General features: G+C 66.2%; 48 protein-coding genes (1 of these 48 cut by a window edge). 22 read left to right on the top strand and 26 right to left on the bottom strand.

Annotation, left to right across the window (positions count from 1 at the left end):
- From RIB52_RS14400 to RIB52_RS14370, 7 genes are all read left to right on the top strand, one after another.
- Nucleotides 1–473: the 3' portion of an A24 family peptidase gene (locus tag RIB52_RS14400; protein ID WP_350176752.1), read on the top strand. It extends 91 nt beyond the left edge of the window; the window shows 473 of its 564 coding nt (coding positions 92–564); its start codon lies off the left edge, out of view; the stop codon is at nt 471–473.
- Nucleotides 474–550: 77 nt separating this feature from the next.
- Nucleotides 551–1,588 (top strand): Flp pilus assembly protein CpaB, encoded by a 1,038-nt coding sequence (gene cpaB, locus RIB52_RS14395; protein WP_350176750.1) that lies wholly within the window; start codon nt 551–553, stop codon nt 1,586–1,588.
- A gap of 106 nt (nt 1,589–1,694) precedes the next feature.
- Nucleotides 1,695–3,299, top strand: coding sequence for a type II and III secretion system protein family protein (locus RIB52_RS14390; RefSeq protein WP_350176905.1), 1,605 nt, complete (start codon nt 1,695–1,697; stop codon nt 3,297–3,299).
- 21 nt (nt 3,300–3,320) lie between these two features.
- The gene (locus RIB52_RS14385) at nt 3,321–4,022 is read left to right on the top strand and encodes a CpaD family pilus assembly protein (RefSeq protein ID WP_350176748.1); all 702 of its coding nucleotides are present in this window, start codon (nt 3,321–3,323) and stop codon (nt 4,020–4,022) included.
- Between the two features lie 3 nt (nt 4,023–4,025).
- Nucleotides 4,026–5,306 carry a pilus assembly protein CpaE gene (locus RIB52_RS14380; RefSeq protein WP_350176746.1) on the top strand — a complete coding sequence of 427 codons (1,281 nt, stop codon included), beginning with the start codon at nt 4,026–4,028 and terminating at the stop codon, nt 5,304–5,306.
- Between the two features lie 134 nt (nt 5,307–5,440).
- Nucleotides 5,441–6,412, top strand: coding sequence for a type II secretion system F family protein (locus RIB52_RS14375; RefSeq protein ID WP_350176744.1), 972 nt, complete (start codon nt 5,441–5,443; stop codon nt 6,410–6,412).
- A gap of 18 nt (nt 6,413–6,430) precedes the next feature.
- Nucleotides 6,431–7,423 carry a type II secretion system F family protein gene (locus RIB52_RS14370; protein ID WP_350176742.1) on the top strand — a complete coding sequence of 331 codons (993 nt, stop codon included), beginning with the start codon at nt 6,431–6,433 and terminating at the stop codon, nt 7,421–7,423.
- A 107-nt stretch (nt 7,424–7,530) separates the two neighbouring features.
- On the opposite strand, the gene RIB52_RS14365 is transcribed toward RIB52_RS14370, so the two are convergent.
- Together RIB52_RS14365 and RIB52_RS14360 are read right to left on the bottom strand one after the other, a co-directional pair.
- Nucleotides 7,531–8,079 (bottom strand): MarR family winged helix-turn-helix transcriptional regulator, encoded by a 549-nt coding sequence (locus RIB52_RS14365; RefSeq protein WP_350176740.1) that lies wholly within the window; start codon nt 8,077–8,079, stop codon nt 7,531–7,533.
- A gap of 96 nt (nt 8,080–8,175) precedes the next feature.
- Nucleotides 8,176–9,048, bottom strand: a complete 873-nt coding sequence (locus RIB52_RS14360; protein WP_350176738.1) for a crotonase/enoyl-CoA hydratase family protein — start codon at nt 9,046–9,048, stop codon at nt 8,176–8,178.
- 276 nt (nt 9,049–9,324) lie between these two features.
- Between RIB52_RS14360 and RIB52_RS14355 the strand changes: the two genes are divergently transcribed.
- Together RIB52_RS14355 and RIB52_RS14350 are read left to right on the top strand one after the other, a co-directional pair.
- Nucleotides 9,325–9,438, top strand: coding sequence for an enoyl-CoA hydratase (locus RIB52_RS14355; protein ID WP_350176736.1), 114 nt, complete (start codon nt 9,325–9,327; stop codon nt 9,436–9,438).
- 39 nt (nt 9,439–9,477) lie between these two features.
- Nucleotides 9,478–9,585: an enoyl-CoA hydratase gene (locus tag RIB52_RS14350; protein WP_350176734.1), complete on the top strand. Its 108-nt coding sequence runs from the start codon at nt 9,478–9,480 to the stop codon at nt 9,583–9,585.
- Nucleotides 9,586–9,648: 63 nt separating this feature from the next.
- On the opposite strand, the gene RIB52_RS14345 is transcribed toward RIB52_RS14350, so the two are convergent.
- The 5 genes from RIB52_RS14345 to RIB52_RS14325 all read right to left on the bottom strand — a co-directional run bounded on the left by RIB52_RS14345 (nt 9,649) and on the right by RIB52_RS14325 (nt 14,876).
- Nucleotides 9,649–10,782, bottom strand: coding sequence for a patatin-like phospholipase family protein (locus RIB52_RS14345; RefSeq protein ID WP_350176732.1), 1,134 nt, complete (start codon nt 10,780–10,782; stop codon nt 9,649–9,651).
- Between the two features lie 42 nt (nt 10,783–10,824).
- Nucleotides 10,825–11,823, bottom strand: coding sequence for a hypothetical protein (locus RIB52_RS14340; protein ID WP_350176730.1), 999 nt, complete (start codon nt 11,821–11,823; stop codon nt 10,825–10,827).
- Between the two features lie 104 nt (nt 11,824–11,927).
- The gene (locus RIB52_RS14335; RefSeq protein ID WP_350176728.1) at nt 11,928–12,506 is read right to left on the bottom strand and encodes a metal-independent carbonic anhydrase family protein; all 579 of its coding nucleotides are present in this window, start codon (nt 12,504–12,506) and stop codon (nt 11,928–11,930) included.
- A gap of 338 nt (nt 12,507–12,844) precedes the next feature.
- On the bottom strand, nt 12,845–13,630 hold the full coding sequence (locus RIB52_RS14330) for an SDR family NAD(P)-dependent oxidoreductase (protein WP_350176726.1): 786 nt from the start codon (nt 13,628–13,630) through the stop codon (nt 12,845–12,847).
- Between the two features lie 76 nt (nt 13,631–13,706).
- A complete protein-coding gene (locus RIB52_RS14325; protein WP_350176724.1) occupies nt 13,707–14,876 on the bottom strand; it encodes an acetyl-CoA C-acetyltransferase in 1,170 nt (389 codons plus the stop codon).
- A 160-nt stretch (nt 14,877–15,036) separates the two neighbouring features.
- On the opposite strand from RIB52_RS14325, the gene RIB52_RS14320 reads away from it, so the two are divergent.
- The 3 genes from RIB52_RS14320 to RIB52_RS14310 are packed head-to-tail and all read left to right on the top strand — an operon-like array spanning nt 15,037 to nt 18,439.
- The gene (locus tag RIB52_RS14320) at nt 15,037–15,783 is read left to right on the top strand and encodes a 2OG-Fe(II) oxygenase (protein WP_350176722.1); all 747 of its coding nucleotides are present in this window, start codon (nt 15,037–15,039) and stop codon (nt 15,781–15,783) included.
- On the top strand, nt 15,780–17,531 hold the full coding sequence (locus tag RIB52_RS14315) for a tetratricopeptide repeat protein (RefSeq protein WP_350176720.1): 1,752 nt from the start codon (nt 15,780–15,782) through the stop codon (nt 17,529–17,531). The genes RIB52_RS14320 and RIB52_RS14315 overlap by 4 nt, the downstream gene beginning before the upstream one ends.
- Nucleotides 17,528–18,439, top strand: a complete 912-nt coding sequence (locus tag RIB52_RS14310; protein ID WP_350176718.1) for a class I SAM-dependent methyltransferase — start codon at nt 17,528–17,530, stop codon at nt 18,437–18,439. The genes RIB52_RS14315 and RIB52_RS14310 overlap by 4 nt, the downstream gene beginning before the upstream one ends.
- Before the next feature lie 111 nt (nt 18,440–18,550).
- On the opposite strand, the gene RIB52_RS14305 is transcribed toward RIB52_RS14310, so the two are convergent.
- A complete protein-coding gene (locus tag RIB52_RS14305; RefSeq protein ID WP_350176716.1) occupies nt 18,551–21,529 on the bottom strand; it encodes a TonB-dependent receptor domain-containing protein in 2,979 nt (992 codons plus the stop codon).
- Nucleotides 21,530–21,945: 416 nt separating this feature from the next.
- Between RIB52_RS14305 and RIB52_RS14300 the strand changes: the two genes are divergently transcribed.
- Nucleotides 21,946–22,380, top strand: a complete 435-nt coding sequence (locus tag RIB52_RS14300) for a hypothetical protein (RefSeq protein WP_350176714.1) — start codon at nt 21,946–21,948, stop codon at nt 22,378–22,380.
- 190 nt (nt 22,381–22,570) lie between these two features.
- Here the strand turns inward: RIB52_RS14300 and RIB52_RS14295 are convergent, their stop codons facing one another.
- The 4 genes from RIB52_RS14295 to clpB form a co-directional block, all read right to left on the bottom strand.
- Nucleotides 22,571–24,580, bottom strand: a complete 2,010-nt coding sequence (locus RIB52_RS14295; protein WP_350176712.1) for an alpha/beta hydrolase family protein — start codon at nt 24,578–24,580, stop codon at nt 22,571–22,573.
- A gap of 160 nt (nt 24,581–24,740) precedes the next feature.
- Nucleotides 24,741–27,845, bottom strand: coding sequence for a TonB-dependent receptor domain-containing protein (locus RIB52_RS14290; protein WP_502879554.1), 3,105 nt, complete (start codon nt 27,843–27,845; stop codon nt 24,741–24,743).
- Between the two features lie 76 nt (nt 27,846–27,921).
- Nucleotides 27,922–28,218, bottom strand: coding sequence for a hypothetical protein (locus tag RIB52_RS14285; RefSeq protein WP_350176710.1), 297 nt, complete (start codon nt 28,216–28,218; stop codon nt 27,922–27,924).
- Nucleotides 28,219–28,577: 359 nt separating this feature from the next.
- Entirely contained in the window at nt 28,578–31,160 is a 2,583-nt protein-coding gene (gene clpB / locus RIB52_RS14280) for an ATP-dependent chaperone ClpB (RefSeq protein WP_350176708.1), read from the bottom strand.
- 239 nt (nt 31,161–31,399) lie between these two features.
- Between clpB and RIB52_RS14275 the strand changes: the two genes are divergently transcribed.
- From RIB52_RS14275 to RIB52_RS14265, 3 genes are all read left to right on the top strand, one after another.
- A complete protein-coding gene (locus RIB52_RS14275) occupies nt 31,400–33,643 on the top strand; it encodes an acylase (RefSeq protein ID WP_350176706.1) in 2,244 nt (747 codons plus the stop codon).
- Nucleotides 33,644–33,772: 129 nt separating this feature from the next.
- Nucleotides 33,773–36,676 (top strand): M16 family metallopeptidase, encoded by a 2,904-nt coding sequence (locus tag RIB52_RS14270; protein WP_350176704.1) that lies wholly within the window; start codon nt 33,773–33,775, stop codon nt 36,674–36,676.
- Between the two features lie 235 nt (nt 36,677–36,911).
- Nucleotides 36,912–37,217: a hypothetical protein gene (locus RIB52_RS14265; protein WP_350176702.1), complete on the top strand. Its 306-nt coding sequence runs from the start codon at nt 36,912–36,914 to the stop codon at nt 37,215–37,217.
- A 128-nt stretch (nt 37,218–37,345) separates the two neighbouring features.
- Here RIB52_RS14265 and RIB52_RS14260 read toward each other — a convergent pair whose 3' ends face one another.
- The 10 genes from RIB52_RS14260 to rpsU form a co-directional block, all read right to left on the bottom strand.
- The gene (locus RIB52_RS14260; RefSeq protein WP_350176700.1) at nt 37,346–37,786 is read right to left on the bottom strand and encodes a universal stress protein; all 441 of its coding nucleotides are present in this window, start codon (nt 37,784–37,786) and stop codon (nt 37,346–37,348) included.
- 26 nt (nt 37,787–37,812) lie between these two features.
- Nucleotides 37,813–39,534 carry a cation:proton antiporter domain-containing protein gene (locus RIB52_RS14255; RefSeq protein WP_350176698.1) on the bottom strand — a complete coding sequence of 574 codons (1,722 nt, stop codon included), beginning with the start codon at nt 39,532–39,534 and terminating at the stop codon, nt 37,813–37,815.
- 101 nt (nt 39,535–39,635) lie between these two features.
- Nucleotides 39,636–41,810, bottom strand: coding sequence for a S46 family peptidase (locus tag RIB52_RS14250; RefSeq protein ID WP_350176696.1), 2,175 nt, complete (start codon nt 41,808–41,810; stop codon nt 39,636–39,638).
- A gap of 38 nt (nt 41,811–41,848) precedes the next feature.
- Nucleotides 41,849–43,357: an Asp-tRNA(Asn)/Glu-tRNA(Gln) amidotransferase subunit GatB gene (gatB, locus tag RIB52_RS14245; protein WP_350176694.1), complete on the bottom strand. Its 1,509-nt coding sequence runs from the start codon at nt 43,355–43,357 to the stop codon at nt 41,849–41,851.
- Nucleotides 43,338–44,009 carry a hypothetical protein gene (locus RIB52_RS14240; RefSeq protein ID WP_350176692.1) on the bottom strand — a complete coding sequence of 224 codons (672 nt, stop codon included), beginning with the start codon at nt 44,007–44,009 and terminating at the stop codon, nt 43,338–43,340. The genes gatB and RIB52_RS14240 overlap by 20 nt, the downstream gene beginning before the upstream one ends.
- Nucleotides 44,010–44,126: 117 nt before the next feature.
- The gene (locus tag RIB52_RS14235; RefSeq protein WP_350176690.1) at nt 44,127–44,291 is read right to left on the bottom strand and encodes a glutamyl-tRNA amidotransferase; all 165 of its coding nucleotides are present in this window, start codon (nt 44,289–44,291) and stop codon (nt 44,127–44,129) included.
- Nucleotides 44,282–45,787, bottom strand: a complete 1,506-nt coding sequence (gene gatA, locus RIB52_RS14230; protein ID WP_350176688.1) for an Asp-tRNA(Asn)/Glu-tRNA(Gln) amidotransferase subunit GatA — start codon at nt 45,785–45,787, stop codon at nt 44,282–44,284. The genes RIB52_RS14235 and gatA overlap by 10 nt, the downstream gene beginning before the upstream one ends.
- 2 nt (nt 45,788–45,789) lie before the next feature.
- Nucleotides 45,790–46,092, bottom strand: coding sequence for an Asp-tRNA(Asn)/Glu-tRNA(Gln) amidotransferase subunit GatC (gatC, locus tag RIB52_RS14225; RefSeq protein WP_350176686.1), 303 nt, complete (start codon nt 46,090–46,092; stop codon nt 45,790–45,792).
- 10 nt (nt 46,093–46,102) lie between these two features.
- Nucleotides 46,103–46,723, bottom strand: a complete 621-nt coding sequence (locus tag RIB52_RS14220) for an FKBP-type peptidyl-prolyl cis-trans isomerase (protein ID WP_350176684.1) — start codon at nt 46,721–46,723, stop codon at nt 46,103–46,105.
- Between the two features lie 209 nt (nt 46,724–46,932).
- On the bottom strand, nt 46,933–47,139 hold the full coding sequence (gene rpsU, locus RIB52_RS14215; protein ID WP_047807610.1) for a 30S ribosomal protein S21: 207 nt from the start codon (nt 47,137–47,139) through the stop codon (nt 46,933–46,935).
- A 223-nt stretch (nt 47,140–47,362) separates the two neighbouring features.
- Between rpsU and crcB the strand changes: the two genes are divergently transcribed.
- The 5 genes from crcB to RIB52_RS14190 are packed head-to-tail and all read left to right on the top strand — an operon-like array spanning nt 47,363 to nt 50,550.
- Complete coding sequence (crcB, locus tag RIB52_RS14210; RefSeq protein ID WP_350176681.1) at nt 47,363–47,776, top strand: fluoride efflux transporter CrcB; 414 nt, start codon at nt 47,363–47,365, stop codon at nt 47,774–47,776.
- On the top strand, nt 47,773–48,960 hold the full coding sequence (locus RIB52_RS14205; protein ID WP_350176679.1) for an RluA family pseudouridine synthase: 1,188 nt from the start codon (nt 47,773–47,775) through the stop codon (nt 48,958–48,960). Before crcB ends, RIB52_RS14205 begins: the two co-directional genes overlap by 4 nt.
- Entirely contained in the window at nt 48,957–49,628 is a 672-nt protein-coding gene (locus tag RIB52_RS14200) for an HAD-IA family hydrolase (protein WP_350176677.1), read from the top strand. The genes RIB52_RS14205 and RIB52_RS14200 overlap by 4 nt, the downstream gene beginning before the upstream one ends.
- On the top strand, nt 49,625–49,852 hold the full coding sequence (locus RIB52_RS14195; RefSeq protein ID WP_350176675.1) for a hypothetical protein: 228 nt from the start codon (nt 49,625–49,627) through the stop codon (nt 49,850–49,852). Before RIB52_RS14200 ends, RIB52_RS14195 begins: the two co-directional genes overlap by 4 nt.
- On the top strand, nt 49,849–50,550 hold the full coding sequence (locus tag RIB52_RS14190) for an ATP12 family chaperone protein (RefSeq protein WP_350176673.1): 702 nt from the start codon (nt 49,849–49,851) through the stop codon (nt 50,548–50,550). Before RIB52_RS14195 ends, RIB52_RS14190 begins: the two co-directional genes overlap by 4 nt.
- Nucleotides 50,551–50,567: 17 nt before the next feature.
- Here RIB52_RS14190 and RIB52_RS14185 read toward each other — a convergent pair whose 3' ends face one another.
- The 4 genes from RIB52_RS14185 to RIB52_RS14170 all read right to left on the bottom strand — a co-directional run bounded on the left by RIB52_RS14185 (nt 50,568) and on the right by RIB52_RS14170 (nt 54,174).
- On the bottom strand, nt 50,568–51,194 hold the full coding sequence (locus RIB52_RS14185) for an ABC-type transport auxiliary lipoprotein family protein (RefSeq protein ID WP_350176671.1): 627 nt from the start codon (nt 51,192–51,194) through the stop codon (nt 50,568–50,570).
- 3 nt (nt 51,195–51,197) lie between these two features.
- Nucleotides 51,198–52,145, bottom strand: coding sequence for an MlaD family protein (locus RIB52_RS14180; RefSeq protein WP_350176669.1), 948 nt, complete (start codon nt 52,143–52,145; stop codon nt 51,198–51,200).
- Between the two features lie 82 nt (nt 52,146–52,227).
- On the bottom strand, nt 52,228–53,061 hold the full coding sequence (locus RIB52_RS14175) for an ABC transporter ATP-binding protein (RefSeq protein WP_350176667.1): 834 nt from the start codon (nt 53,059–53,061) through the stop codon (nt 52,228–52,230).
- A 3-nt stretch (nt 53,062–53,064) separates the two neighbouring features.
- Nucleotides 53,065–54,174, bottom strand: a complete 1,110-nt coding sequence (locus tag RIB52_RS14170; RefSeq protein ID WP_350176665.1) for an ABC transporter permease — start codon at nt 54,172–54,174, stop codon at nt 53,065–53,067.
- A gap of 275 nt (nt 54,175–54,449) precedes the next feature.
- On the opposite strand from RIB52_RS14170, the gene RIB52_RS14165 reads away from it, so the two are divergent.
- Complete coding sequence (locus RIB52_RS14165; RefSeq protein ID WP_350176663.1) at nt 54,450–57,281, top strand: valine--tRNA ligase; 2,832 nt, start codon at nt 54,450–54,452, stop codon at nt 57,279–57,281.
- The last annotated feature ends 233 nt before the right edge of the window (nt 57,282–57,514 follow it).

Here is a 57,514-nt window from a genome sequence, read left to right as displayed (position 1 = left end):
TCGACAACTGGCTCAATCTCGCCATCGCCGCAGGCGCGCCGCTGTTCTGGTGGTCGTCGGGCCTGTCGCTGTGGCCGGGCGTGGCGATCCAGCTGGGCGTGGCGCTGGCCGCTTTCGCGCTGCTCGCCGGCCTGTTCGCGCTACGGGTGATGGGCGGAGGCGACGTCAAGCTGCTGACCGCGCTCGCCCTGTGGATCGAACCGATGCTGTTCCTCCAGCTGCTCGTCGTCATGGCGGTCGCGGGCGGGCTGCTGACCATCGTCATGGGCACCTTGCATTTCCTGCGCCGCGAACGCGAGCGACTCGCCATTCCCTATGGCGTGGCCATCGCGATCGGCGCGCTGTGGGTGCTGGGTGCGAATTACCTGCCCGAAAGCGCCTATGCCGGGATCTACGCAAGCGATCGCGGGGTCGACCAGGCCGGGATCGCGGTTTCGGACCCCGCAGGGTTTCCCGGGTCAACCCGATCTTAACCGTTCCGGGCTTACGCATCGCAACCATACCCGCCCGCCGACTGGATACGGGCACTTACTAGGGGGCTAGATTAGCCATGGATAGGAAGAAGCTGGTTCTGCTGCTCGGCGCGCTGATCATCGCGGTGGGCACGGCCTTTGCCGCGCGCAGCATGTTCGCAGGCGGCGGCGGCGCGCCCGAAGCGGTCGCCGCGCCCGAACCGACGGGTCCGAAAGTTCTGGTCGCGCAGCGCGCCCTGCCCTCGGGCACGATCATCACCGCCGAAGCGCTGGGTTACCAGCAATGGCCCGAGGAACTGGTGCAGGACGCCTATTTCCTCGACGGCGAAAGCGACGTGAACAAGCTGCTCGGCACGGTCGTGCGCTATCCCGTCACCGCGGGCGAGCCGGTCACGCAGGGCTCGCTGGTGAGCCCGGGCGACCGCGGCTTCCTGGCGGCGGCGCTGGGCCCGGGGATGCGCGCGGTGACCGTGCCCGTCTCGGCGCGCACCGGGGTCGCGGGCTTCGTCTTTCCGGGCGACCGGGTCGATCTCGTCCTCACCCAGACCGTCGAAGGCGATGGCCGTCCGCTCAGGGCCGCCGAGACCGTGCTGCGCAACCTGCGCGTGCTCGCCACCGACCAGTCGACCGAACAGGTCACCGACGAAGAGGGCAAGACCGTGGTCCGCGCCTTCCGCACGGTGACGATCGAGGTGACGCCCAAGATCGCGGAAAAAATCGCCGTCGCCCAGACCGTCGGCACGCTCAGCCTCGTCCTGCGCTCGATCGCGGACAACCAGGCCGAGCTCGAACGCGCGATCGCGGCGGGCGACGTGACCATTCCCGACGATGCCACCCCCGAAGAGGAGGAGCGCATCCTGCGCGCCGCGATGGGCCGCCCGATCGACAGCAAGTCTACCTATGCCACCGGCGGCGACGTGTCGCGCTTCCAGCGCAAGTCCATCCCGCCGCAGGACGATGGCGAGGGCAAGCCGAAATACACCCCGCCCGCACCGGGCGTCTCGGCCAAGATGAACGGCGCGCGCGTCAACAAGGGGCCGAGCGTGCGCGTGACCCGCGGCAACACGACCGTCGAGGTCCCCGTCGCAGGGGGCATCGCCAGGGCGACCCGCTGAGCCGGCGGCGAGGAGACAGACAATGACCGGGGCACACACACGATCCACGACGACGCCGGGGGCCGAAACCGGGCGCGACGATCGGACCATCCTGAGGGGCAAGACCATGAAACGCCGAGTGAAAGCGAAACTGCTGCTGGCCAGCCTGGCGATAGCGCCCGCCTTTGCGGGCGTCCCGGCGACCACAGCCACCGCGCAGCAGGTCGTCAAGCCCAGCGAGGAGATCGTCCTGTCGATCGGTCGCGGCGAGCTTGTCACCGTGCCGGGTGCAATGACCGACGTGTTCGTCGCCAACGAGGACATCGCCGACGTCCAGATCAAGTCGCAGCGCCAGCTTTACGTCTTCGGACGCGCCGGCGGCGAGACCACGATCTATGCCAGCAATGCGCGCGGCGACGTGATCTTCTCGGCCAATATCCGGGTCGGCAACAACATCTCCAGCATCGACCAGATGCTCGCACTGGCCATGCCCGAAGCGAAGGTGAACGTCGCCACCATGGGCACGAACACGGTGCTGCTGACCGGCACGGTCAAGGCCCCCGAGGACGCCGCCGAGGCCGAACGGCTCGTCCAGGCCTTTCTCGGCGAGGAAGCGAACGTCATCAGCCGGATGAAAACGGCAACGCCGCTGCAGGTCAACCTGCAGGTCAAGTTCGCCGAAGTCAGCCGCAGCCTCGTGCGCGAGATCGGCGGCAACCTGACCCAGATCGACGGGTCGAGCGGTTTCCGCTTCGGCGTGGGTTCCGGCCGCCAGCTGGGCGGTGCGGAATGGCAGACCAACGGCCCGCTGGGAGTGGGCACCGATGTCGCCCAGTCGGCCTTCATCCTTCCCGACGGAACACAGATTCCCGGGCCCGCAGTCAATGCGCAGGACGGCACGACCCTTGCCGGGCTCGGCCGGCTGTTCGGGATCGACACGCTCGGCGCGCTCGACCTGTCCGAAAGGCTCGGCCTGATCACCACGATCTCGCAGCCCAACCTCACCGCGCTGTCGGGCGAAACCGCGACCTTCCTTGCGGGGGGCGAATTCCCGATCCCCATCGCGCAGGGCCTCGGCAACGTGGCGGTTCAGTTCCGCCAGTTCGGGGTGAGCCTGTCCTATACCCCGACCGTGCTGTCCAATGGCCGCATCTCGATGCGGGTGCGCCCGGAAGTGTCGGAGCTTTCGACCCAGGGCTCGATCACGCTCAATGGCTTCCAGGTCCCCGCGCTCACCACGAGGCGCACCGAAACGACGGTCGAACTGGGTTCGGGCCAGAGCTTCATGATCGCCGGGCTCATGAGCACCAATTCGCAGAACGCGCTCGACAAGGCACCGGGCCTCGGCGACGTGCCGATCCTCGGCAACCTCTTCCGCAGCCGGGAATTCCGCCGCGGCGAAAGCGAGCTGGTGATCGTCGTCACGCCCTACCTGGTCAAGCCGGTCGATGCGAAGGACATCGCCCTGCCGACCGACGGCTATCGTTCGGCGAACGAGCTCGAACAGCTGATCGCCTACCAGAACCATTCCGGGGTCTCGGGCGCCGAGCGGCCCGGCCCGACGGCCGCGGCACGCGACGAGGCGCCCTCGCCCGACATCAGCAATGCCGATCCGGCTGCGATCGTGCCGAACAACGTGCCGAAGACTCCCAAACCGCAGCGGGCCAAGGATCGCTCGCGCGGGAGGACCGACCGCAGCGCCGACGCCGCCGCGCCTGGTTTCAGCCTGTAAGCGCCAAGGAAAGGTAGCCCAATGACCGCACGACCAAACCGCAAGCAGGCCCGCGCCCTCGGTGCCGCCCCTTGCCTTGCCCTCGCCCTTTCGCTGGGCCTCGCGCTCGGCGGATGCGCCGGGATGCCGGATAATCGCACGCTCTATTCGGTCAAGCAGCCGGTTGTGGAGCGGAACAATTTCACGCTCGACGTGAACACCGCGTCTTCCGGCCTGCCGATTTCCGAACAGCAGCGCGTGAACGGCTGGTTCGAGGCGATGGACCTTGGCTATGGCGACCGCGTCTCGATCGAGAACCCGTCCGCCAATCCGGCGGTGACGAATGCGGTGAAAGACCTTGCGGGTCGTTATGGCCTTATGGTGAGCGAGACCGCGCCGACGACCGAAGGCTATCTCGAGCCCGGGCAGGCGCGCATCGTCATCACCCGTTCCGAGGCGCGCGTGCCCGGCTGTCCCGACTGGTCGGCGCCCGCAGATGCCAATTATGCCAACGCCACGAGCCCCAATTTCGGCTGCGCGACCAACAGCAATATCGCGGCCATGGTGGCAGATCCGGAAGACCTGCTCGAAGGCAGGGAAGGTGACAGCGAAACGGTCATCCAGACTTCGAACAAGGCAATCGGCGCGCTGCGAGAAGCCGCGCCGACAGGCGCACGGGGTCTGATGAATGCAACTGCCGGCGGCGGCGGCGGTGGTGCCGGCGGCGGCGGAGGGAGTAACTGAGCCATGAATGCACCTTGGAAAAACGGCCTTCCGGGCAATCGCGATCCGTTCGCGGCTTTCATCTGCGACGACACCGCGCTGGACGTGCTCCGTCCGGTGGTGATCGAAATGGGCTGGGCCCCGGAGAAGTGCAACAAGGGCGGGCTTCGCAACGCGATCCAGTCGCTTTCGGTCAGCGCTTCGCCGGCGATCCTCGTCGTCGACCTGTCGGAAAGCGGCGATCCGCTCAATGACATCAACGCGCTCGCCGAAGTGTGCGAGCCGGGCACGGTCGTCATCGCGATCGGCCAGGTCAATGACGTGCGGCTCTATCGCGACCTCTTGTCGAGCGGCATTCACGATTACCTGCTCAAGCCGCTTTCGGCGCAAGCGGTGCACGATGCGCTCAACAATGCGCTGAGCGTGTTCACCGCGCCGCGCGCGGGCGACGGCGACGCGGTGCGCCGCCACATCTCGACCGCGGTCGTGGGAACGCGCGGCGGCGTGGGCGCATCGACGCTGGCGACCTCGCTCGCCTGGCTGTTTTCCGACCAGCACAAGGCACCGACCGCGCTGCTCGATCTCGACGTGCATTTCGGGACCGGCGCGCTCGCGCTCGATCTCGAACCGGGCCGCGGCCTGACCGACGCGATCGACAATCCCAGCCGCATCGACGGCCTGTTCATCGAACGCGCCATGATCCGGGCGAACGACAACCTGTCGATCCTGTCGGCAGAGGCCCCGATCAACCAGCCGCTGATGACCGACGGTTCGGCTTTCGTGCAACTGGAGGAGGAATTCCGCCAGGCCTTCGAAATGACGGTCATCGACATGCCGCGCAACATGCTGATCAATTTCCCGCAGCTGCTGGGCGATGTGAACCTTGTGCTCGTCACCTGCGAATTGACGCTCGCCTCGGCGCGCGATGCGATCCGCATCCTGTCCTGGCTCAAGACGAACGCCGCGCATGCGCACCCGATGATCGTCGCGAACAAGGTCCAGCCGGCCCTGGCCGAGATTTCCAAGGCGGATTTCGAAGCCTCGATCGAGCGCAAGATCGATTTTGCCGTGCCCTATGACATCAAGGCCGCGTCGAATGCGGCCAAGCTCGGCCAGGTCTTCGTCGATGCCAACCGGTCGAGCAAGGCGAGCGCGGTGATGCGCCAGATCGCGGAGCGCGTGGTCGGCGCGAGCGAGGACGATCTCGAAAGCGTGACCGAGGAGAAGAAATCGCTGCTCGGCGGGTTCGACTTCAAGTCGCTGCTGGCGAAGAAGGAAAAGACCGAGACCCAGGAGGCCGGTTAGGCGCGCCGCGTGCGGCTCGCGTGCCGCGCGGCGGGGCCGGCACCCGGCCCGGGAACGGCCCGGCGCGCACGCCTGATCGCTGCGTCTCGGCACGCGAACGGAACGGCACAGGATAGAAGGCAGGAGCCAAGCGCATGAGTTTTTTCCAGACCCTGCTCATCACGGGCGCGATCTTCGCCGTGCTGCTGGTCGGCTATCTCCTGCTCGAGGGTGCGGGCGCGGGCAAGGCGCAGAAGCGCCGGCTCGATGCGCTGCGCTATCGCCATTCCGAAAGCGTCGATACCAAGGTCGAGTCGCAGCTCAAGCGCGCGATCGCCCAGCGCAAGCCCAAGCTTTACCGCAGGGCGGGCGCGGGGTCGCGGATCGAGGCGCTCGAAATGAGGCTCGACCGGACCGGCAAGGGCTGGACGCTGTCGCAATATCTCTATTCGAGCCTTGGCCTGTGGATCGCGGTGGCGGTGGTGATGTATATCCAGTCCGGCGCGCTGCTGCTTTCGCTCGGCATCGGCCTGTTGCTGGGCGCGGGGATCCCGCACCTTGTCGTGGGGCATTTCGTCAAGGCGCGCACCAATGCCTTCAACGCCAAGTTTCCCGACGGCATCGAACTGCTCGTGCGCGGCCTGCGCTCGGGCCTGCCGGTAACCGAAACGCTGGCCGTGGTCGCCCAGGAAGTGCCCGGCCCGGTGGGCGTGGAATTTCGCGGCATCACCGAGCGGATCAAGATCGGCAAGACGATGGAAGACGCGCTCCAGGATACCGCCGACCGGCTCGACATCCCGGAATTCAACTTCTTCTGCATCACGCTCGCGATCCAGCGCGAGACCGGGGGCAATCTCGCCGAAACGCTCTCGAACCTCGCCGACGTGCTGCGCAAGCGCGCGCAGATGAAGCTCAAGATCAAGGCGATGAGCTCGGAATCCAAGGCCTCGGCCTATATCGTGGGCGCCCTGCCCTTCATCGTGTTCGTGATGATCTACTGGATCAATCCGGCCTATCTCGGCGGTTTCTTCACCGATGACCGGCTGATCGTCACCGGGCTGGGCGGGCTCGTGTGGATGGGGATCGGCGCCTTCGTCATGGCCAAGATGGTCAGCTTCGAAATCTAACGGCCGGGACACGCAATCATGACGAACCAACCTCCCGGACCCACCCTGCTCGGCTTCGATGTCGTGCTCGTCGGTTCGATCCTCGCCGGGGTCGCCGCGCTGGCCGTGCTGTTCGCGATCTACACCGCGATCACGATCAAGGACCCGATGGCCAAGCGCGTGAAGTCGCTGAACGCGCGGCGCGAGGAACTGAAGGCGGGGATCGTCAACAACACCGCCAAGAAACGCGCCAGCCTGGTGCGCAAGACCGACACGACCGAAAAGGTCAAGGACCAGCTCAGCCGGATGAAGGTCCTGCAGCAGAGCCAGGTCGAAGCGGTCCAGCAGAAGCTCGCCCATGCCGGCTATCGCAACAAGGAAATGGCGGTGGTCATCATCGGCCTGCGCGCGATCCTGCCGATCGTGTTCGGGGCATTCGGCTTTCTCGTGTTCTACTATGCGAACTATTTCGACAACGGCCCCTTCATGCAGCTCATGGGTTTCGCCGGGACGGTTTTCCTCGGCTACAAGGGGCCGGAAATCTATCTCAGCAACAAGTCGTCCAAGCGCACGGCGGAAATCCAGAAGGGCCTGCCCGATGCGCTCGACCTGCTGGTGATCTGCGCCGAGGCCGGTCTGACCGTCGATGCCGCGTTCAACCGCGTGGCGAAGGAACTGGGCCGGGCCTATCCCGAATTGGGCGACGAATTCGCGCTGACCGCGATCGAATTGTCTTTCCTCAACGAGCGCAAGACCGCCTTCGACAACCTCGCCTACCGGGTCGATCTCGAAGCGGTGAAGGGCGTGGTGACGACCATGATCCAGACCGAGCGTTACGGCACGCCGCTCGCCAGCGCGCTGCGCGTGCTTTCGGCCGAATTCCGCAATGAACGCATGATGCGCGCCGAGGAAAAGGCCGCGCGCCTGCCCGCGATCATGACGGTGCCGCTGATCCTGTTCATCCTGCCGGTGCTGTTCATCGTCATCCTCGGCCCGGCCGCCTGCTCGATCTCGGATGCGATGATCAAATAGGCGCGCCGCGCCGCGCAGGCCCGAACGAGAACCGGCCGGACCCGCGCCCATGCAGGTCCGGCCGGTTCGCCGTTACAGGCGGTCCTCGCGGTTTTGTCCAGGCGCGCTCAGACGCCGGGCGCGTCCTCGCTCAACGTCATGGCGCGCTCGTAGAGCCGCCGCAGCAGGCGCTTGACCTGCTTCTGTTCGTCCGGTGTGAACCCCTCGAACAGCTCGGCTTCGGTGGCGAGCGCGAGCGGCATGATCTCGGCATGGATCCGCCGCCCCTCCTCGGTCAGTTCGAGCAGGTGCGAGCGCCCGTCCGCCTCGTTCGCCGCGCGCGCGACAAGGCCGCGCTCTTCGAGCATCTTGCAGGCGCGATTGACCGCGACCTTGTCCATCAGGGTCGCCTCGGTGAGGTCGCGCTGGGTGCGGCCTGCCGGGACACTCGCGTGCGCCGCGCCCCGAACCGTGTCGCCCAGCACGGCCATCACCCGCCATTCGGCGATCTTCAGCCCGAACCGCACGCGATAACGCTCCGCGATCAGGCTGCTCACCGCATTCGAGGCAAGCGAGAGGCGATAGGGCAGGAAGCCGCCCAACCCCCAGGGTTCGCCGGGATCGGTGGCCGGGTCGGTGGTGATGGCGGGCGCATCGGCGCTGAGCGTTTCGGTCATGATAAACTGGTTTCTAATGAAACCTGTCGGTCATGCAAGCGTCACGTCGCGCGCGCCGCCCAGCGCTTCAGCGCGATCGCCGAATTTGCGCCGCCGTCATTCGTAGGCGCGTTCCTCCCACCAGGGATAGAAATCGGGCATGTCCTCGCTGACCTTGCCGGGATAGGCCGGGCGGCGCTTGTCGAGGAAACTGGCGATACCCTCCTTCGCATCGGCCCCGCGCGAAAGGCGATAGATTGCGCGGCTGTCGATCTTGTGCGCCTCCATCGGGTGGTCCGCGCTCATCAGACGCCACATCATCGCCCGGGTCATGGCGACCGAAATGGCCGATGTGTTCTGCGCGATCTCGCCCGCGAGGTCCTTCGCCGCGTGCATCAGGTCACCGGGCGCATGGACCGAACGCACCAGCCCCCCCGCCTTGGCCTCGGCCGCGTCGAAGATCCGGCCCGAATAGCACCATTCGAGCGCCTGGCTGATTCCCACGATGCGCGGCAGGAACCAGGACGAAGCGGCCTCGGGCACGATCCCGCGCCGCGCAAAGACGAAGCCATAGCGCGCCGTCTCGCTGGCAAGCCGGATGTCCATGGCAAGCTGCATCGTCGCGCCGACACCGACCGCGACCCCGTTGCAGGCCGAGATCAGCGGCTTTTTCGATTCGAACAGGCGCAGGGTGAGCAGGCCGCCGCCATCGCGCACCCGCTCGTCCGACAGGTCCTCGACTTCGGCGCCGTCGGAAAAGACCTGCCCGCCGCCTTCGGGCGTGAGATCCGCGCCCGCGCAGAACGCCTTGTCGCCCGCGCCTGTAAAGATCACCGCGCGCACCGCATCATCGGCGTCGATATCGTCCATCGCCGCGATGATCTCGGCGCCCATCGTGCCGGTATAGGCGTTCATCTTGTCCGGGCGGTTCAGGGTGATGGTGGCGATGCCGTCGGCCTTGTCGACCGTGATCTGGGTGGGGTTGGTCATGTCGTGCGTCTCTCCTTCGCTGCGCACGATGGCACGGCTTTCGCCAAAGAAAAACCTGCCAGATTGACGCAGCGATGAAGCGGGGATGAATAGCGATCCCAAGAGTTGGGCAAAATTCCCGAACCTGCGCATCGCGGCTCGGCAGTTTTCGACAGCCGCCCTGCCCAACCCCGGGATTTCCGCCATTTCGCGAGTTTGGCACGGCCTGTGCAAAGCATAGGACACGAAGCGGAAAGCTTCCGCACAATACGAAACGACCACCCAAGGAGACCCATCATGTTCAACACCGACACCAGCCGCAACCTCTTCGCCGCCGCCCTCTCGCTCGGCGTCAGCGCCATCCTCTTCGCCTATGCGATCATCCCCGCCAGCCCCGCGCTGGTTGCCTGATCGCCCGGCTTCACCTCGTCTTTCAAAGGAACATTCGAAATGCCCGCCGCCAGCCAGAAACTCGTCGCCGCCGCCGTCTCGGTCACGCTGTCCGCGATCCTGTTCGCCTATGCGATCGTCCCGGCAAAGCCCGGCCTCCTCGCCTGATCCGGGAAAGGTTCGCCCGGACAGTTTGCCCTCCCGGCCGAAGACGGCTTTTCGGCGGACGGGCTACCGGGCGAGCCCGCGCTTGCGCCCGCGCGCGAACAGGTCCTGCATGAAAGGCTGGTCGAACAAGTCCTGTTCGCCCTTCACCGCCTCCGGCGCGATGCTTTCGATATCGAGCACCAGCCCGGTCTCGCGGGCATAATCCTTCAGAATCAGCACTTCGCGCAGGTCGGCCTGCTTGATCGCGGTGAACAGCGCGCGCTCGATGATCGAAAAGGCATCGGGTTCGACAACCCGATAGGTCGGCTCCAGCGCCCCGTTGTAAAGCAGTGTCAGCCGCGCATCGAGCCTCGTCCCGTTGGCCTGGTCATCGAACGCGACGGCGGGCGGAATCGCGAGTATGCTGGACACCGCCCCGCCATCGACATGAAGTTCGCCGAACCGCACCTGCCCGCTTTCGACCTCGATCATGACCGGCGGGAAGAAACCGGGAATGCTGGCCGAGGCGAGCAGAACCTTGCGGAACAAAGCGTGGCTTTCGTCATGCCCGCTCGCCGCGATGGCGCCCATGTCCCACACCGCGCCGCGCTGCGCATCGAGATTGGCGGTCATCACCAGCAGCCGCCGCCCGCGCGCATGTTCGCGCGCCACGCTTTCGATCAGTTCGGCATCGGCATAGGTCGCGATCAGCTCCTCGAGCGGCTCGGTCGTGGCGAGAGCGGGGCCGCCGAGCAGGCCTTGCACCGTTCGCGGGCGATAGACATCGCGCGCATCGATTCCGGTATAGATCGCTTCGAGTTCATCGTCGTAATCCCCGCCCAGGAAGGCGAAAGGCGCGATCAGCGCGCCGGTGCTGACGCCCGAGACGATATCGAATTCGGGCCGCGTGCCCGCCTCGCTCCACCCGCCGAGATAGCCGGCCGAAAACGCGCCCTTGTCCGCACCGGCGGAGATGGCGAGCATTTCCAGCCGCCCGCTGCGCCCGTCGCGCCTGCGCTCCTGCTCCATGCGCGCGCGCCACGCATTCCATGCGCTGGCCGGGGCATCTTCCCACAAACGCACCTCGCCCAGACCGGGTATGACGGCCTGGCTCTGCGCCTGGGCGGTGATTTCGGGGCGTTCGGGCAGGCCGGCGCAGGCCGACAGCGCCGCCGCGATCATGGCGACGAAAACCGTCCGCACCCGAAATGCGATCATGGGAAAGCCCGCCTTAGATAACCGAGATGCTCCGGGCGTCTCCTAACGCATGTCGCGCTTAAGGGATAGCGAAGCGGGCGGACCGGCCTCTGCCGCGCGCGCATTGTCCGGCGCGGGAAGCGCGATACGCCAGAATCCCGCCGCATGGATCGCGAACAGCGCGGAAATCAGGAATTCGAGCAATTCATCGTCGTAATGCGGCAAATGGTCCGACCAGTTGATCGGCAGCGGTGTCGGCGTACCCAGCGCCAGTCCCGCGATGGCGTAGCACAGCACCGCAAAACCGTAGAGCCCGGCGGCGAGCGGCGGGGCCACGGGAAATTCGAGCGCGTCCATCAGGCGGCGCAGCGGAGCGTTGTAGCGATGGAGCAGCGGCAGGACGCACAGCATCATGGCCGTCACGGACAGGCCGGGATAGACGAACAGCGAGTTGGACCAGACATTGTGCAGCGTGAATTCGCCCTGCACGTTGACCGCCGCGAGATCCTCCGGCGTGCCGAAGCCGACGAGGCGCTGCCCCCAGCTGATCTCCTCCCCGCCGACGAAGACGAACAATCCGGCAAGCCCGGCGAGCCAGAAGCGCAGCCGCCCGCGTCCCCGCGCCCGCGCGGCAAACATCAGGCAGGCCGCTGCGGCGCTGAAATAGAGCAGCGCCGAGGCATATTCGAACGGGCCGTCCTCGACGAACAGGCCGGTGAACGTGCCCGCATCGGCGATTGCAAGCCCCGTAAGCGCCGCCGCGCCCAGCGCGAACACGGCTCCGGCAGCGCGCTCGCCCCGGCCGGCCTGCGCGCGCCGGTCGAGCGGCGCGGCCTGCCCCGCCTCGAGCCGGACCGCGAGGCGATCCGCCAGTCCGGCGAGCCGCGCCCGCATGAGCCACAGCCCGGTCAACGCGATCACCGCGCTCCAGATCGCAGCCTGGCCGAACAGCAGCTTGGCCCCGCTTGCCTCGGTGAGCTCCGCCACGACATCCTGTAGCCAGAGCCCGGCGCCGATCCCGGCGAAGACCACGAACAGGTCCGTCACGTTATTACGCATCATCGCTTCCTTGCCGTCGTCCCGAAAGCCGGACCGAGAGCGGGTCAGGTTAGCCGCGGCAGGTGAACCTCGGGTAAAACCGCGCGGGCGTGCGGTGAAAGCGGTGCTCAGCCCTCGCTGTACGGCAGGGAGGATTTGTGCACGACGATCCGCAACCGGCCTGCATCGTCGCGGACATAGCCGAGCGTGTATTCGACCTTCACTTCCGCCCCGCCGCCAGCGGGGGTGAAGAAGTAATTGCCCATCGCCACCGCCATGGTGCAGCCGTCGTTTATGATCCCGGCATTCATCCAGCGCACCCTGGTCCACGGCTTGATCGCAAAGCCGCTGTCTTCGGGAAAGGACGGGTTGCCGCCGACGAAATAGGACAGGGCGGCATCGAAGGAAGTGCGGAACTGTTCCTGCGCCGCCAGCGTCGGCTTGAACAGGACGAGCCCCTGGTCATAGCCGTAATGGGTCTGGATATGATCGCGCGCGGCGGCCACGTAATCGCCGCCTTCGCCGTGGACCCTGCCGATGGCGACGATCCCTTCGCCCCACGCCTGCTGCGCGGCGACGACTTCGGCCTCGGTGATGCATTCGGGTGCGCCCTGCGCCGCGGCGGCGGGCGCTTCGGCGAGAGCCGGGGAAACGGCGCACAGTGACGCCGCGCAGGCCATAAGGGCGGCAAGGACGGGTTTTGTCATGGCAAGGCTCCGTAAAAGGCGGCCTTCGGACAAGGACGATAGAGGCCGCCGGGGGTTGCAGAGGCGCTTTGCGGGGGCGATTCGCGCCGCGCCGGTCACAATATACCGTCTCGTACGGGCGAAGCGAGCGCGGGCGAGCGGGCCTGCCGCATCCTCACCCGATGCGGGCGCTGAACGAAAGGCCCCCGCTGCCCTGGGGCGGCGGGGGCCCTTTCACGCGCGTCAGGCGCGCTTTTGCAATTTCGGCGCGGCGCCACGAGGCCCGCGCCGCACCTTAACGCGGCACCATGCGGCCCGCGCCGCGCCTCAACGCGGCGCCATGCGGCCCGCGCCGCGCCTCAGCGCGGCGCCATGCGAATCGCGCCGTCGAGGCGCACGTCCTCGCCGTTGAAATAGCCGCATTCGATCATCGTCATGGCGAGCCGGGCATATTCCTCGGGCAGGCCGAGCCGCTTGGGGAAGGGAACGGACGCGGCGAGCGCTTCCTTCACCTGCGGCGGGGCGGCGTTCATCAGCGGCGTGTCGAAGATGCCGGGCAGGATCGTGTTCACGCGGATGCCTTCCTTCATCAGGTCGCGCGCGATCGGCAGCGTCATACCGACCACCCCGCCCTTGGACGCGGAATAGGCCGCCTGTCCCATCTGGCCGTCCTCGGCCGCGACGGAGGCGGTGTTGACGATCGCGCCGCGATCATTGTCGTCCGAAAGCGGGTCGAGGCTCATCATGCCGGCGGCAGACTTGGCGATGCAGCGGAATGTGCCGATCAGGTTGACCTGGATGACGAAGTCGAACGCGCTGATCGGGAAATGCTTGATCTCGCCCGACTGCTTGTCGCGGCTGGCGGTCTTGATGGCATTGCCGATGCCGGCGCAGTTGACGAGGATGCGCTCCTGCCCGTGCGCCTCGCGCGCCTTGGCGAAGGCGGCGTCCACTTCCTCGTCGCTGGTCACGTTGACCTTGCAGAACACGCCGCCCAGTTCGGCCGCCATTTTCTCGCCCTCGTCCTCCTTGAGGTCGAAGATCGCGACTTTCGCGCCCTTCGCGGCAAGCGCGCGGGCGGTGGCAAGGCCAAGGCCGGAGGCGCCGCCGGTGACGACGGCAGGGGTGTTGGCGGATACTTCCATGATGGTTTCCTCTCTGATTGGAATTTGCGCGAAACCCGCGCGCCGATCGTTTCGGGCACGCCGGTTTCAGGAGATGTCAGACCGATTCGACGATGGTCACGTTGGCGACACCGCCGCCTTCGCACATCGTCTGCAGGCCGTATTTCTTGCCGTGGCGCTTCAGCGCATGAACCAGCGTCGCCATCAGCTTGGTTCCGCTCGCGCCCAGCGGGTGGCCGAGCGCGATCGCGCCGCCGTGGACATTGAGCTTGTCGGGGTCCGCGCCGGTGTGCTTCAGCCACGCGAGCGGCACGGGGGCGAACGCCTCGTTCACCTCGTAAAGGTCGATGTCGTCCATCTTCAGGCCGCTACGCTCCAGCGCCTTGTCGGTGGCGAAAAGCGGTTCTTCGAGCATGATCACCGGATCGCCCGCGGTCACGGTCAGATTGTGGATGCGCGCAATCGGCGTCAGGCCGTACTTCTTCAGCGCCTCTTCGGAAACGACCAGCACCGCGCTCGATCCGTCGCAGATCTGGCTGGCGGAGGCCGCGGTAATCTTGCCGTCGGGTGCGAGCAGTTTCACGCCCGCAATGCCCTCGAGGCTCGCATCGAAACGGATGCCTTCATCGACCGTGTGCATCTCCTCGCCTTCGGGAGTCTCGATCTCCACGGGCACGATTTCGCTTTCGAAGGCGCCCGCCTGCGTCGCAGCGATGGCCTTTTCATGGCTGGACAGGGCGAAACGGTCGAGATCGTCCTTTGAAAAGCCGTGCTTTTCCGCGATCATTTCCGCGCCCATGAACTGCGAAAACTGCACGCCGGGGAATTTCTCCTCCAGCCGCGGCGACTTGTAGTGGCCAAGCCCCTCTTTCATGTGGAGCGTCGCGTTGGACCCCATGGGCACGCGGGTCATGCTTTCCACCCCGCTCGCGATGACGACGTCCTGCGTCCCGCTCATCACCGCCTGCGCCGCGAACTGGATCGCCTGCTGGGAGGAGCCGCACTGGCGGTCGATCGTCACCGCCGGGGTCGAATCCGGCAGGTTCGAGGCGAGCACGCCCATGCGTCCGACCTGCATCGACTGTTCGCCTGCCTGCGTCACGCAGCCGGTGACGACATCGTCGACCGCCGACGGATCGATCCCGCTGCGATCCACGATCGCATCCAGCGACGCGGCCAGCAGGTCGACCGGGTGGACCCCTGCCAGCCGCCCGCCCCGGCGGCCCCCGGCCGTCCGGACGGCTTCGACGATATAGGCTGTGCTCATGTCTGTCTCTCTCCTTTGATCCCCAAAACCCGTTGCGGTTTGATACTCGACTATGGGACGCGCGAGCGGGAATCAAGCGGGCAAACGGCTCGCGCGCGCCTGCTTGCGCCCGGCCGACTATCCCTTGCCAGCGGGGCGAGCGGCTGGCAGTGGGCCGGGCGTGAGCACGGCAGGGACACGGACGCTTTTCGCGATCAATCCCGCGCTCGACCGGGCGGCGCTCGCGCGGCGCTTTGCCGAGCGGGGGCGGGTGCAGGTGCGCGACGTGTTGACCGCCGAAAGCGCGCGCGAAATCCTCACCGTGCTTGCGCGCGGCACACCCTGGGGCATGGCGGTGGGCGCGGGCAAGGACAGGCCGCAAAGCTTCCGCGCCGAGGAAACGAAGACGCCGCAGGGCCAGCAGGCGCTCGGTTCCGCGTTCAAGGCCGCCGAACAGCACACCGCGCGCGGGGATTACGGCTTTCGCTTCGCCCATTACCCGATCCTCACCGCCGTGCAGGAAGGCTGGGTGGGCAACGAGGCGCATGAAATCCTGCTCGAACACATAAATGCACCCGAATTCATGGCCCTCGCGCGCGAGATCACCGGGATCGACACCCTCTTCAAGGCCGACGGGCAGGCGACCCTCTATGCGCCGGGCCACTATCTCGGCCGCCATATCGACAGCCATGTCGCCGAAGGCTGGGAAGTGGCCTATGTGCTCAATTTCGCGCGCGAGGACTGGCATCCCGACTGGGGCGGCTACCTGCTCTTCCTCGACGAGGACGGCGACGTGGTCGAAGGGTTCCGCCCGCGTTTCAATGCCCTCAACCTGTTCCGCGTGCCGACATCGCACATGGTCAGCTATGTCCCGCCCTTCGCGCCGATGGGCCGCATGGCAGTGACCGGCTGGCTGCGCACAAAATGAGCGCGCCTTCCCCCACCCTCTCCGCGCCCGAGGCGATGGTGCGCGTTCGCATGGCGATGCAGGCCAACGACCTGGCGGGCGCACGGCGGATCGCGGAAGAGGCCCGGCGCAACCATCCGGGCGATGCCGCGCTCGCCGATGCGGCGGGGGACATCGCGCTGAAATCGGGCGATGCGGCCGCCGCGGCGGGCCATTTCGCCGCCGCCTGCGAGATCGCGCCTGCAATGATGGATTACGCGCTCAACCATGCCATCGCGCTGCAGCGGCTGGGGCGGCACGCGGACGCGCTCGCCGCGATCGCCCCGCACGAAACCGAAGGCCGCACGGTGGCGCGCTATGGCAGCGTCGCCGCGCTTTCGCACCGCTCGCTCGGCCACCCCGCCGAAGCGGCGCGCTGGTACGAGGCGGCGCTGGGCACCGAACCGCACCATCCGCGCGCGCTCCACGGCCGCGCCCGGGTCGCGCTCGAACGCGGCGAAAGCGACGCGCCGGCCCGTTTCGATGCGGCACTGGCGGTCAATCCGGGCGATGCGGATCTGTGGCTCGGCAAGGCGCAGGCGCTGGAGGTCGCGGGCGACATTGCCGGTGCGCGCGTGATTGCCGAACAGATCTGCGCGCAGGCCCCCGGCTTCATCGCCGCGCTCACCTTCCTTGCCGGGCTGAAACACGCGGCGGGCGAGGCCGACTGGACCGCCCCCTTCGCCGAAGCCGCGAGCAAGGTCCCGCAGGACCCGAATATCCCGGCCGCCCATGGCGAAGTCCTCGCCGGGCTCGACCATGCCGCCCAAGCCGCCGAGGTCGCCGCCGCAGCGCGCCGGCGTTTCCCGAGCGAGATGCATTTCGCGCTGATCGAGGCGGTGCATGCCGGCTCGGCCGGTGAATGGGAGCGGGCCGAGGCGATCTTCGCCCGGCTTTCCGACAAGCGGGCGATGCGTTTCCTGCATGAGGGCCGCCATGCCCTGCGCGCGCGCGACCTCGAGCGTGCCCATGCCTGCCTCGACCGGGCGATCGAGGCCGATCCGTGGGACATTTCCGCCTGGGCGCTGCGCGGGATCGCGTGGCGGCTGGGCGAGGACGAGGAGGCGCGCGCGCGGGCGGCGTGGCTGCACGAGCAGGCGGGGCTCGTCGAATTGCGCGAGCTGGTCGGGCGCGAGGGTCTGATCGCCGATGCCGTGGCCGAACTGCGCGCCATCCACGCGCGCTCCACGATGCCGCTCGGCCAATCCTTGCGCGGGGGCACGCAGACGCGCGGGATCCTGTTTCACCGAACCGAGCCGGTGCTCGCCGAATTGCACGAGGCGATCCGCGCGACGCTCGAGGCGCATCGCGCGGAACTGCCGCCGACGGATAGGAGCCATCCGCTGCTGCGTCACCGCGAAGCGCCGTGGGAGCTGCTCGGGTCGTGGTCGGTCCGTCTCGCCGGGGGCGGTATGCCCGGGGCAGGCGATTATCACACCGCGCATATCCATCCCCAAGGCATCGTCTCCAGCGCGCTCTATCTCGTCGTGCCCGAGGAAGCGCACGCGCCCGTCGCCGAGGGCGCATTGCCGCCCGGCTGGCTCGAAATCGGCCGTCCACCGCCCGATCTCGGGCTCGACCTGCCGCCGCTCGCCACGATCGCGCCGCGCGAAGGGCACCTCGCGCTGTTTCCCTCGACGCTCTATCACGGCACGACACCCTTCGGCGGCGCCGAAAGAATGACCGTCGCCTTCGACGTGATTGCCTCGGACGCAGGAAGGGCCGCATGAACGGGACGCAGGACGATGCACAGGCCTGGGGCGAATTCTGGAAAGCCAATGCCGGGGGGGATTCGACCGGCTGCCTGCCCGACCGCTGGGCCGCGATAGAGACGGCGCAGCGCGCGGCGTGGCGCGGCTTTGCCGAGAGCCTGGCCGAAGGGGCGCGGCTGCTCGATCTGGCCACGGGAGACGGGCGGGTGCTGCGCTGGCTGCGCGCGGAAAGAGGCGATTTGTCGCTGACCGGCATCGACCGCGCCCCCGAACTCCCCCCTGCGCCCGAAGGCACGACGACCCGCGGCGGCGTGGCGATGGAGGACCTGCCCTTCGACCGCGGCACGTTCGACGCGGTGACGAGCCAGTTCGGCTTCGAATATGGCGACGTGGCCGCGGTGGCGGGTGAGATCGCGCGGGTGCTGGGCGAGAGCGGGCGCGTGGGCCTGATGGTCCATCGCGGCGACGGGCCGATCCTCGAACACAACCGGGCCCGCCGCGCGGCTATCGGCTGGGCGATGGAGGAAAAGGCCGTCCCCGCAACCGCGATCCGCGCGCTGACCGATCCGCGCGGCGGGGTGGATGCGGCGGCGCAGGTCGCTGCCGCGCTCGCCATGCTGGGAGCGAAGGCGCACGGCCGCGACACGCCGGCCTGGGAGATTCCCGAAGCGATCCGGCGCGCGATCCTGATGGGGGCCGAGCGCGGAGCGGATGCGGCCGCCATCGCCGCCACGATCGAGGCGATTTCGGGACAGGCGGAAAACGAGCTCGGCCGGATAGCCTCGCTCGCGCGCGCCTGCGACCGGGCCGATGCGCGCGAGGACATCCTCGCCGCCTTCGCCGCGCATGGCCTCACCCTGACGGGAACGAGCACGGTGGCCGAGCCGTCGGGCCGCGCACTGGCCGATTTCCTGACCTTTTCCTGAGCCGCTGCGCCCGTCCTGCTTGTCGCAAGGCCGGGTCGCAGCGGCACGAAAAAGGGCGGCGAACCGAAGTCCGCCGCCCCTTGTCTGGACCGCTTTCGCGGAACACTCCTCCTAGAAGGAGAACTGCGCCGAGATGAAGAAGTCCCGGCCGAGCGTGTCGTAGACGCTCGGGAAGGTGTTCGCCTGTTCCTGGTTGTCGCCGAGCAGCAGGCTGTTCGGGCGACCCTGCACGACGCCATTCGCATCGAAAGTCGGCGTGTCGGGCAAGGTGTCGAACAGGTTGTTGATGCCGGCCGTGATCGTCAGCCTTTCGGTCGCCGCGACCGAAAGCGTGAGGTCGATCAGGTCATAGGCATCGATCTGTTCGATCCCGTTGAACTGGGCGTAATCCGTGCCGTCGTCGTCATCCTCGACGCCCGACAGGTGCCGCCAGCGGGTCGAGACCGTGAGCGGGCCGTCGATGAACGACACACGCGCGACCGAGCTGAAGGTCGGGATCGGGTTGCCGCAATTGTTGCCGAACCGGCCGGCGCATTCGATCACGGTGTCGAAGCCCTGCACCGGGAAGGTGTCGTTGCGTTCCGTCCACGTCCCCAGGAAGCTCGCATTGATGCGGGATTCGCCGGTATCGGTCAGCAGCGAGAACGGCACCGAGGTGTTGTAGTTCACCTGCAGGTCGACACCCGACACGCGGAACGAAGCGACGTTCTCCTGGACGATCAGCGGCGGATTGGCCGTCGTGAACGTACCGGAATCGCGCGCCCCGATCAGCACCTGGCAGAACGCGCTGTTGATGTCCTGCACCACGTTGTAGCACAGGTTCAGCGTGTTGTTGAAACCACCGCCGAACGCCGCGATCGCATCTTCGATCTCGATGTCGAAATAGTCGGCGGTGACCGTCAGGCCCGGCACGAAGGCCGGCTGGAGAACCGCACCGGCGGTCCAGCTGGTCGAGGTTTCCTCGCCCAGGTTCGGATTGCCGCCGAAGATCGCGGGGGTCTGGGGGTTCGGCTGAAGGTCGGCATCGCCCACCGATCCGGCCGGAACGCCGGTCGCGATGCACAGGTCGCGGATCGTCGTATCGGTCGCGGCGGTATCCTGGGCGCAGGGATCGACCACGCCCGGGAAGCCGATCGCCCGGCCACCGAACAGTTCGCCGATGTTCGGTGCACGCACCGCGCGCTGGTACTGACCGCGCAGCTTGACCCCGTCGATGACATCGAATTCGACGCCGCCCGCATAGGTCCACACGCCGCCGACATTCTCGAGCGAGTAGTCGGAGTAACGCGCCGCACCCGTGACCTCGAGCGCCATGCCATTGTCGGTTTCGAAGACCGGCACCACGACTTCCGCGAAGACTTCCTTCACGTCGTAATTGCCGGCGGTCGGTTCACCCGCGTTGAACCCGATCACGTCACCCGACGAGAGCGCCGTGTCCGGGATGAACTGCGCGGCGACCCGGCGGTATTCGGCACCGACCGCGAAGCCGATGTCGCTCGCCCCGAAGCCGAGATTGCCGAGGAAGCCGGAGACCACGCCGCTCGCGACTTCGAGCGTCGAGATGTCGCCGTTCTGCGCACGGATCGAGATCGCGTCGACCATTTCCGGCGTCAGCGTGCCGCCACCGAAAATGTTGATCGGCGTAGCGCCCGTGCCGTCGAGACCGGCCTGGAATGCCGAACGCGAGATGTTCCCGTCCTGGATATTCGCATTCCGGGTGCGCGCATACATGTAGTACAGGTCGTAGTTCAGGTCCTGGGTGATTTCACCGCGGACCCCCGCGAGGACGCGGAAGGCGTTCCGCTCGTCGAGCGTGTTGCGCGGACCGGTTTCGATCGTGCGACGCTGAACGAAGAAGTCGACCACGCCCGGATCGTCCATCGCGCCGGCCCCGGTATTGACCGCGGTTTCCTCGGCGTCGATCGCCTGCAGCTGCGCGAAGCTGGCCGCATCCAAGAAGGGCTGGACGGTGTCGAGATCGACCGAGAATGTGCCGGTTACCGGCGTCGCGGCCAGTTCCTGCGCGACGCGGTTGTTGACGAAGGTCACTTCGGTATAGGCGGTGTGCCCATCGGTGAATTCGTAGTCCGCGAAGCCGCCCATAAGGTAACGTTCCTGCGGAATCTGCAGGTAGTTGACCGGCGCATAGTTGTACGGATCGCCAATGGTGGGCGAGATCACGCCCGGCTGACCGGCGAAGTTCACGCCGGTGCCGAACCCGCTTTCGCCGGCGGCTCCGAAATCGGTCCCGGCAGGAAGGGTCGCATCGCCCTGGGCGCCGCCGAGATATCGCAGCACGCCCTGGGGAAGGGTCGAGGAACCGCCCTGCTGGAGCGGCGGACCGAAATTGGCGGGCAGTTCGGAAAGCGCGAAGGTCGAGAAACCGCGGTCGCCCTGGAAGAGCGATTCACGGTTGAAGTATTCGGCGAACACCGTCGCATTGCCGCGCCCATCGTCGAAGCTGGTGCCGATCGCACCGTAAAGCTGGTATCGCGCCGCGTCGCCGCGCTCGGTCAGCGAGTACTGGCCGCCGAATTCGACGCCTTCGACCTGACGCAGGTTGAAGTTGACGACGCCCGCAAGCGCATCCGAACCGTAAACCGCCGAGGCACCGCCGGTGACGGTATCGACCGTTTCGATAAGGAAGTTCGGGATGGTGTTGAGGTCGACCGTCTGCGTGGGGTCGAACGAAACCCAGCGGCGACCGTTGACCAGCACGAGCGTGCGGGTATCGCCAAGGCCGCGCAGGTCGACCGTGGCGGTGCCGTTACCGGGGTTGTTCGAGGCCGAACCGAAACCCGGCACGACCTGCGGCAGCGCGTTCAGGACGTTTTCCACGTTGACCGTACCGGTCAGCTGGAATTCCTCGGCCTCGACCACCGCGATCGGCGCGGCGGTTTCGACGTTGCGCTGCTGGATGCGCGAGCCGGTGACGGTGATGAAATTGTCGGCATCGGTTTCCTGGTCGGCGCCCGACTGGATAGCCGGATCGACCTCGCTGTCCTGTGTTACCTGTGCGGCTGCGGGCGCGGCGAACATGGCGCTGGCCATGATCGTGCCCGCAAGCAGCGAACCCTTGTTAAAACGCATGATGTTGTGTCCCCTTACGAACATACGCCGTTATGACGCATGATATTATGACGGATCGAAGTCCGCCGGGTTGCGCCTCTAAGACAGACAGCCTGTCCAGAGCAATTGTCGTCAAAAGCCTGCGAGAGCGGTTGGCGAAGGGCTGTTGCAAAAGCGCATCATTGTGCGGCGAATGGTGCTTTTCCGGCCATGAGTGGTGCGGCAGCCGATCGTGCAAATCTCTGCCGTCCCGGTTAAACTGGGTTATATTACGATATGTTAGGAACAATAGAATGGAGCGACTCGAAAGCGAAACCGTGCGCTACAGCCTCGGAATATGTGTCGGCGCTGCACTAGCTGTTTTGTCGGCGAGTCCTCCCGCCAACGCCCAGGAGACGGGGCCGGAGGCCGGGAAAGCACGGACAGAGGCGGAAATATTGGACAGTTTGAAGTCATGTCGACGACGTGTCGATGACACGGAGCGGCTCGCCTGTTTCGACGCCAGCGTCGGCGCGCTTCTCGCCGCGAGCGAGGAAGGCGACGTGCGGCTGGTCGACCGCGAGGACGTGCGGCGCACGCGGCGGCAATTGTTCGGCCTCTCCGTGCCCGATGTCGGAATCCTTGCAGGCGACGAGAAGGACCGCGAAGCGACCGATACGCTGACGACGCGGATCACCAGCGTGCGCTACCGCCCGCGCCGCAGGGCCGAGTTCACCACCGCAGAGGGCGCACGCTGGCAAATCTTCAAGGTGCCCCGGCGGCTCGCCGATATCGAACCGGGCGACGAGGTCGAATTCAAGAAGGCCTCGCTCGGGACCTATTTCATCCGCATCAACGGGCAGATGGGGGTCAAGGGCAAGCGGATCGAGTAAGACCCGCGCTTGCCGCCGCGCGCCTGCCCGCCATCATGGCGCACCCCGACAGCACACAGTCAGGCCGATTGCGCGCATCGAGCCCCGCAGCACCTCTCGGACTGTCGGCGGGGCTCTTCGCCAGGCGCAGGCAAAAGAAAGGGGCCCGGCCGCATCACGACCGGGCCCCCTCGTTCACCTTCGCGTCCGATCAGAGACCGCCCTGGCCGCAATCGTTCGCGAGATAATCCGCGAGCTTGGTGTAAAGCTGCTGCTGGTGGTTGTACATCAGCGTGTTGTAGAAGTGGTCCGCCTTTTCCAGCGTGACGAACTGCCCCTGGCTGTTGCCGGCCTCTTCGAAGGCCTCCTTGTAGTCCTTGAAGTGGTAATACATCACGCGGCGGTCGACATCGCCGTGCACCATCAGCAGCGGAATATTGACCTTGTCGACCTCGTTGATCGGGTTGACCCCGATCATGCCGCGCCGCTTGGACCATTCGTCGAGCGCCTTGAGATCGGAGTTGCGCCGGCCGTAATACTGCTTCTCGGCATCGGCGACGGCGGCAACCGCGACGCTGCACTGGTAGAGTTGCGGCTCGCGGCTCGCGGCGACAAGCGCGGCATAGCCGCCATAGGACCAGCCCATGAAGGCGACCCGGTCGGGATCGACCAGCCCCTGCTCGATCAGGTAGAGGACGCCGTCATCCTTGTCGTCCTGCATGGCCAGGCCGTGTTCGCCGTAGCCCGCATCGAAATGCTTCTTGCCCCATCCGACCGAAATGCGGTTCTCCGGGTGAAGCACCATGTAGCCCTGGCTGGCGAGGAACTGGCCGATTTCGTCATAGGAAACCATGCCGTTCACGTGCGGGCCGCCATTGTGCTGCACCACCAGCGGGAAAGGCGGCTCGCCGACCTTGGGCACGGTGACATAGGCCGGGATGCTGAGCCCGTCACGCGCCGGATAACGGATATATTTCACATCCGCGAGCATGTCCTGGTTGACCAGCGGATTGCGGCTGCCGAGCTTCGCCAGCTTGCCGTCCTTGACCAGCCAGTAGGAGCCGGGATCGTGCGGCCCGCGATTGGACACGATCATGGTCTTGCCGTCGACCGACCGGCTCGAGATCGAGATCTGGTGGGCATAGGGGATCTGCTGCTCGAGCGCTTCGTAAAGCGCCTTCTCCTCCTCGTCGAACCAGTGCCGCTCCATCTTCGCACCCGGATAGAGCGCTGCGACAAGCTTGTTGTTGCCGGGGATCGAATGGGTCTGGATGCCCATCACGTCGGCGTCCTCGGGCTTGAACAGCTCCTTGCCGATTTTCCCGGTGTCGAAATCGAATTCATAGAGACCCGCCTTGTCGTTCCCCGGCAGGGTTTCGATGATGTAGCCGATATTGGGATTGTCGGGATCGAAGCCCTGAACGCCATGAAGGCCCGACAGGATGCGGTAGAGGTTCGACGGGTCTTCCAGATCATATTCGTTGACCAGGGTCCACGACCCATCGCCGGGCTTGCGATAATAGGTCTTCTGCTTTTCGTCGGAGGTATCGAACCGGCTGGTGAAGCGCGGATTGCCTTCGTTATCGAAGGCCTGGACGACCGGGAATTCGCTGTTCCCCTTGAGGATGAGCGACTTGGCGCCCTTCTCGAGGTTGAACTTGTAATAGGCACGCGGGCGGAACGCGGCGAGGGGATCGACGCCGCTATTGTTCGGAATGGCGTTCCCGGTCGCCACCAGCACGTGCTCAGGATCATTCGGCAAGGTGTTGATGATCTGGAAGCCGTCGCGGATCGTGTTGAACTCGTTCTCTTCCAGATTGTAGGAATAGGTCAGGTAGTCGCGCGTGTCCTGTTCGGGGCGCTTCACCGTCTTGCGCTTCTGCTGCCAGGCCGTTCCGAAAATGTAATTGTCGCTCACCCAGCGCGCCGCGATGATCTCCATCGGGTCGGCATTGAGCCGGCGCAGGGGTTCGGACAGGTTGTCGGTTTCGTAGATCTCGAGGAGGTATTCACCCTCCTTGCTGGTGATCTTGTGGACGAGCAGGTGCTTTCCGTCGGGTGAAACCTGCACGGCATTGACGACGTCGCGCAGCGCCCAGACATCGATCGGGACCGAGGTCTGCGACTGGGCCTGCGTATCGGCGGGATTGACGGCGAGGGAGAGGCCGAGAACGGAAACGCCGGCCATGGCCGCCACGAGCGGAGCTTTGAGGAATTTCATGGGTCGTGTCTTCCAGCTTGCTTGAAGGGTCGTTCGATGAGCCCTGCGGCGCGGCCTCCCGTCCGCGCTGCTCGAACCACGTGAGTAAACCAAAAAAGCGGCCTCCCGACAAGGGCGAGAGGCCGCTCTTTCTGGCGTATTTCAGCCGCTTCCGGAATGATCAGAAGCGATAGAGGATCTGGCCGAAGAATTCGCGACCATCGAGGTTGTAGCCGTTGCCGATCGGCGTGTTCGAGATGCCGAACACCTCGTTGGTGTCGATCAGCGGCGGGGCGTTGTCGAAGATGTTGGTAACGCCGAGGATGATGCGGAAGGAGTCCGCGTCGTACCGGATCGAGGCGGTGTGCTCGAACCATTCCTCGGCGAAACCGACGTCGCGGCAGAACACCCCGTCACCCGCAACGACCCCGCCGGGCGAACCATTACCGAGGCAGGTGTCGCCGAAGAAGCCGGTGTCCGTGCCGTCGGGGCCGAAGCCAAAGGCGTCGGAAAGCGGGTCGATCCCTTCGGCCTGCTGTTCGACATCGCCGATATAGCGGGTCTGCCAGGTGAACAGCAGGTCTTCCCAACGCACGTTGAAGGTCGCGCGACCGGTCCAGCTCGGGAAACCGAATTCACCGGCATCTTCGTCGAAGGCCACGGCGCCCGTGTCGTCGATGAAGGTGCTCGAACGCTCGATCAGGTGGTTGGCCCGGATCGCGAGAGTCAGGTCGAATTCCTCGCCGCCGACCATCACCGGATAGCCGAAGACCGCGTTGAGGTCGATCCCGCGAACCGACTCGGTGTCGAAGTTGATGAAGCCGGCCGTGATGCCGCTGACGAGGAAGCGGCTTTCGGGCGTCTGGCCGAACGCGAGGGCGTCGCAGAACGGGCTGCGGGTTTCGTCCTGGCGAGTGAAGCAGTCATTGATGATGAACTGCGGGTTCGGCTCGACGATCGAGTCCGTCAACTTGATGTCGTAATAGTTGAAGTTGAACGAGAAATCGAAACCGCTTGCCCAGCTTTCCTCGAACGCGAAACCGGTCGTGATCGAACGCGAGGTCTCCGGTTCGAGGTCGAAGGTCCCGCCCGTCGCGATCTCGACGCTCGCCACCGTGTCGACATCGTTGCCGGCCTGGTCGATCCCGACGCGGGTCGGATCGCGACCTTCGCGGCGGCAGTTATCCAGAGTGGCGTTGTCGCGCGGGTCCTGGTTGGGCTGATAGCCGCCGCCGAGCGGGTCGAAGGCGACATTGGGAACCGCGCACGGGTCAGCAAGGTTGCCGAAGCCCGACTGGCTGCGCAGGAAGTTCTCACGCAGGTTCGGGGCACGGAACGACGTGCCGTAGCTGAACTTGAACAGCAGCGGGGCGACCGGCCGCCAGCCCGCCTTGATCGAGTAGGTGCCGTTGGTCCCGTAGAACTCCTCGTCGGTCAGACGGCCCGAGATGTTGACGGTCAGTTCCTCGGCCAGCGTTTCACCCGCGAGCAGGGGAATGTCCATTTCGCCGAAAACTTCGCGGAGCCACTTGGAACCCGTCGCACCGCCATCGGCGAAGAAGCCCCAGAAAAGGCCGTTCGCCGCGACAAAGTCGGGCTGCGAGTCGATCGAGTCCTCACGCCATTCGGCGCCGACCACCACGCCGACCGGGCCGGCCGGAAGGTCGAACAGGTCGCCGGTGACGAAGCCCGAAAGCAGCGTCTGCTCGTAGGTGGTGTCGAACGTACGGGCGCCGAACAGGTAATCGCGCTCGGCCTGGCTGGCGAGATCGCCCGGAATGGTGTCGAGCACCGAGGGGGCGAACAGGTTCACCGGAACGCAGCCCTCGGACAGCCCCGGAGGAGCGAGCCCGGGATTGGCGAGGTTCGCCGCATCGCACGGCCCGCCGGGGAGAAGCGGCGAGTTCTGCTGGCTGACATAGTCGTCGGCAATGCCGTCGCCGTCATTGTCGACCACGCCGTCGCCGTTGAAGTCCGCGGTCGGGTCGATGCCGAGCGCGAGGGCGAGACGATCTTCGCGCACGCCGAGACGCGACGAGCGGCCTTCCGAGCGCGAATAGACACCGGCCACCTCGAAGGTCCAGGTCGACCCGATGAAGGGCAGGTCGCCGCGAACACCGAGAACGCCGCGATACTGCTCGAGCGTCGATTCGACGTTGTTACGGTCGCCGCGGATGCTGGGAACCGGACGGACCGAGAGCAGGCGACCTTCCGGGAGGGCGAAGGCGCCGCCGGCAAAGGTGTCGAGCCCGTTGAACAGGTTGTCCTGGCGCGAACAGTCGACACCATTGGGATTGCCGACGAAGTTGCAGGGGTTGAACTGGTTCGTCGCCGGAACCCACGGGAAGAACTGGCCCGATCCGCCATTCTGCACCGAGACGTCGATGCGCGAATAGTTCGCCTCGAAGAAGGGCGTGATGTTCGCCTCGCCCGGGAAGGTGTATTCGCCGTAGGTGAAGACGTTGTAGGTGTCCTGCGGCGAAATGAACGTCACGTCGGTTTCGACGCCGTTGATGTTCCGTTCGTAATAGTTGACGTCGAGGATCCCGTCGCCATCGGCATCCACGGGAGTGCCGAAGGCGTTGATGTCGTCATCGAAGCCGGGAATACCCGAGTTGCCCTGACCATCGGCGCGGTAGAGGAAGCCGTAGAAGGTCGGAACCTGGATCAGGCCGGCAATGCCGGCACGCTTGCAATCGTCGGTCCCGAAATCGACGGCACCACCCGATTCGACGAGGATATCGGCGCGCGAGCGCAGATCGGTGGTGAGGATGTTGCCGTCCTGGTCGATTTCGTAATGCCGGTTACAACCGCGCAGGAAGTCCCGATCCTCGAGCAGGACCTCGTCACGGTAGGAATATTCCGCCCCGATCCCGAAAAAGCCGCGGTCGGTGTTGAAACCCCACGCCGCGCTGACGCTGTAATCGTTGCCAGCCCCCTGTTCGTTGAGGTTGCCGTTGGCCTGCAGTTCGAGGCCGTCGAAGTCCTTGCGCAGGATGATGTTGCCCACGCCCGCGACCGCGTCCGCGCCATAGACCGACGAAGCGCCGTCGAGCAGCAGGTCGTAACGGTCGACCAGGGTCGCCGGGATGAGGTTGATCGACGGGTTGGCCGGAGCGCCTTCGACGCCCGCGGGCGCAAGCCGGCGGCCATTGACGAGAAGCAGGGTGCGGTCCGCACCGAGACCGCGCAGGTTGACCGTCTGCGAACCCGGACCGTTGTCGAGCACGAAGCCCTGGAAGGTCGCGTCGATCTGCTGGCCCGCCGCGGCTTCGGACCGCTGCAGGATCTGCGCCGGGTCGAACGCGCCGACCGCCTGCTGGTTCTCGGTCGAGAGGACCTGCAGCGGCGAGATCGAGGAATTAGGTGTCGCGCACGATGCGCGAACCCGTCACGGTGATACCCCTGTTCGGGTCGACCTCACCGCTCGCGCCGGTGGCGATTTCGACTTCCTCGCCCTGCGAGGTGGTGGTGCCGGTCGGCCCTTCCTGCGTGGTGATGCATTCGCCGTCGGCATTGATGATGCCGGGCACGTTATTGTCGACGCAGTCTTCACCCGGCTCGCCGTCCTGCGCGAGCGCTGGCATGGCGGTGGAGAACGCGATGGCGGATGCGGAGAAGGCGAGCGCCTTCATCGTGGTGCGGTGAAAGGTTTTCATGATCACTCCAGTTGCGACAACCGGAACCCCCGCCCACCAAACCGTCCCTGCGCGCCTTCGATGTCCCCAGACAGGCATGCAGCACGGTCCCCGTTGACAGACGAGTAGCCCCTGCGATGTGGTTTTTGTGCAATAGCGACACCGGGATGTCATCATTGCACGAAAGCGCCGCACAACTTTTCATGCCTGTGTTGCGTTAATCCCACATTCACGGAAATCGCGGGCAACGAATGTGGCGTTGGGCTTTGCTATAACTGCCGCAATGGCCCATCGGGCGAAACGAACCGATCATTTCGCACGATGGTCATATTCGCCGGGTGCGCGGCGGGGGCGGGAATCGCATCCCGCCTCCGCCCGCTTCAGTCGCGCTGCGGGGTCATTTCGAGCGCGCCGTCGCCTTCCTCGACATGGAGCACGGTGCCGTCCGTCACCTTCCCGGCGAGCAGCATGTCGGCGAGCGGGTCCTGCAGATATTTCTGCACCGCCCGCTTCAGCGGCCGCGCGCCGTAGACCGGATCGTAACCCACCCGGCCGAGCCAGCGCAGCGCCGCATCGGTCAGCTCGAGCGTGATCTTGCGGTCCTCGAGCAGCTTCTGCACCCGCTCGACCTGGATCGCGACGATCGGGGCCATGTCCTCCTGGCCCAGACGGTGGAACAGGATGATCTCGTCCAGCCGGTTGAGGAATTCGGGTCGGAAATGCCCGCGCACCACGTCCATCACCTGCGGTTCGACATCGGCGACAGTCTGTTCGTCGGTCATGTTCGAGAGGTGCTGGCTGCCGAGGTTCGAGGTCAGGATGATGAGGGTGTTGCTGAAATCCACCACCCGGCCCTGCCCGTCGGTCAGCCGCCCGTCGTCGAGCACCTGCAGCAGCACGTTGAAGACATCGGAATGGGCCTTTTCGACCTCGTCGAACAGCACGACCTGGTAGGGCCTGCGCCGCACCGCCTCGGTCAGCACGCCGCCTTCCTCGTAGCCGACATAGCCCGGAGGCGCGCCGATCAGGCGGGCAACGGCGTGCTTTTCCATGAATTCGCTCATGTCGATGCGCACCATCGCCTGGTCGTCGTCGAACAGGAATTCGGCGAGCGCCTTGGTCAGTTCGGTCTTGCCGACGCCGGTGGGGCCGAGGAACAGGAAGCTCCCGAGCGGCCGGTTCGGGTCCTGCAGGCCCGCACGCGCGCGGCGCACCGCCTTCGACACCGCCTCGACCGCCTGGCTCTGGCCGATCACGCGCTGGCCGATGATCTGCTCCATCTGCAGCAGCTTGTCGCGCTCGCCCTCCATCATCTTGTCGATGGGGATGCCGGTCCAGCGGCTGACGACACCGGCGATGTCCTCTTCGGTCACTTCCTCGCGCAGCAGGGCGTTCTCGCTCATCGCCTCGGCTTCCTCGAGCTTTGTTTCGAGTTCGGGGATGCGCCCGTAGGACAGCTCGCCCGCCTTGGCGAGGTCGCCCTCGCGCTGGGCCTGTTCGAGTTCGAGCCTTGCCGCGTCGAGCTGCTCCTTGATCCGGCCTTCCGCCTCGATCTTGTCGCGTTCGTTCTGCCAGCGGGTGGTCAGTTCGCTGCTCTCCTGCTCGAGATTGGCGAGTTCCTCGCGCAGCGCTTTCAGCCGCTCCTTCGAGGCCTCGTCGTCTTCCTTCTCGAGCGCCGATTCCTCGATCTTGAGCTGGATGATGCGCCGGTCGAGCGCTTCGATCTCCTCGGGCTTCGATTCCACCTCCATCCGGATCCGACTCGCCGCCTCGTCCATCAGGTCGATCGCCTTGTCGGGCAGGAAGCGGTTCTGGATATAACGGTCGGACAGGCGCGCGGCGGCGACGATGCTGCCGTCGGTGATGCGCACGCCGTGGTGGAGTTCGTACTTGTCCTTGATCCCGCGCAAGATCGACACCGTGTCCTCGACGCTCGGCTCCTCGATGAAAACCGGCTGGAACCGCCGCTGGAGCGCGGGGTCCTTCTCGACATATTTCTGGTATTCATCGAGCGTGGTCGCGCCGATGCAGTGCAGCTCGCCGCGCGACAGGGCGGGTTTGAGGAGGTTGGAGGCGTCCATCGAACCCTCGCTCGCGCCCGCGCCGATCAGGGTGTGCATCTCGTCGATGAACAGGATGATCTGCCCATCGGCGTTCTTGACCTCGTCGAGCACGGACTTCAATCGCTCCTCGAACTCGCCGCGATATTTCGCCCCCGCGATCAGCGCGCCCATGTCCAATGCCATCAGCGTGCGGCCCTTGAGGCTGTCGGGCACGTCGCCATTGGCGATGCGCAGCGCGAAACCCTCGGCGATCGCGGTCTTGCCGGTGCCGGGCTCGCCGATGAGGGCGGGATTGTTCTTGGTCCGGCGGGCGAGGATCTGCACCGTGCGGCGGATTTCCTCGTCGCGGCCGATAACGGGGTCGAGCTTGCCGTCGCGCGCGGCCTGCGTGAGGTCGCGGGCGAATTTCTCCATCGCGTCATAGGCGCTTTCGGCATTCGCGCTGTCGGCCTTGCGCCCGCCGCGCAGGTCCTCGATCGCGGAATTGAGCGCCTGCGGGGTGACGCTGGCGGACTTGATCGCCTCGCCCGCCTCGCCCGGAGCAAGCGCGAGCGCGGTGAGCAGGCGTTCGACCGTGACGAAGGAATCACCCGCTTTGTCCGCGAGCTGTTCGGCGCTGTCGAGGACGCGCACCGCATCGTTGTCGAGCCCGGGCGTATCCTGCGCCCCGCCGCCGGTGACGGCCGGGATCTTGCCCAGCCCGGCATCGACGGCGGAAATCGCCAGGGCCGGCTCGCCGCCCGCGCGCTGGAGCAGGCCGGCGGCCATGCCCTCTTCGTCCTCGAGCAGCGCCTTCAGCAGGTGCAATGGCGTGATCCGCTGGTGGTTAATGCGGATGGCGATGGTCTGCGCGGACTGGAGGAAACCCTTGGCGCGATCGGTGAACTTGTCGAGATTCATGAAAGACCCCTCACTTGGATAATCGTGTTACCCTATCCACATAGTGTTGCATTTGTGCAACACAAGTGCCGTCCTCCCGGTTTTGCGCATCCCCGCCGATCCCATGAGCAGCCGCGCCCGGTGTGTTAGGCCAGTAGGTGGGTTCGCCCGGCGCGCTCGGCAAGACCTCTTTCCCTTGACCCCAACGCCCCCCGCCCGCATTGACCCGCCAAACGGTCTCAAGGCTTCGGGAAGCGCACATGAAGTGGCTGAAAAGAGGCGGGCTTGCGCTCGCCGCGATCATCGTCCTCGCCTTCGTCGTGCTGGCGACGTGGGAACCTTTCTTCGCCCGCGAGACGGTGGCCCCGCCCGAGCGCGTCTACACCGCCGAGATCGTGCGCGACGAATACGGCGTGCCGCATATTTTGGGGAAGACCGATGCCGATGTCGCTTTCGGCGTCGCGGTCGCTCACGCGCAGGACGATTTCGCCACGCTGCAGGACGTCGTCGCCATGGCCAAGGGCCGCTACGGCGCGATTGCGGGCGAGGACGGCGCGCAGTTCGATTACATCTACCACCTGCTCGATGCCCGCGGCACGGCCGAACGTGAATATCCGAAACTGCCCGAGGACACCCGCGCCCTGTTCGAAGCCTATGCGAGCGGGCTCAACCAGTTCGCCGAGGCGAACCCGGACGAAGTCAAGCTCGGCAATCTCTTCCCGGTGAACGGCGAGGACGTCGCCGCCGGTTTCGCGCTGCGCCAGCCGTTCTTCTTCGGCCTCGGCAACGTGATCGAACCGCTGGTGTCGGGCAAGCCGCTCAGGCGTGAGTTCGGGCCCGACATTCCCGGATTCCCCCGCGAAGTTTCGCCGACCATGCCCGCGAGCGCCCCCGGCGAAGAGGCCGAACCCGAAGACGTCGCCCGGCGCGCGCGGCCTGTCCTGCCGCTGGGAGAGGACGCGGGATTGCTCGGCTCCAACGCCTTTGCGGTCGCGCCGGAGAAATCCGGCGGGCCAACCACGCTCATCTCCAATTCGCACCAGCCCCTGCGCGGCGGGGTCGCGTGGTACGAATTCAGCGTCGAAAGCGAGGAAGGCTGGCATTTCACGGGCGCGAATTTCCCCGGTTCGCCCTTCCCCTTCCTCGGCCATAACGAGCATCTGGGCTGGACCAACACGGTCAACCGGCCCGACATGGTCGATGTCTACGAACTCGTGCTGAACGAGGACGCGACCGCCTACCGCCTCGACGGGGAATGGCGGGATCTGGAGACGGAATGGGTCACGCTCCCGGTCCGCATGGGGCCCGTCGTCCTGCCGATCCGCCGCGCGGTTCATCGCTCCGTCCACGGCCCGGTCATCATGCGCGAGGGAGCGGATGGCGCGCAGGAAGCCTTCGCCATCCGCTATGGCGGGATCGGCCGGATCGACCAGCTCGACGTCTATTATCGCCTCAACAAGGCGACCACGCTGGCCGAATGGCAGGAACAGCTCGCCCGCATGGCGATCCCCTCGACCAATTTCATATATGCCGACGAACGGGGCAATATCGCCTATGTCTACAACGCCGCGATCCCCGACCGGCCGGAAGACGTGCGCGCGAACTGGCGCGGCGTGCTGCCGGGCGACCGGTCGGACCTGATCTGGGACGGCGCGGTCGATTATTCCGAGATCCCCAAACTGGTGAACCCGGACAGCGGGTGGATCTACAACGCGAACAACGAACCCTTCACCGCTGCGGGCGAAGGCAGCGACCTGTCGCCGGAGGATTTCTCCCCCGTGCTCGGGATCGAACGCAAGCAGACCAATCGCTCGCGCCGCGCCTACAAGCTGCTTTCCGAGGCCGAACTGCTCGACCGCGCAGCGCTGGAGCGGATCAAGTACGACATGACCTATGAGCGCGCGAATTACGTCGCGGTGCTGTGGGACTCGCTCGAGCGGCTGGAAGCCGAGGGCGAATTGGCACAGGCGCGCGACCTGCTGCTCGGCTGGGACTTCACCGCCGACAATGAAGGCGCCGCCGATGCGCTCGCCCTGCTGATGATCCGCGACTGGATGTCGGCGGAATACCAGAACAAAGCCGAATGGCCCGATACGGGCGAGAAGCTGGCCGAACATGTGGCGCATCTGAAAGAACATTTCGGCCGCATCGACCCGCCGATGAGCGAGCTGCTGCGCCTGCGCCAGGGCGACGCGGACCTGCCATTGGACGGCGGTTCGGACACGCTCAAGGCTTCGACCACGTGGGAGGTCGACGCGGACGGACGGCTTTCCCTCGTCCACGGCGACAGCTTCATCCAGTGGGCCGAATGGCCCGCGGACGGGGGCAAGGTCCGCTCGCGTTCGATCCAGCCCTTCGGCGCGGCGACGACCCGGCCGGACAGCCCGCACCATACCGACCAGATGGAGCTGTACGCGGCGAAACGGCTCAAGCCCGTGCATTTCTGGCGCGAGGACGTGCTCGCCCACGCCAAGAGCCGTCAAACCGTCACCAACGCGCCGTGAGAACGCGGCGCTACGCATTGGTCGAGTGAAGCGGGCGCTCCGTCGAACGCACTGTCCGAACGCTTGATCGCGGGCGGCGCGGCTGTAGGCTTACGCCCCTGCAATCATGCTTTCGGGGAGCATTCATCCATGAAATCGACTTTTTTCGCCGCCAGCCCGCTCGCTCTGGGCGCGGCGCTCGCCCTTGCCGCGACAGCGCCGGCAACGCCCCTGGCCGCGCAGGACGCGCCCGAGATCGAAGCGCCGAAAATCGAAGCGCCGAAAATCGAAGCGGGCGCCGACCTTGAATCGCTCGTCGATCAGGTCGCCATTCCCTATGAAGAGTTCCAGCTCGACAACGGGCTCACCGTGATCGTCCACGAGGACCGCAAGGCCCCGATCGTCGGGGTTGCTGTGTGGTACAATGTCGGCTCCAAGGACGAGCCCGAAGGCAAGACCGGTTTCGCCCACCTGTTCGAACACCTGATGTTCAACGGCTCGGAAAACGCGCCCAACGATTATTTCCAGTACCTCCAGGAAATGGGCGCGACCGATTACAACGGCACGACCAATTTCGACCGCACCAACTATTTCCAGACCGTGCCGCGCCCCGCGCTCGAACGCGCGCTGTGGCTCGAATCCGACCGCATGGGATACCTCCTCGGCGCGGTCACGCAGGAAAAGCTCGATAACCAGCGCGGTGTCGTCCAGAACGAAAAGCGCCAGGGCGACAACCAGCCGGGCGGGCTCGTTTTCTACGAGATCCTCGAGACGATCTTTCCCGAAGGCCACCCCTACCAGCACTCGGTGATCGGCTCGATGGCCGACCTCGACGCGGCCTCGATGGAAGATGTCCGCAGCTGGTTCATCGACAATTACGGGCCGAACAACGCGACGCTCGTGCTGGCGGGCGACGTGTCCGCCGCCGAAGCGCGCCCGCTCGTCGAAAAGTGGTTCGGCGACATCGACCGCGGCCCGGACAACATCCCCGCCGCCGCCGACGTGCCGACGCTCGAAAAGGACGTACGCAAGGTGATGAAGGACCAGGTCGCGGCGACCTCGGTCTCGATCTACTGGCCCGCGCCCGGCATCACGAGCGAGGAACTGACCGCGCTCGACGTCGGCACGCGCATCCTCGGCGGGCTCGCCTCCTCGCGGCTCGACGAGATCCTCGTGCGCGACGAACAGCTCGCGGTCGGGGTCGGTGCGGGCAATTACGACTTCCAGCGGGTCGGCCTGCTCAATGTCAGCGCGACGCTCAAGGACGGCGTGCCGCTCGCCCAGCTCGAAGCGCGGCTGAAGCAGCTGATCGACTGGTATATCGAGACCGGCCCGACCGAGGACGAGGTCCGCCGCGCGGCGACCAGCCAGCTTGCCGGCACGATCCGCGGATTGGAACAGGTCGGCGGCTTCGGCGGCAAGGCGGTGACGCTGGCGCGCGGCGAAGTGCTCGCAGGCACGCCCGAATTCTACGCGAAGCAGTTCGAGACGCTCGCCACCCTGACCCCCGCCGAGGTCAAGGCGGCGATGGCGAAGTGGCTGACCCGCCCCGCCTTCACGCTGGTGCTCGAACCTGGCGAGCGCGAGGAACAGTACGAGGAAGCCGCAAGCGTCGCGGCGGACGAGGAGAACGCCAGCGAGCGCGACCGCGCAGCCGAGGAGATCACCGTCTCCAAGGAGCGCCCGGCCCCGCCAATCGATACGATCGCCTCGCTCGACTTCCCCGAGCTTCAGCGCACGACGCTGGCGAACGGGATGCAGCTGACCTACGCGCAGCGCGACGTGGTCCCGGCGACCTATGTCACCATGAGCTTCAACGCGGGCAGCGCGGCGGACCCGGCCGATATGCGCGGCCTTGAAAACCTCACGCTCGGCCTGTTCGACGAAGGGACCGAGCAGCTGACCGCGCAGGAAATCGCCGAAACGCGCGAACGGCTCGGCGTCTCGATCTCGACCGGCGGGGGCGACGATCGTTCGACCTTCACCCTGTCGGCGCTGTCGGCCAATCTTGCGCCCTCGCTCGAACTGTTCAGCCAGGTGATCCGCGAACCCGCCTTCAACGAGAAGGACATCGCGCGGCTCAAGTCGCAGACCGTGACCGGCATCCGCTCGCAGATGAAATCGCCGCAGGGCCTCGCCCGCCGCGCGCTCGGGATCGAGCTGTTCGGGACCGACACGCCCTATGGCGGCGTCACCACGATCGAGAGCGTCGAGAGCATCACCCGCGACGACATGCTCGCTTTCAAGGACCGCTGGATCCGGCCCGACAACGGCGAGGTCTTCGTCGTTTCGGACAAGCCACTGGCCGAGATCGTCGCGGCGCTCAACAGCGCCTTTGGCGACTGGACCGCGCCTGCGGTGGCGAAGGGCGAAAAGGACTTCGCGAGCCTTGCCGAAGCCGAGGTTACGGGCAATCGGATCGTCCTTATCGACCGGCCCAATTCGCCGCAGAGCGTGATCTACGCCGCACAGCGCACCGATCTCGATGCGAGCGATGAGAACTGGGTCGATTTCACCAACGCCAACAATTCACTGGGCGGCAACTTCCTCGCCCGGCTCAACATGAACCTGCGCGAGACGAAGGGCTGGAGCTATGGCGTGCGCGGCGGGCCGCAGGCGCGCGAGAACGCGGTGGTCTATTTCATGGGCGGCGGCGTGCAGGCCGACCGCACCGGGGATTCGATCGCCGAGATGATCCGCGAGACGAGCGAATTCCTGACCACCAATGGCGTGACCGAGGAAGAGCTGACCCGCAATGTCGCCTCCGAAGTGGGCGCGCTGCCGGGCCGGTTCGAAACGAGCCGCGCGGTGCTCGGTGCGATGCGGTCGCTTACGCTCTATGGCCGTCCGGACGATTACTACGAAGGACTCGTCGGCAAGTACGAGGCGCAGACCCCCGAAAGCCTCGACGCGGCGGCGCGCGCGGCGCTTGATGTCGAGGACTTCGTGTGGATCGTGGTCGGCGATGCCTCCAAGGTGAAGCCGCAGCTTGAACAGCTCGGCCTGCCGGTCGAGGTCCGCCCCATGGAAGGCAGCGAGGCGGCCGGCGGCTGACGCTACGGCACGCTCGCCTCGCTTGCGAATCAGGGCGCGGGGAAGGGCCGTCATCAGCCCATCCCGCGCCCGTTTCGTGCCTCTCTCACGCCCGTTTCCGGTTGAACGCGGCCGCGCGCCGTGCAAGGAAAAGCCCGAGCGAGCAAGGCCGGGTGGGCCAGCCAGTTCGAGACACATTTGCGATACACATGACGGGGACGAAAAGGGTCTCCGCATCAAGCCAAGGAGACCAGGAATGTCCGTTGCAGGTACCTACAAGACCCTCGTGAAGAGCCCGATGGGCGACCAGACCGGCACGCTCACCGTCGTCCCCGGCGATGACGGCAACAGTTTCACCGGCACGATGGCCGGCGGCATGGGCCAGATGGACGTCGAGGAAGGCAAGATCGACGGCAACACGCTGACCTGGAAGATGAACATGACGGTGCCCATGCCGATGACGCTCGAATGCGAAGCGACGGTCGACGGCGACCAGATGACCGGGACGGTCAATGCCGGCGCGTTCGGCGCGATGCCGCTGACGGCCGAAAAGGAGGGCTGAGAGCCTTACTTTGGAAGGACGGGAAAAGGCCGCCGGAGCGCAACGCTTCGGCGGCTTTTTTTTCGGAGGAGCGCTGGGAGCTTCGCGGGAGCGGCGAGGCGCCGAATTCTCGCGGCGGGCATATCCCTTCAGCCTGTGGATTCCTCCGCGCGCACCACCACCACGTCGCACGGCGCATCGCGAGTGATCGCGGCGGTCTGGGTGCCCAGCACCATCCGCGCAAGGCCCATGCGGTGTGCGCCGACGAGGATCGCGTCGGCATCCAGCCTGCGGGCGAGCGCGGTGACCTCGCGCGCGGTGCTGCCGACGGGCGCGAACACGCCGACCAGGCTTTCCCCGCAGCCATGCGCCGCAGCGAGCCCTTCGAGCGCGCGTTCGGCCTCCTCCTGCTGTTCGAGATCCCACCCTTCGGGCAGGGCGCGGGCATAGGAATGGGGCAGATCCGGCCGGACATGCACCAGCGTCAGCCGCGCGCCGCCCTCGCGCGCGATCTCGCCCGCACGGCGCATCAGCATGCGGCTGCCCGCCTCGTCGCCAAGATCGATCGCCACCACCACATTGTCATACATGGCTCCGAACTCCCTCCTCCTGCGCCTCAGGCATCCTCGCCCTGCCGTTCGAGCGCGATGCGCCGTTCGATCACCGTCTCGTCGATCCCGAAATCGCGCAGCAGCACTTCGGCAAGGCGCAGCGAGCCCTCGACCGTTTCGGGCACGGCGAAGCTCGCCCCGCATTCGACCAGCCTGTCGGCATGGCCCGCATCGCGCGCGCGGGCGAAAACCGGCAGGCCCGGCGCATGGCGGCGGACCTCGTGGGCGAGCGCCTCGGTGGCGGCCTCGTCACCGATCGTGATAACGAGCGCGCTTGCCCGGTCGAGCGCGCTTTCGCGCAGCACGTCGAGCCGCGCCGCATCGCCGAGGCGCACCGGGCGGCCCGCCTGCTGCGCGGCGCGGGCAAGACCCGGATCGTTTTCGATCGCGAGATAGCGGATATCCTGCCGGTCGAGCACGGCGGCGATCATTTCTCCCACCCGTCCGAATCCGGCGATGATGACATGGCCCTCGATCTCGTCGTCGATCAGGTCACGTTCGTCCTCGGTGAGACCCTCGACCGGCTCGAGCCAGCGCGAGGCAGCCCGCGCGAGCCAGTCGAGCCCCGGGGTCGCGAGCATGGTCAGGCCGACCACGATCAGCATGAACTGCGCGATATCCTGCGCCAGCAGCCCGACCGTGACAGACAGGCCGACCACCAGAAAGCCGAATTCGCCCGCCTGGCCGAGCATGATCGCCACCTCTCCCGCGCGGTGGCGCGGCAGGCGCCAGGCGAGGCAGAGGACGAAATTGATCGCAACCTTGAGCAGAATGAGGCCGAGCGCGGAGGACAGGATCAGCAGCGGCTCGTCGAGCACAACCCGCCAGTCGATCCCCATGCCGACCGAGAGGAAGAACAGGCCCAGCATCAGCCCCTTGAACGGCTCGATATCGACCTTGACCTGGTGACGGAACTCGGTCTCGGCGATGAGTAGTCCGGCAAGGAACGCGCCCAGCGCCATCGACAGCCCGACATAGCCCGTCACCGCCGCCGTCCCGACCGCGACCAGCAGGCTGATCGCAACGAAGCTCTCGCGGCTGTCGGCCCGCGCGACGAGGCGCAGCAGCGGGCTGAGCGAAAACCTGCCCACCGCGTAGATCACGGCGATGGTCAGCGCAGCCTCGCCCAGCGCCATGCCGAATCCAAGGGCGGCGTTCTCCACCGCCAGCGAACCGAGCACGCTGACCGCGAACAGGATCGGGACCACGGCAAGGTCCTGCATCAGGAGGATCGAGAAAGTCGCGCGCCCCCCGGTCGTGCCGAGCCGGCCGCCCTCGACCAGCAGCGCCGTTACGATCGCGGTGGAGGACAGGGCAAGGCACGCACCCAGGATGATCGCGGTGGAGAGCGCATTGCCGAAGGCGAAGGCGATCCCGGCGATCACCGCGCCGGTGACGAGTATCTGCGCGCTGCCGAGCCCGAAGACCAGCCGCCGCATGGTCCACAACCGCTCGAAGGACAGTTCGAGCCCGATTACGAAAAGCAGGAAGATGACGCCCAGCTCGCCCAGCGCCGTGACCCCGTCGAGGTCGGTGATGACGAACCAGCCGACCGGCTCCCACTGCTGTGCAAGCAGGCCGAGGCCGTAAGGGCCGATCAGGCTGCCGACGAGGAAATAGCCGAGCACCGGGCTCAGGTAACGCTGCAGGACCGGCACGATCAGCCCCGCCGCGACGAGGAAGACCAGCGCCTCGCGCAGGAAGGGGATGTGCATGTGGGATTCCATGAGACGCTGTCTCAAGGAAAGCGGCGCGGCTTGCAAGCGGGCGCGGGCCGAGTTCGCGGCCCGCCCCCGCTTTTATCAGCGCACGTTCTTGCCCCGTTCGATCACCGAACGATGTCCATTTCCTCGAGCAGCCGTTCGGCTCCGTCGACCTTGTCCATCACCCACAGCATGCAGCGCGTGTCGACATGGATCGTGCGGGTCGTGCGCGGGTCGAAATCCCAGTCCGAATTCACGCTCTCGAAAGTCCCGTCGAACAGCAGGCCGACCAGTTCGGCGCGCGCGTTGAGCGTGGCCGAGCCGGAATTGCCGCCCGTGCTGTCCAGGTCCGAGAGGAAATTGACCGGGACCGACCCGATGCTCTCCAGCCCGTAGGGCCCGTAATCGCGCGCCTCAATCGTGTTCAAAAGGTCCTGCGGCGCGTTGAAAGGATCCTCGCCGGTATCCTTCTCTGTGATGCCTTCGAGCGTGGTGAAGGGATAATAGGCCATCCCGTCCTTGGGCGACCCGCCCATCACCTCGCCATAGGTGACACGCAGGGTCGAGTTGGCATCGGGATAGGTCAGCACCCCGCTTTCGCGCTGCCAGGCGGTGATCGCTTCCATGTAGGCAGGGCGCAGCGCGAGCGCGCGGCCCACGCGGGTCTTGGCCTCTGTCTCGAGCTCGAAACCGTAATCGTAGAGCGCGACCGCGAGCGCGATGAAGGGATCGTCCGAGGCCTCCAGATCCTCCGGCGTCGCTTCCATCAGCGCAAGGCGCGTTTCGGCATCGCCCAGCGCGGTTTCGGCATAGAACCTGTCGAGCAGCGCGGGCAGGTCGGCCGGGGAGGTGTCGGCGGTGATACCCAGCGCCTCGTCGAGCACCGCGACGCGTTCGTCGGCGGGCTGGGCGAGGTAGCCGGTCAGGAACAGTTCCCACTCGGCCTTGTCCACAGCCGGGTCGAAGCGCCGGTCGAGCGCCTGGAGGCCCTGCCTGAAGAAACCCATGTCGCGCTCCTGGTAGCCGGGTTCGCGCAGGGCGTTGTCCTTTTGCCGCTCTTTCGAGAGGCGATAGAGACGCTCGGCCACGCCCAGCAGCGCGGGGCGCGTGGCGTTGTTGTACCAGAAATTCGTCCGGCTCGCCTGCGCGCTTTCCTCGGAAAGGTCGGCGAGTTCGGCAATCGCGTCGCCATAATCCGCGCGCGCGGGGTCCGCTGCGATCCACGCCGCGAGCGCCTCCTCGCGTGTCCGCCGCCGCTCGACGAGGCCGACGCGGCGCGCGCCCTCGATCTGGCCGCGCAGGTTTTTCTCGAAATTGTTGAGCCCGGCTAGGCGCGACTCGTATTTCACCCGCGCATCGGTGCCTTCGGGCGCGGCCTCTTCGATGGTCGCGATCCAGTCGGTCAGCAGGCTCTGGAAGGTCGGATAGGTCCAGCCGAAAGTGTTTTCGACCTCGGCCATCAGGGTATATCGGCTGGTCGAGCCGGGATAGCCCGCAGCCATGACGAAATCGCCTTCCTCGAGGCCCGCCGCGCTCACCTTGAGGTGATGTTCGGGCTCATAGGGGACGTTCTCCTCGGCGAAGTCCGCCGCCGATCCGTCGGGCGCGACATAGGCGCGGTAGAAGGCGAAATCGCCGGTGTGGCGCGGCCACATCCAGTTGTCGATGTCGCCGCCGTACTTGCCGATGGAGTCGGCGGGCGCATAGACGAGCCGCACGTCGCGCACTTCGAGCCGCTTGATCAGCTTGTATTCCGCCCCGCCATAGAAGCTCGCGACCTGGCAGCGGTAGCCCGCATCCTGTTCGCATTCGGCGGTGATGTCCTTGCGGCGCTGCTGGACGAGCTCGTAGCGTTCGAAAGGCTCCATGCCCCCGGCGCCCTCACGCATCCGGTCGGTGACATCGGTCACCTGCGTCGTGACGTAGATGCGCGATCCGGGCGCGGCGGGCAGTTCCTCGGCCAGCGCGTTCGCGAGGAAGCCGTTTTCGAGATAGTTGTTCTCGGCGGTCGAATTGTACTGCACCGACCCGCGCGCGCAGTGATGGTTGGTGACAACGAGCCCGGTGGGCGAGACGAAACTAGCCGAGCACCCGCCCAGCGACACGACCGCGCCCATCGGAAAGCCGGTGAGATCGGCGAGTTCCTCCGCCTCGATCTCGAGCCCCGCCTCTTCGAGCTGGCCGGCGATTTCCTGCAACTGGTCGGGGGTGAACATGCCTTCCTTGGCGGCTAGGGGGGCGGACAGCGGGGTGAGGCTGGCCGATGCGAGAAGCGCGGCGGCACAAAGCTTGCGGGTCATGTCTGGGTTCTCTCTCTTGGGTGAATTCGCCGGACGGCTCAGCCGAGCTTGTCCTTGAGGATCTGGTTGACGACCGCCGGGTTCGCCTTGCCCTCCATGGCCTTCATCGTCTGGCCGACGAAGAAGCCGAACAGCTTGTCCTTGCCGCCGCGATATTGTTCGACCTTGTCTTCGTTATTGGCGAGGATTTCGTCGATGGCGGCCTCGATCGCGCCGGTGTCGGAGACCTGCTTGAGCCCGCGTTCGTCGGCGATTTTCTCGGGCTCGCCGCCTTCCTTGAGGACGATCTCGAATATCTCCTTGGCCTGACCGCCGGAAATCTCGCCCTTGTCCTGCATGGCGAGGATGGCGGCCTGGCGCTCGGCGGTGGCGTTGGACGTGTCGGCTTCCTCGCCCAGCCCCTTGGCAACGCCCGGCGCGACCGAGAGCGCCCAGTTGGCGACCTGCGTTGCCACCTTGGCTTCGGACTTGCCGATCCTGGCAGCGGTGGCGGCGAGCAGGGTTTCGAAGCGGGCGAAGGTCTCGACCTCGGCGGTCAGTTCGCGCGCATTGTAGGGGGTGAGGCCGAGCTCTTCCTCGTAACGGCGGCGCTTGGCGTCCGGCAGTTCGGGGAGCGAAGCGCGGCATTCCTCGAGGAAGCTGTCGTCGAGCTCCAGCGGCAGCAGGTCGGGGTCGGGGAAGTAGCGATAATCGTGCGCGTCTTCCTTGCTGCGCATCGTGCGCGTCATGCCGGTGCCGGGGTCGAACAGGCGCGTTTCCTGTGTCACAGTGCCGCCGCCCTCGATCACGTCGACCTGGCGGTTCGCCTCGTATTCGATGACCTGCATGACGAAGCGCACCGAATTGACGTTCTTCGTCTCGGTCCGCGTGCCGAATTCCTCGCCCGGACGGCGCACGGAGACGTTGACGTCGGCGCGCATCGAGCCTTCTTCCATGTTCCCGTCGCAGCTCCCGACATAGCGCAGGATGCTGCGCAGCTTGCGCACATATGCCCCTGCCTCGGCGGGCGAGCGCATGTCGGGGCGCGAGACGATCTCCATCAGCGCGACGCCGCAGCGGTTGAGGTCGACATAGGACATGGTCGGGTGCTGGTCGTGCATCAGCTTGCCCGCGTCCTGTTCGACATGGATGCGTTCGATGCCGATGACCTTGTCTTCCGGTATCCCCGCCTTCTCGTCCGCCTCGATCAGCAGTTGCCCCTCACCCACCAGCGGGTGGTAGAGCTGGCTGATCTGGTAGCCCTGCGGCAGGTCGGCGTAGAAATAGTTCTTGCGGTCGAACCGGCTCCACCTGTGGATCTCCGCCTCGATCGCCATGCCGGTGCGCACCGCCTGCCGGATGCATTCGCGGTTCGGCACCGGGAGCATCCCGGGCATGGCCGCGTCGATCAGCGAGACCTGCGTGTTCGGCTCCGCCCCGAAAGCGGTCGAGGCGCCGGAGAACAGCTTGGCGTTGCTGGTAACCTGCGCATGGACCTCGAGGCCGATCACGACCTCCCATTCGCCCGTTGCGCCCTGGATGCGGTCGTCAATTGTACGCTCGATCATGTTGCCCGTATAGCCTTAGGTAGCTCGCGCGATAGGGGTCAAAAATTAGTTTGTGCATATCAAAGAAGGGGGTCAGGCCCCTCTCTGCGACCCCGTTGTAGCTAAGATTTTTGCTAACGGAGATGCCCACCTTGAGGCTTGGATCTGCAATATTAAACGACGGAAGTGCTTCAGCGGATTGGGCCGAAATAACCCCTTCCGCTCGTCGGGCACCCGCAATTAGCATTGAGAAATGGTCCGCTTGCCAAAGCCGAGTTACTATAACCCAGTGCCGGTCCCAATCTAGCCCATTATCGATGGCTGAACGCAGTTTGGATTGGAGTGAGTCCAGCGACAGCGCTAGGACAGCCGAACCTTTTGACTGAGCAACGAAAGAATAGCTGTTTCCAAACACAAACCTCGCCGTGCACAATGGAGTACCAGCACCAGCGTCAAATTCGCAATCGGATTTATCCGAGAGCATTTCATCCATTCTTAGTTGAGCAGCGGGGTTGGCTACATCGATCCCGAGCTCACTAAGGGTGGTACGACGCTCGAACTTTGCACGCTTGTTATACCAATAACCTACATCGCCTAGGGCGATTTCTTGATTCAACGGCCAATTCAAATAGGCTCCGAAGCTATCTCGCACACGATAAACCGCCTTTTTCATTTCACCTCCAGCGCAGCAAAAACAAAGGCTCAGATGCTCGCACAGCTTCGCGATTTTGGCTACTATAAAGTTATGTCGAAATTGCTCGACCCCACCATCAATGGATCGATCATAGCGCTAATCCCCATTCTTCTCTCTTTCGCTCGAATTTTTGGTATTGAACCGCGCTTCGCCATGATCGACGTGTCTGCGCACCCAGTTGGCGACCATGAAGGTCAGCGGCACGGCGAGAAGTATGCCGATCCCGGCAAGGGTAAGCGCGAGTTCGTCGCTCACCACCATTTCTCCGGCGCTGCGGTGAAGCCCGCGCGCTGTTCGATCGCGAGGCCCGCATCGAGCACCGCCTGTTCCTCGAACGGCCGCCCGACCAGTTGCAGGCCCAGCGGCAGGCCGTCGGGGTTGAGCCCGGCGGGCACGCTCATCGCCGGAAGCCCCGCAAGGCTCGCCGGGACCGCGAATACGTCGTTGAGGTACATCGTCAGCGGGTCCTCGTTCATCGAACCCAGCGGAAAGCTCGCGGTCGGCGTGGTGGGCGCGAGGATCATGTCGCAAGCCTCGAAGGCGCGCTCGAAATCGCGCGATACGAGAGTGCGGACCTTCTGCGCCTGGTTGTAATAGGCATCGTAGAAACCCGCCGACAGCACGTAGGTGCCGATCAATATCCGCCGCTTGACCTCGTCGCCGAAGCCCGCTTCGCGCGTTTCGGCATACATGTCCTGCAGGGCCGAGCCGCTTGTCCCGGCCCCCGAGCCGGGGTCCGGCAGTTCGCGCAGGCCGTAGCGCACGCCGTCATAGCGCGCGAGGTTGGACGAGGCTTCGGCCGGCGCGATGATGTAATAGGCGGGCAGGGCGTATTTGGTGTGCGGCAGCGAGACGTCGACGATTTCGGCGCCTGCGTCCTTCAGCCATCCCTTGCCCTGTTCCCAGCTGTCGAGGATCGACTGGTCGGTCCCCTCCATCCGGTATTCCTTCGGGATGCCCACGCGCTTGCCGCGCAGGTCAGAGGACAGCGCGGCTTCCCAATCGGGCACGGGCATGTCGAGGCTGGTCGCATCCTTGGGATCGAAACCCGCCATCGCGCCCAGCATGATCGCGCAGTCCTCGACGCTGCGCGCCATCGGGCCTGCCTGGTCGAGGCTGGACGCGAAGGCGACGACGCCCCAGCGGCTGCAGCGGCCATAGGTCGGCTTGATCCCGCAGATGCCGGTGAAGGCGGCGGGCTGACGGATCGAACCGCCGGTGTCGGTCCCGGTGGCAGCCGGCGCGATGCGCGCGGCGACTGCGCTCGACGAACCGCCCGAAGAGCCACCCGGGCTCATCGCGGCGTTCGACCCCGCCTTGCGCCAGGGCGAAGCGACATTGCCGAAATGGCTCGTCTCGTTCGACGAACCCATCGCGAACTGGTCGAGATTGAGCTTGCCCAGCATCCCCGCGCCCGCGCGCCAGAGGTTCTGGCTGACGGTGCTTTCATATTCGGGCGCAAAGCCTTCGAGGATGTGGCTCGCCGCGCTGGTCTGGACCCCGCGTGTGGCGAAAAGGTCCTTCATCCCGATCGGCACGCCCGCCATGGGGCCGAGTTCGTTCCCGGCGGCGCGCGCCTGGTCGACTGCGTCCGCCGCGGCGAGCGCGTGGTCGGGCGTGGTGACGATGAAGGCGTTCAATTCGGCCGCGTCGGCGACTGCGGCGTTGAAGGCTTCCGCCACTTCGCGCGCGCTGAAATCGCCCGCGCGCACGCCGTCGCGGATCGCTTTCACGCCAAGTCGGGTAAGGTCGGTCATTGTCATTCAATCACTTTCGGCACGCCGAAAAAGCCGTGTTCGGCGACTGGCGCGTTGGCGAGCACGTCCTCGCGCCGATTGCCGCCGGTGAGCGGGTCGGCATCCACCTCGTCCGCGCGCAGGCGCAGCGTGTTCGGGATGACCGCGCTCATCGGCTCGATGCCGGTCACATCGACCTCGCCCAGTTGCTCGACCCAGTCGAGGATGCCCGAAAGCTCGGGCGCCATGCGGGCGAGCTCCTCCTCGGTCATGCGGATCCGGGCGAGGCTGGCGATCTTGGCGACTTCTTCGCGGGTGACGGACATCGGTGCCCCCTTACTGCCCTTCGGGAAGGACCGGCGGAGGACCCTGCGGACCGGGACCGGGTCCGGGGCCTGAACCGGGAGGCCCGCCGATCTGCGACTGCATCATCTGCTGCAGGATCGCCATGTCGCGCTCGTATTTCTCCTGGCTCATGATGTCGGTCACCTCGATCTCGAAGATCAGGTCGGCATTCGGCGGAATCTGCGATCCCGGCGGCGGCTGGTCGCCATAGGCCTGGTCAGAGGGGATGTAGAGTTCGTAGGTCCCGCCCTTCTTCATCTGCAGGAGGCCGTTGAAGAAGCCGGGGATCATCGCGCCTTCCTGCATTTCCCAGGGCGAACCTTCGGGAAAGATCGAGCGCACCGTATCGGCGATCTGCGGCGGGAGGTCGGGGGTCTGGTCGAACACTTCGCCGGTCGAGGCCAGCTTGCCGGTGTATTTCACCCAGGCGACGTCGCCGACCGCGATCGTGGGGCCTTCGCCCTGGGCGATCACGTCGATGTCGAGCCCCTTGGGCATGGCGGCCCATGCGAGCCCGCCACCGACCAGCACGGCGAGGATCACGCCGAGCCACAATTTGGTGAGCGAGCCCTTGGCGACGGGCTGGATCGGAACACGGGTTACTTCGGCCATTGAGCGTGGTTCCTGCTATCGAGAGGCGAGCCGCACATTTGCACATGCAAAAGGGCGCGGGGAAATGCCGCGCCCTGATGGCTCATTCGGTTTTCGGATTCAAGCGTTAGGCGACACCCATTGGCGGGCTTGTCGCCTTGTCGGACGAGGCCCCCGCTTTCGCGGGGACGACGCAAAGCAGCGCGTCGTTTACGCGGCTGAAGCGCGCGTCACTTCGCCCCGTCGCGTTCGGCCCGCTTACGCTCGAGCTTGCGCGCACGGCGCACGGCGGCGGCCTTTTCACGGGCGCGCTTCTCGCTCGGCTTTTCGTAGTGACGCCGCAGCTTCATCTCGCGATAAACGCCCTCGCGCTGGAGCTTCTTCTTGAGCGCACGCAGGGCCTGGTCGACATTGTTATCGCGGACGATGATTTGCATAAACGGTCACTACCTCTTTCAAACACGCCGAGCCCGCCCGAATCGGCGGGAATGCGCGCAAGTTGAACGCTAAAAACGGGCGCGATTCCAACGGCTGTGCCTGGGAAGCGCGCTCAATGGCTCATCCAGTACTCGATGAACGGCGGAATTGCAAGGTTTCCTACAGGCGAGGCCCCGGCACCGCTAGGCATCGGGACCGCGCGGCGCTAAGGGGGCGAGAACGATGCACCCGGCTACCCCCACTCCCCTGCTTGCCGCACTGCTGGTCATGGCCGGCGGCGCTGTCGGCGCGCTCGGCCGCTACCAGCTCGGCCGGGCGATTTCGGGAGCGCTCGGCCCGGCACAGGTCGGACAATTCCCCTGGGGGACGCTGGCCGCGAACGTCATCGGCTGCGCCGGCATGGGGATGGTCTTCGGCTGGCTCGCGCGAAACGGTGCCGGCAGCGAAAGCCTTCGCCTCCTGCTCGGCGTAGGCCTGCTCGGCGGGTTCACGACATTCAGCGCATTCGGCCTCGAAATGCTGCTCCTGATCGAGCGCGGGGCGCCCGGGCTCGCGGTCTTTTATGCCGCCGTCTCGGTCGGGGCGGGTCTCGCCGCACTCTATCTCGGCCTGCTCGTGATGCGGGGTGCGGCATGAACGGCGACGGAACGGGCGGCCCCGCAAACGACGTGCGCCAGTTCACCGTGGCCGCGGACGACGACGGTATCCGGCTCGACCGCTGGTTCAAGCGCAACCTGCCGCGCGTCGGTTTCGCCACCGTATCGCGCTGGGCGCGTACGGGCCAGCTGCGCGTCGACGGCAAGCGCGCGAAGGTCGACGACCGGCTGGAAGCCGGGCAGGTCCTGCGCGTCCCGCCCGGCGGCGAGGCGAAGGGCGGCAAGGCCGCGCCCCGGCGCCGCGAACTGACCGAGACCGACATGGAACAGGCCCGCGCGATGCTGATCCGGGGGACTCCGTCTGCCCTCGTGCTCAACAAGCCGCCCGGCCTCGCCACGCAGGGCGGCAGCAAGACGACGCGCCATGTCGACGGCCTGCTCGATGCCTTCGTGCGGGAAGACCAACCGCGCCCGCGCCTCGTCCATCGGCTCGACAAGGACACCTCCGGCGTGTTGCTGGTGGCACGGACCCCGGGCAGCGCTGCGAGCTATTCCAAGCGGTTCTCGAGCCGCAGCGCGCGAAAAATCTACTGGGCGCTGATCGTCGGCGTGCCCGATCTGCGCGAAGCCACGATCGACGCGCCGCTCGCCAAGCAGCCGGGCACGGGCGGCGAGAAGATGCATGTCGACGAGGAAAACGGGCAGGCCGCGCGAACCCGCTACCGCGTGGTGGAACGCGCCGGGACCCGGGCCGCATGGGTCGAGCTCGAACCGCTCACCGGGCGCACCCACCAGCTGCGCGTCCACATGGCCGCGATCGGCCACCCGATCGTCGGCGACGGCAAATATGGCGGGCAGGATGCGTTCCTCACCGGGGCGATCTCCCGCAAGATGCATTTGCATGCGCGCCGCCTGATCATCGCCGAGCCGGCTCGCAAGGGCGCGGGCGAGGAAACCGGCGGCGGCAAGCTCGACGTGACCGCCGACCTGCCCGACCATTTCGCCGCGAGCATGGAGGCGCTGGGCTTCGACCCCGCGCTGTCCGATGCCGCGCCGATCCGCGACGAACCACCCGAACGCACCCCGGCCGAGAAAAAGCTCGCCGCCCGCCGCCATTTCAAGCAGGCCCGCAAGGAAAGCCGCACGCCGCGGCGTGCGCGCGGGGCAGCAAAGAAGGCCGCGCCCAAGGGTCGCAGGGGAAAGCCGAAAGGGCGGCGCAAGTGAGCGCTTCCGGGACGAGGCTCGCCGTGTTCGATTGCGACGGCACGCTGGTCGACGGGCAGGCCGATGTCTGCTGGGCGATGGAGCGCGCCTTCACCCGCGCCGGGCTCGCCCCGCCCGAGCCGGCGCTGGTGCGCCGGGTGGTCGGGCTGAGCCTGTCGGTCGCGGTGCGCGAACTCGCCCCCGGCATCGACGAGGCCCGCGCGCGCGACGTCACCGAATTCTACAAGTCGAGCTTTCGCGCCCGGCGCGAGGAGGGGCTGCTCGACGAACCGCTGTTCGACGGGATCGCCGAACTTCTGGCCCGGCTGCACGAGAGCGGGTGGAGCCTCGCAGTGGCAACCGGCAAGTCGGATCGCGGGCTTGCCGCCTGTCTCGCCGTGCACGGGATCGCGGACCTGTTCGTCTCCCTCCAGACCGCCGACCGCCATCCCTCGAAACCGCACCCCGCCATGCTCGAAGCCGCGCTGTTCGAGGCCGGGGCGCAGCCGGAAGAGGCGGTGATGATCGGCGATACCAGTTTCGACATGCAGATGGCCGCCGCCGCGCGCGTGCCCGCAATCGGGGTGGCGTGGGGCTATCACAGCCCTTCGGAGCTCAGGGCCACAGGCGCGCGCGGGGTCGCGGGATCGGTGGCCGAGCTTGGCGACCTGCTGGAGAGCGGCGGGTGAACCGCGAAGAGGAGATTGCCCGCACACGTTATATCGCGATGAACGCAGTGCGGATCGGCGCAATCGCGGTGCTGCTGGTCGGCCTGATGATCGCGCGCCGGGTTCTGGACGGGCCATGGTGGCTCGGCGCGGCGCTGGCTGTCGCGGGGCTGCTCGCCTTCTTCTTCCTGCCCACTCTCATGGTGCGCCGCTGGAAGCGCGCGGACGGGGAGCGCGGGCAGTGAAGCGCTTTTATCGTGAAGTCGCGCTGGCCGGGACCGAGGGCGGCTGGCAGGTCACGCTCGACGGGCGCAAGGTCCGCACCCAGGGCGGCGCACAGCAGGTCGTGCCTTCGGAGCCGCTCGCACAGGCGCTCTCGGCGGAATGGGACGCGGCGGGCGAGACGATCGATCCCGGGGCATTTCCCTTTCGCGACCTCGCCGATTACGCGATCGACGCGGTCGCCCCCGCCCCGCAAGCGATTGCGGGCAAGCTGCTGGCCTATGGGGAGACCGACACGCTGTGCTACCGCGCCGAGCCGGACGAGCCCCTGTTCGAGCGGCAGGAGCAGGTCTGGGAGCCGCTGCTGTCCGCGTTCGAGGCGCGCGAAGGCGCGGTGCTGGTGCGGGTGAGCGGGATCGTCCACCGGCCGCAGGACCCCGGACAGATGGAGCGGCTGTACCAGCGAATGCTGGCCGAAGACCCGTTCCGCCTCGCCGCGCTCGAGGCCATGACATCGCTCTCCGCTTCGCTGGTGATCGGATTGTCGGCGCTGGGTGAGGACAGCGGCGACGAGGACGCAGCGCGCGCGCTCTGGCGGGCGGCGAGCCTCGAGGAGGAATGGCAGGCGGACCTATGGGGACGCGATCGCGAGGCGGAGGAGCGGCGCGCCCGGCGCGAAGCCGATTTCCTCACTGCGTGGCGGTTTTCGCGGCTTGTTTGAAGGGTCGGACCCCCCACTCAGCTTTCGCCCGCAATCCAGTCCGCGACATCGGCGGCGACGCGGTTCGCCGCGCGGTTGAGCGCCGGGCCGACGGCGCTCGCCTCGGCAGGGATCCCGCTCTCGGTCGCCTCGAAACGGCGGCTGACGGCTCCGCCTTCGGCCGTCGTCCGGATCGCCTCGAAGCGCACCACGGCCGAGCGGCTCGGCGCGTCATAGCCCATGTCGAGCAGCGTGCCGCGCAGCTTGACCTCGGGCTCGGTCGGGGAATCGTCGGTGTCGATCACCAGCGCATCGGTCCGCGTGCGCAAGGTTTCGCCGAGCAGGCGGCGCAAGAGGCGTGCGGGCTTGTCGACCCAGTAGGCGTCCTTGAGATAGGCGATCTCGGTCGCGCTGACCGTTACCGGCACGCGCAGCACGTCGAGCTTGGCCGGGGCCTCGGGCGTCATCACCGCGATCGCGCCCGCGCCGGCCTCGCCCCCGGTGCGCGCGCCCGAACCGGAACCCGTCGGTGCGGTGGCGGTCGGGGTCAGGGTCAGCAGGCTTTCAGGCGGTTCGCCCCCGCCGAGACTGACGCAGCCGGAAAGCATGAGCGCGGCGAGAGCGGCGATTGCCCTGGAGCGAACGGTAATCCTGTGTCGCATCATCGCCTAATCCTCGTAATCGGGCAGGGTTCGCCCGTCGACCAGCGAGCCGAGCCCTTCGCTTTCGAGCTTTTCGCTGATCGAGCGCAGGCTCCGGCTGGTCGCGCGCAGGTCCTGCAGCGTCGCCTCCGCGGCCGGAAGCGTGCCTTCGCGCAATTGCCGCGTCGCCGGGCGCACGTCCTCGAGCGTATCCGCGAGCGCGCCGGCCGCACGGTCCGCCGAATCGAGCGTCTCGCGCAGCTTCTTGGCCAGCGATCCGCCCTCGTCCTGCACCAGTGCGTCGGTGCTGCGGGTCAAGTCCTCGATCGCGTCCATTGTCTCGTTGAATTCCTCCATCGAGACCCGGAATTCCTCCAGGTTGGCTTTCAGTTCGGGCGTCGCATCGGCGAGCCCGGCGGTCAGCCGGTCCGTGTTGTAGAGAATGTTCGTGATCTCGCGCTGGTTTTCCGGGCCCAGCAAGGTGTTGAGATTCTCGGTCAGCGTCGCCAGCCGCTCCAGCAGGACCGGCGCCGAATTGAGCAGCGCGTTGATGCCGCCGTCCTTGGGGGGGATGACCGGGCGGCCTTCGGGGCAGGCGGTGGTCTCGCAAGTGATCGCGGGCGCGTTCTTGCGCGCCCCGTCGAGCAGGATCGTGGACACGCCGGTAAAGCTCGACTGGATCGTCGCCGTGGTCCCGACGAGGATCGGCACGTCTTCCTGCACCCTGATGCGCACGCGCACGAATTCGGGATCGTCTTCGGACAGGGCGATGTCGGAGACCTGCCCGACGGGCACGCCCGCAAACGAGACCTGGCTGCCCCGCGCGAGGCCGGAGACGGTCTGCCCGTAGAAGATGTCGTATTCGCTGCGCGCGCCCTCGCCCGCGCGGGTCAGCCACACGATGAACGCCGCCAGCGCCGCGAGCAGCGCCAGCGTCACCGCGCCGACCCAGAGGTGGTTGGCCCGCGTTTCCATCTAGTCCCGCCTGTCCATGCCGGCCCCTATGAACGCGCGCGGGGGGACTTGTCCATGCCTGCCTGTCGTCACCCGCATGCCCTCACATCCCGCCTTGCGCCGCATGGCTGCGATCATGCGCGCCCTTGGCGGAGCGCCCGCGCGGGCCGTTGAAATATTCCTCGATCCAGGGATGGCCGGTTTCGACCAGTTCGGGGATCGTGCCCACCGCGATGATCGTCTTCTCCGCGATCACCGCAACCCGGTCGCATGCCTCGTAAAGCGTGTCGAGGTCGTGGGTGATGAGGAACACGGTCAGCCCCAGCGTATCGCGCAGGTCGACCGTCAGCCGGTCGAACTTGGCCGCGCCGATCGGGTCGAGCCCGGCGGTCGGCTCGTCGAGAAAAAGCAGTTCGGGATCGAGCGCGAGTGCGCGGGCCAGCCCGGCGCGCTTCTTCATCCCGCCCGACAGTTCGCTCGGATATTTCGTCACCGCCTCTTCGGGCAGGCCCGACAGCAGGACCTTATACCGCGCGATCTCGCGGCGCAGCGAGTCCGAAAGCTCGGGGTAGAACTGCTTCAGGGGCGCCTCGACATTCTCGCCCACGGTCAGGGTGGAAAACAGCGCCCCGCCCTGGAACAGCACGCCCCAGCGGCTGCGCACGCCGAAATTGCTGTCGGGATCGACCCCGGTAAGCGTATGGCCGAGCACGTCGACACGGCCCGCAGTGGGAACCTGCAAACCGATGATCGAGCGCATCAGGACCGACTTGCCCGACCCCGATCCGCCGACCACGCCGAGAATCTCGCCGCGCCGCATGGTCAGGTCGAGCCCGTCATGGACCGTGAAATCGCCGAAGCGGTTGACCAGCCCCTCGACCACGATGGGCGGTTCGTCCGAATGGCGCGGATGGCCGGGTCCCTTCCTGCCTGCCATGGTTCAGCCCCACCCGATCTCGGTGAAGAACACCGCGAAGAAGGCATCGATCACGATCACCGCGAAGATCGCCGAGACCACCGCCATCGTCGTGCGGCTGCCCACTTCCTCCGAATTCCCGCGCACCTGCATGCCGTGATAGCACCCGGCCAGCGCCACGATCAGGCCGAAGACCGGCGCCTTGATGAGGCCCACCCACAGGTCATAGGTCGGCACGACTTCCTGGATCCGTTCGAGAAAGGTGAAGAAGGGAATGCCCAGCCCGAACTGCCCGACGACCGCGCCGCCGACGATCGCCACCATCGAGGCATAGAAACCCAGGACGACCATCATGAAGGTCGCCGCCATGATCCGCGGCAGGACAAGCGCCTCGACCGGGGAAATGCCGATCGTGCGCATCGCGTCGATCTCCTCGGTCAGCTTCATCGTGCCCAATTGCGCGGCGAACGCGCTGCCCGAACGGCCGGCGACCATGATCGCGGTCATCAGCACGCCGAGCTCGCGCAGGGTGATCCGCCCGACGAGATTGATGGTGAGCGATTCGGCCCCGAACTGTTCGAGCTGGACCGCGCCCTGCTGGGCGATGACGACCCCGATGAGAAAGCTCATCAGCCCGATGATCGGCAGCGCCGCGACGCCCACCAGTTCCATCTGGCGAACCAGCGCCCGCAGCGGAAAGCGCGAGGGGTGGAGCAGGATCGTGACGAAGGCGAGCAGGATTTGCCCGAAGAAACCGACCACGCCGATAATGCCCGAGCGTGCGGCGAAGACCTTTTCCCCGGTGGCGACGGGAACGCGTTCCCACACCGGCGTGCGCTGTTCGGCAATGCCTTCGCCGGCCATCCCCTCGACCGCGTCGAGCAGGTGCCGCGCGCCCTCGCCCGCGCCCTCGATCCGGGCGGAATGATCGTCGGCGAGACGGCAGGCAACCCAGGCGCCGACCGTGTCGATCTCGCTCACGCCCGACAGGTCCACGACCGCGATGTCGCCGGAGAGGCGGCGCAGGTCGGGCTCGATCGCGCCGATGGTGGAAATCAGGAGCCGCCCCGACAGGGCCAGCCGGCGGCCGCCCTCCGGGCCCTCGCCCAGCTCGTAATGCGCTGCCTCGTCCATCGTCTTTCAGCCTATGCGGACAAAGCGCGCGCACCGCAACACCCGGGCGGAGACGCATCCCGAGACGTGTTGCGCCGCAACAGGGGCTTTGGCATGGGGAACAGCGTTTGATTTGGGGGCCAAGCCACCTGCGCCCCCCAAGTTTCCCTTGCACTATCGCTTCGCTACGTGAGGGCGTTTGCCTTGCCCTACCGCTTCGCTACGTGAGGGCGTTTCCCTTGCCCTACCGCTTCGCTACGTGAGGGCAATCCACCCGGCCGAACGAAAAGACAAACATGACCCTACCCACCACCTTCAATCCCGCCGAGATCGAGGCGCGCTGGTACGAGCACTGGGAAAAGAACGGCTGTTTCCGGCCCGAGCGGCCGGACGCGGAAGCCTTCACCATCGTCAACCCACCGCCCAACGTGACGGGCAGCCTGCATATCGGCCATGCGCTCGACAACACGTTGCAGGACATCGTGATCCGCTATGAGCGGCTACGGGGCAAGGACGCGCTGTGGGTGGTGGGGACCGACCACGCCGGCATCGCCACGCAGATGGTGGTCGAACGCCAGCTGGAGGCGCGGCAGGACAAGCGCACCAATTACACCCGCGAGCAATTCGTGGAAAAGGTGTGGGAGTGGAAAGAGCAATCGGGTGGCACGATCACCGGCCAGTTGCGGCGGCTGGGCTGTTCGATGGACTGGTCCCGCGAACAGTTCACGATGGACCCGCATTTCACGCGCGCCGTGACCAAGGTCTTCGTCGACCTTTACAATGACGGCCTCATCTACCGCGACAAGCGGCTGGTGAACTGGGATCCCAAGCTGCGCACCGCGATTTCGGACCTCGAAGTCGAACAGCAGACCATCCCGGGCCATTTCTGGCACTTCAAGTATCCGCTCGAAGACGGCGTGACGCTCGATGCCGAAGGCATGGGGGGCCGCGATTACATCGAGGTCGCCACCACGCGGCCCGAAACGATGCTCGCCGACATGGCGGTCGCGGTTCATCCCGATGACGAGCGCTACAAGTCGGTCGTGGGCCGCCACGTGATCCTGCCCATCACCGGCCGCCGCGTGCCGATTATCGCCGACGAACACGCCGATCCCGAACTCGGCAGCGGCGCCGTGAAGATCACGCCGGGGCACGATTTCAACGATTTCGAGGTGGGCAAACGCGCCGGGATCGACACCGCCGACATGCTCAACATGTTCGACGGCGATGCCAATGTCGTCCAGACCGCCGACGGGCTGATTCCCGAGGAATTCATCGGCCTCCACCGCTTCCGCCGGGACGGCACCGACGGGGCGCGCGAACGCGTGGTCGAGCGGATGAAGGAACTGGGCTGCCTCATCCCGCACAAGGCCAAGACCAAGAAGGGCGAAGAGGTCGAATTGGACGCCGAGCCCCGCCAGATCGCGACCCCCTTCGGCGACCGCGGCGGGGTGGTGATCGAACCGTGGCTGACCGACCAGTGGTATCTCGACCAGAAGGCGCTCGCGCAGAAACCGATCGAGCAGGTCCGCTCGGGCGAGGTCGAGATCGTGCCCGCGTCGTGGGAGAAGACCTTCTTCAACTGGATGGAGAACATCCTGCCGTGGTGCATCTCGCGCCAATTGTGGTGGGGCCACCGCATCCCGGCGTGGTTCAGCCTCGACGGCGAAGTTTTCGTCGCAGAAACGCGCGAAGAGGCGCAGCGACAAGCGGGCGAAGGAGTCGCGATCCAGCAGGACGAGGACGTGCTCGACACGTGGTTCTCCAGCGCCCTGTGGCCCTTCGCGACACTGGGCTGGCCTGAGCAGAGCGATCTCCTCGCCAAGCATTTCCCCAATTCGCTGCTCGTCTCCGGCTTCGACATCCTGTTCTTCTGGGATGCGCGGATGCTGATGATGGGCAATTACAACATGGGCGCTGCGCCCTGGCCGCGGCTTTACCTGCACGGCCTCGTGCGCGCGGCCGATGGCGCGAAGATGTCCAAGTCCAAGGGCAACGTGGTCGATCCGCTCGGCCTGATCGACCAGTACGGAGCGGACGCCCTGAGGTTCTTCATGGCGGCGATGGAAAGCCAGGGCCGCGACATCAAGATGGATGAACGCCGCGTCGAGGGATACCGCAACTTTGCCACCAAGCTGTGGAACGCCGCGCGCTTCTGCCAGTCGAACGGGATCGGTGCGTCGGGCTCGCTCAAGGCGCCTGCCGCCCGCCTCGCCGCGAACCAGTGGATCATCGGCGAAGTCGCGGAGACCGCGCGCGCCATCGAACAGGCGATGGCCGACCTGCGCTTCGACGCGGCCGCGAGCGCGATCTACCATTTCGTGTGGGACCGGTTCTGCGACTGGTATCTCGAACTGATCAAGCCGGTGTTCGCAGGCGACCCGGACGCCATGCCCGCCGTCGAGACGCGCGAAGTCGCCGCTTGGGCGCTCGACCAGATCCTCGTCATGCTGCATCCTTTCATGCCCTTCATCACCGAGGAACTGTGGCATTCGCAGGCTGAAATGGCGGAGACACAGCGCCCCTACGAACTGATCCTTGCCAAATGGCCGGAGCCGGAGGCCGAGATCAGCAAGGCCGCGACCGATGCGATCGACTGGGTGATCGATGTGATCTCTGGTGCGAGGGCTATGAGAAACGAAATCTCTATTCCGCAAAGTCTCAAAATTACGCTTGGTGTAGATCGTCGAAAGATTACGGATGAGCAGTTTGAAAGCCTCGAAAAACTGATCCTCGGTCAAGGGGGAGCGGCTTTATTCCGCCTCGCAAAGATTGGTTCCTTTACTTTCTATAACACTGGCATAAGGATAAACTTGGAAACGAGAGAGCGAGAGGACCGCACCCAAGAGCCTCAAGCTGTCCCAGGGTCTGGCGCAAGTTTTGCCGTCGGCGGTATCGAATACATTACTGGTCTCGAAGGCATCATCGACATCGAGGCGGAAAAGGCACGTCTGGCAAAAGCACTGGAAGCAAGCCGCAAAGAGGCGAAATCGCTCGAAGGCCGGCTGGGCAATCCCAATTTCGTGGAGAAGGCAAAACCCGAAGCGGTCGAAAAGGCCCGCGAGGACCACGCCCACCACACGGCCGAGATCGAACGACTGGAGGCAGCGCTGGCGCGGCTGGGCTAGGCCAGGATCGACCGGTCCGCAACCGGTCAGGTGAGGCCGCGCAAAGCGGGCAGGACGCTGCGCTGCGTCAACGGCGGGCGCAGCAATGTCACTGCGCCCGCCGCCCTCTTCGCATCAGAAGCCGAACGCGACGCCGACGCGTCCCCCGGTGCTGTCGGGCGCGGTCGAACCGGCGACACCGGCGGAGATGTAGACCCGCTCGGCGACGCGGGCCGAGACCGAGCCGGCGAAGC

The organism is Erythrobacter sp., assembly GCF_040217515.1.
Taxonomy (GTDB): domain Bacteria; phylum Pseudomonadota; class Alphaproteobacteria; order Sphingomonadales; family Sphingomonadaceae; genus Erythrobacter.
The sequence above is the reverse complement of the archived record's forward strand: the minus strand, read 5'-3'. Positions and strand labels throughout refer to the sequence as shown.

Bases quoted from the DNA above. Each gene is read 5' to 3' on its own strand.
- RIB52_RS14350 (WP_350176734.1), top strand. From the start codon at position 9,478: ATGCCCGCCGCCAGCCAGAAACTCGTCGCCGCCGCCGTCTCGGTCACG.
- RIB52_RS14275 (WP_350176706.1), top strand. From the start codon at position 31,400: ATGAAGTGGCTGAAAAGAGGCGGGCTTGCGCTCGCCGCGATCATCGTC.
- RIB52_RS14165 (WP_350176663.1), top strand. From the start codon at position 54,450: ATGACCCTACCCACCACCTTCAATCCCGCCGAGATCGAGGCGCGCTGG.
- RIB52_RS14360 (WP_350176738.1), bottom strand. From the start codon at position 9,048: ATGACCAACCCCACCCAGATCACGGTCGACAAGGCCGACGGCATCGCC.
- RIB52_RS14335 (WP_350176728.1), bottom strand. From the start codon at position 12,506: ATGACAAAACCCGTCCTTGCCGCCCTTATGGCCTGCGCGGCGTCACTG.
- RIB52_RS14285 (WP_350176710.1), bottom strand. From the start codon at position 28,218: ATGAAAACCTTTCACCGCACCACGATGAAGGCGCTCGCCTTCTCCGCA.
- RIB52_RS14340 (WP_350176730.1), bottom strand. From the start codon at position 11,823: ATGATGCGTAATAACGTGACGGACCTGTTCGTGGTCTTCGCCGGGATC.
- RIB52_RS14370 (WP_350176742.1), top strand. From the start codon at position 6,431: ATGACGAACCAACCTCCCGGACCCACCCTGCTCGGCTTCGATGTCGTG.
- RIB52_RS14185 (WP_350176671.1), bottom strand. From the start codon at position 51,194: ATGATGCGACACAGGATTACCGTTCGCTCCAGGGCAATCGCCGCTCTC.
- RIB52_RS14235 (WP_350176690.1), bottom strand. From the start codon at position 44,291: ATGGTGGTGAGCGACGAACTCGCGCTTACCCTTGCCGGGATCGGCATA.
- RIB52_RS14255 (WP_350176698.1), bottom strand. From the start codon at position 39,534: ATGGAATCCCACATGCACATCCCCTTCCTGCGCGAGGCGCTGGTCTTC.
- crcB (WP_350176681.1), top strand. From the start codon at position 47,363: ATGCACCCGGCTACCCCCACTCCCCTGCTTGCCGCACTGCTGGTCATG.
- cpaB (WP_350176750.1), top strand. From the start codon at position 551: ATGGATAGGAAGAAGCTGGTTCTGCTGCTCGGCGCGCTGATCATCGCG.
- RIB52_RS14315 (WP_350176720.1), top strand. From the start codon at position 15,780: ATGAGCGCGCCTTCCCCCACCCTCTCCGCGCCCGAGGCGATGGTGCGC.
- RIB52_RS14260 (WP_350176700.1), bottom strand. From the start codon at position 37,786: ATGTATGACAATGTGGTGGTGGCGATCGATCTTGGCGACGAGGCGGGC.
- RIB52_RS14325 (WP_350176724.1), bottom strand. From the start codon at position 14,876: ATGAGCACAGCCTATATCGTCGAAGCCGTCCGGACGGCCGGGGGCCGC.
- RIB52_RS14270 (WP_350176704.1), top strand. From the start codon at position 33,773: ATGAAATCGACTTTTTTCGCCGCCAGCCCGCTCGCTCTGGGCGCGGCG.
- RIB52_RS14390 (WP_350176905.1), top strand. From the start codon at position 1,695: ATGAAACGCCGAGTGAAAGCGAAACTGCTGCTGGCCAGCCTGGCGATA.
- RIB52_RS14310 (WP_350176718.1), top strand. From the start codon at position 17,528: ATGAACGGGACGCAGGACGATGCACAGGCCTGGGGCGAATTCTGGAAA.
- RIB52_RS14355 (WP_350176736.1), top strand. From the start codon at position 9,325: ATGTTCAACACCGACACCAGCCGCAACCTCTTCGCCGCCGCCCTCTCG.
- RIB52_RS14240 (WP_350176692.1), bottom strand. From the start codon at position 44,009: ATGAAAAAGGCGGTTTATCGTGTGCGAGATAGCTTCGGAGCCTATTTG.
- RIB52_RS14170 (WP_350176665.1), bottom strand. From the start codon at position 54,174: ATGGACGAGGCAGCGCATTACGAGCTGGGCGAGGGCCCGGAGGGCGGC.
- gatA (WP_350176688.1), bottom strand. From the start codon at position 45,787: ATGACCGACCTTACCCGACTTGGCGTGAAAGCGATCCGCGACGGCGTG.
- rpsU (WP_047807610.1), bottom strand. From the start codon at position 47,139: ATGCAAATCATCGTCCGCGATAACAATGTCGACCAGGCCCTGCGTGCG.
- RIB52_RS14250 (WP_350176696.1), bottom strand. From the start codon at position 41,810: ATGACCCGCAAGCTTTGTGCCGCCGCGCTTCTCGCATCGGCCAGCCTC.
- RIB52_RS14365 (WP_350176740.1), bottom strand. From the start codon at position 8,079: ATGACCGAAACGCTCAGCGCCGATGCGCCCGCCATCACCACCGACCCG.
- RIB52_RS14265 (WP_350176702.1), top strand. From the start codon at position 36,912: ATGTCCGTTGCAGGTACCTACAAGACCCTCGTGAAGAGCCCGATGGGC.
- gatB (WP_350176694.1), bottom strand. From the start codon at position 43,357: ATGATCGAGCGTACAATTGACGACCGCATCCAGGGCGCAACGGGCGAA.
- RIB52_RS14375 (WP_350176744.1), top strand. From the start codon at position 5,441: ATGAGTTTTTTCCAGACCCTGCTCATCACGGGCGCGATCTTCGCCGTG.
- clpB (WP_350176708.1), bottom strand. From the start codon at position 31,160: ATGAATCTCGACAAGTTCACCGATCGCGCCAAGGGTTTCCTCCAGTCC.
- RIB52_RS14305 (WP_350176716.1), bottom strand. From the start codon at position 21,529: ATGCGTTTTAACAAGGGTTCGCTGCTTGCGGGCACGATCATGGCCAGC.
- RIB52_RS14220 (WP_350176684.1), bottom strand. From the start codon at position 46,723: ATGGCCGAAGTAACCCGTGTTCCGATCCAGCCCGTCGCCAAGGGCTCG.
- RIB52_RS14295 (WP_350176712.1), bottom strand. From the start codon at position 24,580: ATGAAATTCCTCAAAGCTCCGCTCGTGGCGGCCATGGCCGGCGTTTCC.
- RIB52_RS14205 (WP_350176679.1), top strand. From the start codon at position 47,773: ATGAACGGCGACGGAACGGGCGGCCCCGCAAACGACGTGCGCCAGTTC.
- RIB52_RS14175 (WP_350176667.1), bottom strand. From the start codon at position 53,061: ATGGCAGGCAGGAAGGGACCCGGCCATCCGCGCCATTCGGACGAACCG.
- RIB52_RS14330 (WP_350176726.1), bottom strand. From the start codon at position 13,630: ATGGAAGTATCCGCCAACACCCCTGCCGTCGTCACCGGCGGCGCCTCC.
- RIB52_RS14345 (WP_350176732.1), bottom strand. From the start codon at position 10,782: ATGATCGCATTTCGGGTGCGGACGGTTTTCGTCGCCATGATCGCGGCG.
- RIB52_RS14180 (WP_350176669.1), bottom strand. From the start codon at position 52,145: ATGGAAACGCGGGCCAACCACCTCTGGGTCGGCGCGGTGACGCTGGCG.
- RIB52_RS14385 (WP_350176748.1), top strand. From the start codon at position 3,321: ATGACCGCACGACCAAACCGCAAGCAGGCCCGCGCCCTCGGTGCCGCC.
- gatC (WP_350176686.1), bottom strand. From the start codon at position 46,092: ATGTCCGTCACCCGCGAAGAAGTCGCCAAGATCGCCAGCCTCGCCCGG.
- RIB52_RS14380 (WP_350176746.1), top strand. From the start codon at position 4,026: ATGAATGCACCTTGGAAAAACGGCCTTCCGGGCAATCGCGATCCGTTC.